The sequence below is a fragment of the Streptomyces sp. NRRL F-5727 genome (genome assembly GCF_000719555.1).
GTDB lineage: Bacteria > Actinomycetota > Actinomycetes > Streptomycetales > Streptomycetaceae > Streptomyces.
Genome location: NZ_JOGX01000012.1, coordinates 56,234 through 113,160 on the forward strand (window position 1 = coordinate 56,234; position 56,927 = coordinate 113,160).

At 74.3% G+C, this 56,927-nt stretch carries 48 protein-coding genes and 1 tRNA gene (2 of these 49 running past the window's edge); 18 read left to right on the forward strand and 31 right to left on the reverse strand.

The window, feature by feature from the left end:
• The 6 genes from IF73_RS0111865 to IF73_RS0111890 all read left to right on the forward strand — a co-directional run.
• Positions 1–683: the final stretch of a phosphatidylglycerol lysyltransferase domain-containing protein gene (locus tag IF73_RS0111865; RefSeq protein ID WP_051716688.1), read on the forward strand. 1,168 nt of this gene lie to the left of the window's left edge; only the last 683 of its 1,851 coding nucleotides appear in the window; its start codon lies beyond the left edge, outside the window; the stop codon is at positions 681–683.
• Between the two features lie 37 nt (positions 684–720).
• Entirely contained in the window at positions 721–1,584 is an 864-nt protein-coding gene (folP, locus tag IF73_RS0111870) for a dihydropteroate synthase (protein WP_031006466.1), read from the forward strand.
• Positions 1,581–2,078: a nuclear transport factor 2 family protein gene (locus IF73_RS0111875; protein WP_037878952.1), complete on the forward strand. Its 498-nt coding sequence runs from the start codon at positions 1,581–1,583 to the stop codon at positions 2,076–2,078. The genes folP and IF73_RS0111875 overlap by 4 nt, the downstream gene beginning before the upstream one ends.
• A 111-nt stretch (positions 2,079–2,189) precedes the next feature.
• The gene (gene folB / locus IF73_RS0111880; RefSeq protein WP_030495863.1) at positions 2,190–2,549 is read left to right on the forward strand and encodes a dihydroneopterin aldolase; all 360 of its coding nucleotides are present in this window, start codon (positions 2,190–2,192) and stop codon (positions 2,547–2,549) included.
• Positions 2,546–3,145: a 2-amino-4-hydroxy-6-hydroxymethyldihydropteridine diphosphokinase gene (gene folK, locus IF73_RS0111885; RefSeq protein WP_031006470.1), complete on the forward strand. Its 600-nt coding sequence runs from the start codon at positions 2,546–2,548 to the stop codon at positions 3,143–3,145. Before folB ends, folK begins: the two co-directional genes overlap by 4 nt.
• A gap of 48 nt (positions 3,146–3,193) precedes the next feature.
• On the forward strand, positions 3,194–3,673 hold the full coding sequence (locus IF73_RS0111890) for a DUF3180 domain-containing protein (RefSeq protein ID WP_031006472.1): 480 nt from the start codon (positions 3,194–3,196) through the stop codon (positions 3,671–3,673).
• Between the two features lie 18 nt (positions 3,674–3,691).
• On the opposite strand, the gene folE is transcribed toward IF73_RS0111890, so the two are convergent.
• The 6 genes from folE to dacB form a co-directional block, all read right to left on the reverse strand.
• Positions 3,692–4,297: a GTP cyclohydrolase I FolE gene (gene folE, locus IF73_RS0111895; protein WP_031006474.1), complete on the reverse strand. Its 606-nt coding sequence runs from the start codon at positions 4,295–4,297 to the stop codon at positions 3,692–3,694.
• Between the two features lie 99 nt (positions 4,298–4,396).
• Positions 4,397–6,409, reverse strand: coding sequence for an ATP-dependent zinc metalloprotease FtsH (gene ftsH / locus IF73_RS0111900; RefSeq protein WP_031006475.1), 2,013 nt, complete (start codon positions 6,407–6,409; stop codon positions 4,397–4,399).
• Between the two features lie 185 nt (positions 6,410–6,594).
• On the reverse strand, positions 6,595–7,134 hold the full coding sequence (gene hpt / locus IF73_RS0111905) for a hypoxanthine phosphoribosyltransferase (protein WP_030219931.1): 540 nt from the start codon (positions 7,132–7,134) through the stop codon (positions 6,595–6,597).
• 41 nt (positions 7,135–7,175) lie between these two features.
• Positions 7,176–8,192, reverse strand: a complete 1,017-nt coding sequence (gene tilS / locus IF73_RS0111910) for a tRNA lysidine(34) synthetase TilS (RefSeq protein WP_031006477.1) — start codon at positions 8,190–8,192, stop codon at positions 7,176–7,178.
• Between the two features lie 239 nt (positions 8,193–8,431).
• Positions 8,432–9,571 (reverse strand): zinc-dependent metalloprotease, encoded by a 1,140-nt coding sequence (locus tag IF73_RS0111915; protein WP_031006479.1) that lies wholly within the window; start codon positions 9,569–9,571, stop codon positions 8,432–8,434.
• 58 nt (positions 9,572–9,629) lie between these two features.
• Positions 9,630–11,042 carry a D-alanyl-D-alanine carboxypeptidase/D-alanyl-D-alanine-endopeptidase gene (dacB, locus tag IF73_RS0111920; protein WP_031006481.1) on the reverse strand — a complete coding sequence of 471 codons (1,413 nt, stop codon included), beginning with the start codon at positions 11,040–11,042 and terminating at the stop codon, positions 9,630–9,632.
• 103 nt (positions 11,043–11,145) lie between these two features.
• Between dacB and IF73_RS0111925 the strand changes: the two genes are divergently transcribed.
• Both IF73_RS0111925 and IF73_RS0111930 read left to right on the forward strand, forming a co-directional pair.
• Positions 11,146–11,637: an inorganic diphosphatase gene (locus tag IF73_RS0111925; RefSeq protein ID WP_030495855.1), complete on the forward strand. Its 492-nt coding sequence runs from the start codon at positions 11,146–11,148 to the stop codon at positions 11,635–11,637.
• A gap of 150 nt (positions 11,638–11,787) precedes the next feature.
• Entirely contained in the window at positions 11,788–13,443 is a 1,656-nt protein-coding gene (locus IF73_RS0111930) for a threonine/serine ThrE exporter family protein (protein ID WP_031006484.1), read from the forward strand.
• An 81-nt stretch (positions 13,444–13,524) separates the two neighbouring features.
• On the opposite strand, the gene IF73_RS0111935 is transcribed toward IF73_RS0111930, so the two are convergent.
• Entirely contained in the window at positions 13,525–14,850 is a 1,326-nt protein-coding gene (locus IF73_RS0111935; RefSeq protein WP_051716689.1) for a DedA family protein, read from the reverse strand.
• A 173-nt stretch (positions 14,851–15,023) separates the two neighbouring features.
• Between IF73_RS0111935 and IF73_RS0111940 the strand changes: the two genes are divergently transcribed.
• The 3 genes from IF73_RS0111940 (at position 15,024) to IF73_RS0111950 (ending at position 18,323) form a co-directional block, all read left to right on the forward strand.
• Positions 15,024–15,392: a YbjQ family protein gene (locus tag IF73_RS0111940; RefSeq protein ID WP_031006487.1), complete on the forward strand. Its 369-nt coding sequence runs from the start codon at positions 15,024–15,026 to the stop codon at positions 15,390–15,392.
• A 184-nt stretch (positions 15,393–15,576) separates the two neighbouring features.
• Positions 15,577–16,854, forward strand: a complete 1,278-nt coding sequence (locus tag IF73_RS0111945) for an ion channel protein (protein ID WP_031006491.1) — start codon at positions 15,577–15,579, stop codon at positions 16,852–16,854.
• Positions 16,855–16,904: 50 nt separating this feature from the next.
• On the forward strand, positions 16,905–18,323 hold the full coding sequence (locus tag IF73_RS0111950) for a glutamate decarboxylase (protein WP_031006493.1): 1,419 nt from the start codon (positions 16,905–16,907) through the stop codon (positions 18,321–18,323).
• On the opposite strand, the gene IF73_RS0111955 is transcribed toward IF73_RS0111950, so the two are convergent.
• The 4 genes from IF73_RS0111955 to IF73_RS0111970 all read right to left on the reverse strand — a co-directional run bounded on the left by IF73_RS0111955 (position 18,320) and on the right by IF73_RS0111970 (position 22,670).
• The gene (locus IF73_RS0111955) at positions 18,320–19,540 is read right to left on the reverse strand and encodes a WD40/YVTN/BNR-like repeat-containing protein (protein WP_234338212.1); all 1,221 of its coding nucleotides are present in this window, start codon (positions 19,538–19,540) and stop codon (positions 18,320–18,322) included. The two genes, IF73_RS0111950 and IF73_RS0111955, sit on opposite strands and share 4 nt — an antisense overlap.
• 97 nt (positions 19,541–19,637) lie before the next feature.
• Entirely contained in the window at positions 19,638–20,177 is a 540-nt protein-coding gene (locus IF73_RS0111960) for a DinB family protein (protein WP_031006497.1), read from the reverse strand.
• A gap of 82 nt (positions 20,178–20,259) precedes the next feature.
• Positions 20,260–21,717 (reverse strand): aldehyde dehydrogenase family protein, encoded by a 1,458-nt coding sequence (locus IF73_RS0111965; RefSeq protein WP_031006499.1) that lies wholly within the window; start codon positions 21,715–21,717, stop codon positions 20,260–20,262.
• A gap of 95 nt (positions 21,718–21,812) precedes the next feature.
• Complete coding sequence (locus IF73_RS0111970; protein WP_051716690.1) at positions 21,813–22,670, reverse strand: helix-turn-helix domain-containing protein; 858 nt, start codon at positions 22,668–22,670, stop codon at positions 21,813–21,815.
• A gap of 375 nt (positions 22,671–23,045) precedes the next feature.
• On the opposite strand from IF73_RS0111970, the gene IF73_RS0111975 reads away from it, so the two are divergent.
• Positions 23,046–23,546 carry an ATP-binding protein gene (locus IF73_RS0111975; protein WP_031006503.1) on the forward strand — a complete coding sequence of 167 codons (501 nt, stop codon included), beginning with the start codon at positions 23,046–23,048 and terminating at the stop codon, positions 23,544–23,546.
• Between the two features lie 84 nt (positions 23,547–23,630).
• Here IF73_RS0111975 and IF73_RS0111980 read toward each other — a convergent pair whose 3' ends face one another.
• From IF73_RS0111980 to IF73_RS0112005, 6 genes are all read right to left on the reverse strand, one after another.
• Positions 23,631–23,843: a DUF397 domain-containing protein gene (locus IF73_RS0111980; protein ID WP_030219358.1), complete on the reverse strand. Its 213-nt coding sequence runs from the start codon at positions 23,841–23,843 to the stop codon at positions 23,631–23,633.
• Positions 23,844–24,106: 263 nt separating this feature from the next.
• On the reverse strand, positions 24,107–24,901 hold the full coding sequence (locus IF73_RS40960) for a hypothetical protein (RefSeq protein ID WP_031006504.1): 795 nt from the start codon (positions 24,899–24,901) through the stop codon (positions 24,107–24,109).
• Positions 24,898–25,467 (reverse strand): SigE family RNA polymerase sigma factor, encoded by a 570-nt coding sequence (locus tag IF73_RS40965; protein ID WP_031006506.1) that lies wholly within the window; start codon positions 25,465–25,467, stop codon positions 24,898–24,900. Before IF73_RS40965 ends, IF73_RS40960 begins: the two co-directional genes overlap by 4 nt.
• Before the next feature lie 80 nt (positions 25,468–25,547).
• Positions 25,548–25,718 carry a hypothetical protein gene (locus IF73_RS40970; RefSeq protein WP_158821989.1) on the reverse strand — a complete coding sequence of 57 codons (171 nt, stop codon included), beginning with the start codon at positions 25,716–25,718 and terminating at the stop codon, positions 25,548–25,550.
• 497 nt (positions 25,719–26,215) lie between these two features.
• Positions 26,216–28,345: an FUSC family protein gene (locus IF73_RS0112000; protein ID WP_031006511.1), complete on the reverse strand. Its 2,130-nt coding sequence runs from the start codon at positions 28,343–28,345 to the stop codon at positions 26,216–26,218.
• A gap of 158 nt (positions 28,346–28,503) precedes the next feature.
• On the reverse strand, positions 28,504–29,652 hold the full coding sequence (locus IF73_RS0112005; RefSeq protein ID WP_031006513.1) for a DUF2786 domain-containing protein: 1,149 nt from the start codon (positions 29,650–29,652) through the stop codon (positions 28,504–28,506).
• A 202-nt stretch (positions 29,653–29,854) separates the two neighbouring features.
• Between IF73_RS0112005 and IF73_RS0112010 the strand changes: the two genes are divergently transcribed.
• The 3 genes from IF73_RS0112010 (at position 29,855) to IF73_RS0112020 (ending at position 34,853) form a co-directional block, all read left to right on the forward strand.
• Positions 29,855–30,712 (forward strand): ABC transporter ATP-binding protein, encoded by an 858-nt coding sequence (locus IF73_RS0112010; protein WP_078868028.1) that lies wholly within the window; start codon positions 29,855–29,857, stop codon positions 30,710–30,712.
• A complete protein-coding gene (locus IF73_RS0112015) occupies positions 30,706–32,871 on the forward strand; it encodes an FtsX-like permease family protein (protein ID WP_031006518.1) in 2,166 nt (721 codons plus the stop codon). Before IF73_RS0112010 ends, IF73_RS0112015 begins: the two co-directional genes overlap by 7 nt.
• Before the next feature lie 284 nt (positions 32,872–33,155).
• Positions 33,156–34,853, forward strand: a complete 1,698-nt coding sequence (locus IF73_RS0112020) for a bifunctional 3'-5' exonuclease/DNA polymerase (protein ID WP_031006520.1) — start codon at positions 33,156–33,158, stop codon at positions 34,851–34,853.
• A 78-nt stretch (positions 34,854–34,931) separates the two neighbouring features.
• On the opposite strand, the gene IF73_RS0112025 is transcribed toward IF73_RS0112020, so the two are convergent.
• Together IF73_RS0112025 and IF73_RS0112030 are read right to left on the reverse strand one after the other, a co-directional pair.
• Complete coding sequence (locus IF73_RS0112025) at positions 34,932–36,257, reverse strand: hypothetical protein (RefSeq protein ID WP_031006521.1); 1,326 nt, start codon at positions 36,255–36,257, stop codon at positions 34,932–34,934.
• 94 nt (positions 36,258–36,351) lie between these two features.
• Positions 36,352–36,861 carry a SigE family RNA polymerase sigma factor gene (locus IF73_RS0112030; RefSeq protein ID WP_031006522.1) on the reverse strand — a complete coding sequence of 170 codons (510 nt, stop codon included), beginning with the start codon at positions 36,859–36,861 and terminating at the stop codon, positions 36,352–36,354.
• A 199-nt stretch (positions 36,862–37,060) separates the two neighbouring features.
• Between IF73_RS0112030 and IF73_RS0112035 the strand changes: the two genes are divergently transcribed.
• Together IF73_RS0112035 and IF73_RS0112040 are read left to right on the forward strand one after the other, a co-directional pair.
• Positions 37,061–37,450: a DUF6479 family protein gene (locus tag IF73_RS0112035; RefSeq protein ID WP_031006523.1), complete on the forward strand. Its 390-nt coding sequence runs from the start codon at positions 37,061–37,063 to the stop codon at positions 37,448–37,450.
• Between the two features lies 1 nt (position 37,451).
• The gene (locus IF73_RS0112040) at positions 37,452–38,228 is read left to right on the forward strand and encodes a sigma factor-like helix-turn-helix DNA-binding protein (RefSeq protein ID WP_031006524.1); all 777 of its coding nucleotides are present in this window, start codon (positions 37,452–37,454) and stop codon (positions 38,226–38,228) included.
• On the opposite strand, the gene IF73_RS0112045 is transcribed toward IF73_RS0112040, so the two are convergent.
• From IF73_RS0112045 to IF73_RS0112100, 12 genes are all read right to left on the reverse strand, one after another.
• Positions 38,225–38,872, reverse strand: coding sequence for a pyridoxamine 5'-phosphate oxidase family protein (locus tag IF73_RS0112045; RefSeq protein ID WP_051716691.1), 648 nt, complete (start codon positions 38,870–38,872; stop codon positions 38,225–38,227). The two genes, IF73_RS0112040 and IF73_RS0112045, sit on opposite strands and share 4 nt — an antisense overlap.
• 122 nt (positions 38,873–38,994) lie before the next feature.
• A tRNA-Thr gene (locus IF73_RS0112050) sits at positions 38,995–39,068 on the reverse strand.
• Positions 39,069–39,164: 96 nt separating this feature from the next.
• The gene (locus tag IF73_RS0112055) at positions 39,165–40,724 is read right to left on the reverse strand and encodes an alpha/beta hydrolase (protein ID WP_031006528.1); all 1,560 of its coding nucleotides are present in this window, start codon (positions 40,722–40,724) and stop codon (positions 39,165–39,167) included.
• 58 nt (positions 40,725–40,782) lie between these two features.
• On the reverse strand, positions 40,783–41,985 hold the full coding sequence (locus tag IF73_RS0112060) for a DNA polymerase III subunit delta' (RefSeq protein WP_031006530.1): 1,203 nt from the start codon (positions 41,983–41,985) through the stop codon (positions 40,783–40,785).
• Between the two features lie 104 nt (positions 41,986–42,089).
• A complete protein-coding gene (gene tmk, locus IF73_RS0112065) occupies positions 42,090–45,407 on the reverse strand; it encodes a dTMP kinase (RefSeq protein WP_031006532.1) in 3,318 nt (1,105 codons plus the stop codon).
• A 112-nt stretch (positions 45,408–45,519) separates the two neighbouring features.
• Positions 45,520–48,339 carry a type I DNA topoisomerase gene (topA, locus tag IF73_RS0112070; protein ID WP_031006534.1) on the reverse strand — a complete coding sequence of 940 codons (2,820 nt, stop codon included), beginning with the start codon at positions 48,337–48,339 and terminating at the stop codon, positions 45,520–45,522.
• Positions 48,340–48,577: 238 nt separating this feature from the next.
• A complete protein-coding gene (locus IF73_RS0112075) occupies positions 48,578–48,775 on the reverse strand; it encodes a hypothetical protein (RefSeq protein ID WP_031006546.1) in 198 nt (65 codons plus the stop codon).
• Positions 48,776–48,994: 219 nt separating this feature from the next.
• Positions 48,995–50,548, reverse strand: a complete 1,554-nt coding sequence (locus IF73_RS0112080) for a DUF7059 domain-containing protein (protein ID WP_402316645.1) — start codon at positions 50,546–50,548, stop codon at positions 48,995–48,997.
• 250 nt (positions 50,549–50,798) lie between these two features.
• A complete protein-coding gene (locus IF73_RS0112085; RefSeq protein WP_031006551.1) occupies positions 50,799–51,452 on the reverse strand; it encodes a hypothetical protein in 654 nt (217 codons plus the stop codon).
• Positions 51,453–51,614: 162 nt separating this feature from the next.
• Positions 51,615–53,948: a sodium-translocating pyrophosphatase gene (locus IF73_RS0112090; protein ID WP_031006553.1), complete on the reverse strand. Its 2,334-nt coding sequence runs from the start codon at positions 53,946–53,948 to the stop codon at positions 51,615–51,617.
• A gap of 158 nt (positions 53,949–54,106) precedes the next feature.
• Positions 54,107–54,565: an ATP-binding protein gene (locus IF73_RS0112095; protein ID WP_031006555.1), complete on the reverse strand. Its 459-nt coding sequence runs from the start codon at positions 54,563–54,565 to the stop codon at positions 54,107–54,109.
• Positions 54,566–54,578: 13 nt separating this feature from the next.
• A complete protein-coding gene (locus tag IF73_RS0112100) occupies positions 54,579–54,932 on the reverse strand; it encodes an STAS domain-containing protein (RefSeq protein WP_030749286.1) in 354 nt (117 codons plus the stop codon).
• 107 nt (positions 54,933–55,039) lie between these two features.
• Here IF73_RS0112100 and IF73_RS0112105 point away from each other — a divergent pair, with 107 nt between their 5' ends.
• Positions 55,040–56,927, forward strand: the 5' portion of a protein-coding gene (locus IF73_RS0112105) for a DEAD/DEAH box helicase (RefSeq protein WP_051716692.1). Its footprint extends 620 nt past the window's final position; 1,888 of the gene's 2,508 nt are visible here — the first part of the coding sequence; it begins with the start codon at positions 55,040–55,042; its stop codon lies beyond the right edge, outside the window.

The following is a 56,927-nucleotide window of genomic DNA, read 5'->3' on the forward strand; positions in this document are numbered from 1 at the left end:
TCGACGCCGCCGAGCTCGCCCTCGTCCGCCGGGCCGCCGCCGACTGGCGCGGCACCGACACCGAACGCGGCTTCTCCATGGCGCTCGGCCGCATCGGCGCCCCCGGCGACGGCGACGCCGTCATAGCGACCGCCCACCTCACCGACCCGGACGGCGGCCCCGAGGGCCCCTACGGCGACCTCAAGGCCGTCATCCACTTCGTGCCCTGGGGCCCCGACGGCATGTCCCTGGAGCTCATGCGCCGCGACCGCTCCGCCGACCCCGGCATGAACGAGCTCCTCATCGTCGCCGCCCTCCAGGCCGCCCCCGCCCTCGGCATCCGGCGCGTCTCCCTCAACTTCGCCATGTTCCGCTCCGCCCTCGCCCGCGGCGAACGGATCGGCGCGGGACCCGTCCTCCGGCTCTGGCGCGGCCTGCTCCTCTTCCTCTCCCGCTGGTTCCAGATCGAGTCCCTCTACAAGTTCAACGCCAAGTTCCAGCCGCGCTGGGAACCCCGCTTCGTCGTCTACCGCGCCGGCCGGGACCTCCCCCGCATCGGCCTCGCCGCCATGCAGGCCGAAGGCTTCCTCACCCTCGCCCTGCCCCGCCCCTTCGCCCGCCGCCGCCCCGCCAGGACCCCCCGCCCCTGCGCCCACGTGGTCGCCCCGCGCGGCAGCCGCGAGCACGAGGTCAGCACGGCCTGAAACCGCCCCTCACCCCGACGGGCCCTACGCTGGTCGTATGAGTACGACGATCGACCGGGGCGCCCCCCTCGGCCTCCTCGAGTGGGACCGCTGCGCGGTCATGGGCGTGGTCAACGTGACCCCGGACTCCTTCTCCGACGGCGGCCGCTGGTTCGACACCACGGCCGCCGTCAAGCACGGCCTCGATCTCGTCGCCGAGGGCGCCGACCTCGTCGACGTCGGCGGCGAGTCCACCCGGCCCGGCGCCACCCGCGTCGACGAGGACGAGGAGCTCCGCCGGGTCGTCCCCGTCGTCCGCGGCCTCGCCGCCGAAGGCGTCACCGTCTCCGTCGACACCATGCGGGCCTCCGTCGCCGCCGCCGCCGTGGCCGCGGGCGCCACCCTCGTCAACGACGTCAGCGGCGGCCTCGCCGACCCCGGCATGGTCCCCGCCGTCGCCGCCGCCGAGGTCCCCTTCGTCGTCATGCACTGGCGCGGCTTCAGCGAGAACATGAACAGCCTCGCCGTCTACGACGACGTCGTCACCGAGGTCGTCACCGAGCTCCGCACCCGGATGGAGGCGGTCGTCGACGGCGGCATCGCCCCCGAGCGGATCGTCATCGACCCCGGCCTCGGCTTCGCCAAGCTCGCCCCGCACGACCTCGCCCTCGTCGCCCACCTCCCCGAGCTGCGCGCCCTGGGCCGCCCCCTCCTGGTCGCCGCCTCCCGCAAGCGGTTCCTCGGCCACGTCCTCACCCGCGAGCCCGGCGCCACCCCGCCGCCCGCCCGCGAGCGCGACGCCGCCACCGCCGCCGTGTCCGCCCTCGCCGCCCACGAGGGCGCCTGGGCCGTCCGCGTCCACGAGGTCCGGGCCAGCGCCGACGCCGTCCGCGTCGCCCGCGCCGTCGAAGGAGCCCGGTGACGGGCGGGCGCGAGGCCGGCCGCGCCGCCGACCGGGCCGCCGTAGAGGCCGCCAACACCGCCTTCTACGCGGCGATGGAGGAGGGCGACTTCGACCGGCTCGAAGACCTCTGGCTCGACGACGGCGCCACCGACATCTCCTGCGTCCACCCCGGCTGGCCGGTCCTCACCGGCCGCGGCGAGGTGCTCCGCTCGTACGCGCTGATCATGGCGCACACCGACTACATCCAGTTCTTCCTCACCGACGTCCGCGTCGCCCTCTCCGGCGACACCGCGCTCGTCACCTGCACCGAGAACATCCTCAGCGGCGGCCCCGCCGAGGACGGCGCCGAGCTCGGCCCCCTCGTCGGCCAGCTCGTCGTCGCCACCAACACCTTCCGCCGGACCCCCGAGGGCTGGCGGATCTGGTCGCACCACGCCTCCCCGGTCATCGCGGACCCCGACGACGACACGCCCCCGGCGGCCGGCGCCGACGACCCCGGACCCTCCGCCTGACGGCCCCGACAGCAAGCGCTGTCGGTGCCCGCAGGTAGATTCGATGGAGGACACCCGGCCGTCCGCACCCGGCTGCGTGCCTCCGCAACTACGACAGCAGGAGTGATTCGCGTGGATCGTGTCGCGCTGCGCGGCCTCAAGGCCCGAGGTCACCACGGCGTCTTCCCCAAGGAGCGCGAGGAGGGGCAGACCTTCATCGTGGACCTGGTCCTCGGCCTCGACACCCGCCCGGCGGCCGCCGACGACGACCTCACCAAGACCGTCCACTACGGCGTCGTCGCCGAGGAGGTCGTCGACGTCGTCCAGGGCGAGCCCGTCGATCTGATCGAGACCCTCGCGGAGCGCATCGCCCAGCAGTGTCTCAGCCACGCCGGCGTCCAGGAGGTCGAGGTGGTCGTCCACAAGCCGGACGCCCCCATCACCGTCCCCTTCGACGACGTCACCGTCACGATCACCCGGAGCCGACGATGAAGCCGACCCAGAGCGACCCCACCGTCCAGCCCGTGCCCGCCTCGGTCGTCGCGGCCGTCGACGCCGCCGACAGCACCCTCTCCAACCCGCGCTGGGCCGTCCTCGCCCTCGGCGCCAACCTCGGCAACCGCCTGGAGAACCTCCAGGGAGCCGTCGACGCCCTCGCCGACACCCCCGGCCTGCGCGTCAAGGCCGTCTCGCCCGTCTACGAGACCGAGCCCTGGGGCGTCGAGCCGGGCAGCCAGCCCTCGTACCTCAACGCCGTCGCCGTGGTGCGGACCACCCTGCCGCCCTCCTCGCTCCTGGAGCGCGCCCAGGCCGTCGAGGAAGCGTTCCTGCGCGTCCGGGACGAGCGCTGGGGCGCCCGCACGCTGGACGTCGACATCATCACGTACGCGGACGTGGTCTCCGACGACCCCGTCCTCACCCTCCCGCATCCCCGCGCCCACCAGCGCGCCTTCGTGCTCGCCCCCTGGCACGACGTGGACCCCGAGGCCCAGCTCCCCGGCCACGGCGCGGTGGCGGCCCTCCTGGCCGCCGTCGACCGCGCCGGCGTGACGCCCCGGACCGATCTGGAACTCCGTCTCCCCGAGTAGTCGTTACGCTACGTGGCAGACCCCCCGCGACCACGTGAAGGACACCCGGTGAAACAACTGCGGCTCAAGGTGCTCGCCGGACTCTTCGTGGTCGCCGGCATCCTCTCCTGGGGCGGCGCCCGCCTCTGGGACTCCGTCGGCACGCTCCCCAGCGTGCCGCTCGCCGCGCCCGTCGTCCTCGCCGTGATCGCGGTGGTGCTCACGGCGACCGCCCTCTCGATCCGGGCCCGCCTCAAGGCCCAGCGGGAGCGCCGCCCCGGCGCCAAGGGCGTCGAACCCCTGATGGCCGCCCGCGCGGTCGTCTTCGGCCAGGCCAGCGCCCTGGTCGCCGCCCTCGTCGCCGGCCTCTACGGCGGCGTGGGCGTCTTCCTGCTCGGCTCCCTCGACGTCCCGGCCCGCCGCGACCAGGCCCTCTACGCCGCCGCCGCGGTGGTGGCCGCCTTCGGCGTCATCGCCGCCGCCCTGTTCCTGGAGCGCGTCTGCAGGCTCCCGGAGGACGACGAAGGCCCGGGCGGAGCCCGGGCCTGAGACCTCCGCCGGAGGGCGTCAGCGCGCCATGATGAGGCTCATCGCCTCGGCGCGGGTCGCGGGGTCGCGCAGCTGGCCCCGGACCGCCGAGGTGATGGTCTTCGCGCCCGGCTTGCGGATGCCGCGCATCGACATGCACATGTGCTCGCACTCGAAGACCACGATGACGCCGCGCGGCTCCAGGATCTCCATCAGCGAGTCGGCGACCTGCGTGGTGAGTCGTTCCTGCACCTGGGGACGGCGGGCGTAGACGTCGACCAGCCGGGCCAGCTTCGACAGGCCCGTGATCTTGCCCGTGGTGGAGGGGATGTACCCCACGTGGGCCACGCCGCGGAACGGGACGAGGTGGTGCTCACAGGTCGAGTACACCTCGATGTCCTTGACCAGCACCATCTCGTCGTGGCCCAGGTCGAACGTGGTCGTCAGCACGTCCTCGGGCTGCTGCCACAGACCGGCGAATATCTCCTTGTACGCGCGCGCCACGCGCGCCGGCGTCTCCCGGAGGCCCTCGCGGTCCGGGTCCTCGCCGACCGCGATGAGGAGCTCTCGTACGGCGTTCTCGGCGCGCTTCTCGTCGAACTCGCCGATCGTGCCCTCGCCGTCCAGCGTCACCGGGTCGGTCATCTGTGCCTCGTTCCGTCTGGTCTGACATGGCGCGAAAAAAGCCGCGCCCCCACAGGCTAGAACCTGTGGGGGCGCGGCTTCCATTCCGGGGGCCGGGGCTCAGGGCTCCGGGGTGTCCTCGGGGGCGATGTCGATGCCCTTGGTGGTGTCCACCGGGGACGTGCCGTTCGCGCTGTTCGTCAGGGCCAGCTCCTTGGGGGAGAGGACCGGCGGGCGCGTGGACGGGGTGCGGCGGGCCGAGCCGGTCCAGGCCGGACGGGCCGGGCGCTTGACGATCGGGGCGAAGATCTCGGCGATCTCCTCCTTGCCCAGGGTCTCCTTCTCCAGGAGGGCCAGGACCAGGTTGTCGAGGACGTCGCGGTTCTCGACCAGGATCTCCCACGCCTCGTTGTGCGCGGTCTCGATGAGCTTCTTGACCTCTTCGTCGACCAGCGCGGCGACCTCTTCCGAGTAGTCGCGCTGGTGCGACATCTCGCGGCCCAGGAAGGGCTCGGTGTTGTCGCCGCCGAACTTGATGGCGCCGAGCCGCTCGGTCATGCCGTACTGGGTGACCATCGCGCGGGCGGTGGCCGTGGCCTTCTCGATGTCGTTCGCGGCGCCCGTGGTCGGGTCGTGGAAGACGAGCTCCTCCGCCGCGCGGCCGCCCAGCATGTACGCCAGCTGGTCGAGCATCTCGTTGCGGGTGGTGGAGTACTTGTCCTCGTCCGGGAGGACCATCGTGTAGCCCAGGGCGCGGCCGCGGGACAGGATGGTGATCTTGTGGACGGGGTCGGCGTTCGGGGAGGCCGCCGCGACCAGGGCGTGGCCGCCCTCGTGGTACGCGGTGATCTTCTTCTCCTTGTCCGACATGATCCGGGTCCGCTTCTGCGGGCCCGCGACCACGCGGTCGATCGCCTCGTCCAGCATGTGGTTGTCGATCAGCTTCTTGTCCGAGCGGGCGGTCAGCAGCGCCGCCTCGTTGAGGACGTTGGAGAGATCGGCACCGGTGAAGCCGGGGGTGCGGCGGGCGACAGCGGCGAGGTCGACGTCGGGCGCGACCGGCTTGCCCTTCTGGTGGACCTTGAGGATCTCCAGACGGCCCTGCATGTCGGGGCGGTCGACCGCGATCTGGCGGTCGAAGCGGCCCGGGCGCAGGAGGGCGGGGTCGAGGATGTCGGGGCGGTTGGTGGCGGCGATCAGGATGACGCCGCCCTTCACGTCGAAGCCGTCCATCTCGACCAGGAGCTGGTTGAGGGTCTGCTCGCGCTCGTCGTGTCCGCCGCCGAGGCCGGCGCCGCGGTGGCGGCCGACCGCGTCGATCTCGTCGACGAAGACGATGGCCGGGGCGTTCGCCTTGGCCTGCTCGAAGAGGTCGCGGACACGGCTGGCGCCGACACCGACGAACATCTCGACGAAGTCGGAGCCGGAGATCGAGTAGAAGGGGACCCCGGCCTCGCCGGCGACGGCGCGCGCGAGGAGCGTCTTGCCGGTTCCGGGCGGGCCGTAGAGCAGGACGCCCTTGGGGATCTTGGCGCCGACGGCCTGGAACTTCGCGGGCTCCTGGAGGAACTCCTTGATCTCGTGGAGCTCCTCGACGGCCTCGTCCGAGCCGGCGACGTCGGCGAAGGTGGTCTTGGGCGTGTCCTTGGTGATGAGCTTCGCCTTGGACTTGCCGAAGTTCATGACGCGGGAGCCGCCGCCCTGCATCTGGTTCATCAGGAAGAGGAAGACGACCACGATGAGGACGAAGGGGAGGAGCGAGAGCAGGATCGAGACGAAGGGCGACTGCTTCGTCGGGGAGACGGTGTAGCCCTTCTCGATCTGCCCGGCCTCGAACTTCTCCTGCAGCTTGTCGGCGATGTCGACGCCCTGGCTGCCGATGTAGCTGGCCTGGACCTTGTTGCTGCCGTCGATCTTCGTGTCGCCGGTGAGCTCGATCTTGACGATCTGCTCGTCACCGGTGGTGATCTTTGCCTGCTTGACCTGGTTCTTGTCGATCGCCTGGACGACCTTGCCGGTGTCCACCGTCTTGTAGCCCTCGGACGAGCCGACGACCTGCATCAGCACGACCACGGCGAGGACGGCCAGCACGATCCACATGACCGGCCCACGGAAGTATCGCTTCACGTCCATCCATACGGAGCGAGTTCGCTCCGTCCCTCCTGCCCGTAGGTAAATGCCTCTGTGAGAAAAGCGGTGTGAAAAGCGGTGTGAGAAAAGCTGTTCTTCGGACGGTACCTCAGCATCGTCGCCCGCGACCGCCTTCCCGTGGTTCAACGGAGGGAAGGCGGTGCGGGTTCCCCGGGGACGGGGGAGGCTCAGCCGCCGTAGACGTGCGGGGCGAGCGTGCCGACGAAGGGGAGGTTCCGGTACTTCTCGGCGTAGTCGAGGCCGTAGCCGACGACGAACTCGTTGGGGATGTCGAAGCCGATCCACTTGACGTCGATGGCGACCTTGGCGGCCTCCGGCTTACGCAGCAGGGTGCAGACCTCCAGGGAGGCCGGCTCGCGCGAGCCGAGGTTCGACAGGAGCCAGGACAGCGTCAGGCCGGAGTCGATGATGTCCTCGACGATCAGGACGTGCTTGCCCTTGATGTCGGTGTCGAGGTCCTTGAGGATGCGGACGACGCCCGAGGACTGGGTGCCGGCGCCGTAGGAGGAGACGGCCATCCAGTCCATGGTGACGGGGGTGGACAGGGCGCGTGCCAGGTCCGCCATCACCATCACGGCGCCCTTGAGGACTCCGACGATGAGCAGGTCCTTGCCCGCGTATTCCGCGTCGATCTTCGCGGCCAGCTCGGCCAGCTTGGCGTCGATCTCTTCCTTGGTGATGAGCACCGACTGGAGGTCGGTGCCCATGTCCTTCTCGTTCACCCGGGTCACTTTCGTTGCAGCGTGCGTCAGCCTTGCCGGATGACCAGTCTGCCACCCTGGCGGCGGGCTTCGACGCGGCCGGGCAGGTTGATGGCGCCCTGACCGCGCCATCCGGTGATGAGCCGGTCGAGTTCCTCGATGTGGCGGGCGAAGAGGGATCCGGCGGGGGCGCCCTCGGCGATCACGGCGCGGCGCAGGACGCGGCGGCGTACGGCGGGGGGCAGTCCGTGGAGCTTGGCGCATTCGAGGGCGCCCGCCTCGTCGCGTACGGCGGTCTCGGCGTCGGCGGCCCAGGTGTCGAGGGCGTCCGCGTCGTCGCGGGAGAGCTGGGCCGTTCGGGCGAGGGCTTCGACGACGCCCTTGCCGAGGGCCTTCTCCAGCGCCGGGAGACCTTCGTGGCGGAGGCGGGAGCGGGTGTAGGCGGGGTCGCTGTTGTGCGGGTCGTCCCAGACGGCGAGTTCCTGGGCGATGCACGCCTTCCGGACGGTCTGGCGGTCGAGCTGGAGGAAGGGGCGGCGGTAGCGGCCGCGGGCGCCGGAGACGGCGGCCATGCCGGAGAGGGAGCGGATGCCGGAGCCGCGGGCGAGGCCGAGGAGGACGGTCTCGGCCTGGTCGTCCCGGGTGTGCCCGAGGAGGATCGCGGCGGCGCCGTGGCGTTCGGCGGCGGCGTCGAGGGCGGCGTAGCGGGCGTCCCGGGCGGCGGCCTCGGGACCTCCTTCGCGGCCGACGGTCACCGAGACGGCTTCGACGGGGCCGAGGCCGAGGGCGGTCATGCGGCCGGCGACCTCGTCGGCGCGGCCGGTGGAGCCGTCCTGGAGGCCGTGGTCGACGGTGATGCCGCCGGCGCGGACGGGGAGCTTGCGCGCCTCGAAGGCGAGGGCGGAGGCGAGCGCCATGGAGTCGGCTCCGCCGGAGCAGGCGACGAGCACGAGGGGGTGCGTGTCGCGGGGGGCGGCGGGGTCGGTGGGGTGCTCGGAGAGGACGTCGTGGAGTACGCGGCGGACCGCCAGGCGTATCGCCGCGACCGCAGGATGGGGACCCATGGTTCGGTGCCCTTCGTGAATGGGGTGGGGTGCCTCGGTCGGAGTCTTAACGGTCGGAATGGGGTGTTCGGTCACTCAGAGTGCGTCGATGGTGACAGAAACGTGGCCCTTACCCGAGCATTGCACGCCTCACCCCACGCCCAGGGTCCCTCGGATGGGTGATTGGTGGGGCGCGCGCCGGTGTCGTCGTGCCGTGCGGCGCTCCCGCCCCAGGAGTCTGCCGTACGGTTCCGCCTCCCTCAGGAGTCGGCCCGGCGGTGGACCCGGGCGATCCAGTCGGCGGGGGCGGCGATCTCGCTCTTGGTGGGGAGCGTGTTGGGGGAGGTCCAGACGCGGTTGAAGCCGTCCATGCCGACCTGGTCGACGACGGCGCGGACGAAGCGTTCGCCGTCGCGGTACTGGCGGAGCTTGGCGTCCAGGCCGAGGAGCTTGCGGAGCGCGAGGTCGAGGCGGGAGGCGCCGCGGGCGCGGCGCTGCTGGAACTTCTCGCGGATCTCGGCGACGGAGGGGACGACCTGGGGGCCGACGCCGTCCATGACGTAGTCGGCGTGGCCTTCGAGGAGGGACATGACGGCGGTGAGGCGGCCGAGGATCTCGCGCTGTTCGGGGGTCTGGACGAGTTCGACGAGGGAGGGGGCGGGGTCGCCCTCCTCGGCCTCGGGGCGGCCGCCGGCGAGGGTCTGGGCGGCGTCGCGGAGGCGTTCGACGAAGGTGCCGGGGTCGACCTCGGTGGCGGCGAGGAATGACTGGATCTCGCCCTGGAGGTGGTCGCGGAGCCAGGGGACGGCGGTGAACTGGGTGCGGTGGGTCTCCTCGTGGAGGCAGACCCAGAGGCGGAAGTCGTGCGGGGAGACGCCCAGTTCGCGCTCGACGTGGACGATGTTGGGGGCGACGAGGAGGAGCCGTCCGCCGCCCTCGGGGGCGCCGGGGAGGTCGCGGGTGACCGGGGCGAAGGTCTCGTACTGGCCGAGGATGCGGGAGGCCAGGAAGGAGAGCAGCATGCCGAGCTCGACGCCGGTGACCTTGCCGCCGACGGCGCCGAGGACGGCGCTGCCGGGGGCCGTGGCGCGGCGCTCCTGCATCTTGCCGAGGAGCGGGGTGAGGAGTTCGCGGAAGCCGGCGACGTTGGCCCTGATCCAGCCGGCCCGGTCGACGACGAGGACGGGCGTGTCGTGGGCCGCGCCGGTCTCGGGGAGCATCCGGGTGTAGGCCCGGACGTGTTCCTCGGCGGCCTTGGCGTGCCGGCGGAGCTCGGCGACGACGGCGCGGGCCTCGTCGCGGCCGACCTCGGGGCCGGGCCGGACCAGCCTGGTCGCGGTCGCCACCGCGAGGTTCCAGTCGACCATTCCGGACGTGCCTGCACCACCGATGCTCGTCATGCGTCAACCGTACGGGTTCGGGGCGGGAACGGGCCCCGTCCGGCGGGTCGCGCGGGGGTCACTTCTGGCCGGTGAGGGCGGCGGAGAGGCGGTCGAGGGCGGGCTGGGCGAGGTCCGGGGAGGGGGTCCGGCCGGCGAGGAAGGCGAAGGCGAGGAGGCGTCCGTCGGCGGTGACGACGGTGCCGGCGAGGGTGTTGACGCCGGTGAGGGTGCCGGTCTTGGCGCGGACGAGTCCGGCGCCGGCGGGGGCCTGGCCGAAGCGGCCGGCGAGGGTGCCGGTGAAGCCGCCGACCGGGAGGCCGGTGAGGAGGGGGCGGAGCTCGGGGCGGTCGGGGTCGGCCGCGCGGGTGAGGAGTCCGGTGAGGAGGGCGGCGGAGACCCGGTCGCGGCGGTCGAGGCCGCTGCCGTCGGCGAAGCGGGCGCCGGCGAGCGGCAGGCCGAGCGTGCCGAGCTGGTCGCGGACGGCCTTCTCGGCGCCGCGGAAGGACGCGGGCTGCTTGCGGGCGAGCGCGGTCTGCCGGGCGAGGGCCTCGGCGAGGTCGTTGTCGCTGTGGGTGAGGGTGCGCTCGACGAGGTCGGCGAGCGGGGCGGAGTGCGTACGGGCGAGCGGGGCGGCCTTCGGGGTGCGGCCGGGCGCGGGGGCGCCGGTGACCTTCACGCCGGCGTCGGCCAGGTGGGCGGCGAAGGCGGTGGCGGTGTCCAGGGCGGGGTCGCCGGAGCGCGGGGCGGGGCCGCTGTCGCTGTCGTCGAGGCGCCCTCCGTCGGTCATCAGCGCGGTGACGGGGGCGAGGTTCTCGTTGGGCCCGATGGGGTGGAGGGCGTCGCCCCGGTAGAGGCTCGTGTCGTAGGCGAGGCGTACGGAGGTGTGGCCGGCCTTCCTGAGGGCGCGGGCGGTGTCGGCGGCGAGGGTCTTCAGCCGGGCCGGGTCGAGCGTGGGGTCGCCGCCGCCGGTGAGGGTGACCGCCTTGCCGTCGGGGGCGGCGGTGACGGTGGTGGCGATGCGGTGGTCGGTGCCGAGGGCGGAGAGGGCCGCGGCCGCGGTGGCGATCTTGACGGTGGAGGCCGGTGTCATCGGGGTGCCGGCGCCCTCCCCGTACAGCTGCTTCCCGGTGGCCGTGTCGACGACGGAGGCGGTGCGCGCGGTGCCGAGGCCGGGATCGGCCAGCAGGGGGACGAGGGTGCGGGCGAGGTCGTCCGGGCGGGCGGCGGGGACGGCCGGTCCCGACAGGGCGGCGAGGACGCCGGGGGCGCTGGGCGCGGGGGCGGGTTCGGCGGGCTTCGGGGCGGCGGCCGGGGCGGGGGGACGCCCGGGGTGACGCTCGCCACCCGCCGCGGGGGCGGCGGCCCGGGCCCGCTCGGCCGTACGCTGGCCTCCGTCCCAGGGGCCTGCCGCGGTCGCCGCCGCGGCGGCGAGAGCCAGACCGAGCACGGCGGAGCCCGCCGTGAGCTGCCACACCCTCGGCTCCGGCATTGCTGACCAGCCCCTTTCGCGATCACGTACGTGCGTGAGAGACACTTAATCACCGCGCGTCGTCGCGAGCATTCACTTGTGTTGATTCAGGAGGAGCCCCACCGTGGAGTTCGACGTTCTCATCGAGATCCCCAAGGGATCGCGGAACAAGTACGAGGTCGACCACGAGACCGGTCGCATCCGTCTGGACCGTCGCCTCTTCACGTCGACGGCCTACCCCACCGACTACGGCTACGTGGAGAACACGCTCGGCGAGGACGGCGACCCGCTGGACGCGCTGGTCATCCTCGACGAGCCCACCTTCCCGGGCTGCCTCATCAAGTGCCGCGCCATCGGCATGTTCCGCATGACGGACGAGGCCGGCGGCGACGACAAGCTGCTGTGCGTGCCGGCGACGGACCCGCGCATGGAGCACCTGCGCGACATCCACCACGTGCCGGAGTTCGACCGCCTGGAGATCCAGCACTTCTTCGAGGTCTACAAGGACCTGGAGCCGGGCAAGTCGGTCGAGGGCGCCGACTGGGTCGGCCGCGCCGAGGCCGAGGCCGAGATCGAGAAGTCGATCGCGCGCGCCAAGGAGCAGGGCGCTCACTGACGCCCCTGGTCTTCGCGGAAGGCGGTGCACCCTTCGGGGTGGACCGCCTTCCGTGCTTTCGGGCGTACCGCCTTTCGCGCATCCGCCTTTCGCACACCCGTCGGAGACTCATACTGGAATCCACGATTCCCTGGGTGTGAGGCGGAGAGAGTGGTGGCGGAGCCGGAGGGCCCCGAGGAGGCTCCGGAGGACCGGAAGCCCCTGTCGGACGAGGCGACCTCGGAGTTCGCGCTGCCGAAGGGGCTGGTGCCGGAGCCGCCTCCCGAGCCGGAGGGCTCGGCGTTCACGGTGCCGGAGGGGCTGGCGCCCGAGCCGGCGCCGGAGCCGGAGGGCTCGGCCTTCGCCGCGCCGTCGACGTACTCCGTCAAGGACTCCCCGCCGGCCTTCACCCCGGCCTACGGGGTGCCGCTGTCGCGGCTGCCGCACAACGCGCCGTGGCAGGACCGGATGCGGACCATGCTGCGGCTGCCGGTGGGCGACCGGCCGGTGGTGCCGGAGCCGGCCGACGCGAAGGGCGAGACGGGGCCGTCGGTGCCGCGCGTGCTCGACCTGAGCCTCCGCATCGGGGAGCTGCTGCTGGCGGGCGGGGAGGGCGCCGAGGACGTCGAGGCGGCGATGTTCGCGATCTGCCGCTCGTACGGTCTGGACCGCTGCGAGCCGACGGTGACGTTCACGCTGCTGTCGATCACGCACCAGCCGTCGCTGGTGGACGACCCGGTGACCGCGAACCGGACGGTACGGCGCCGGGGCACCGACTACACCCGGCTGGCGGCGGTCTACCAGCTGCTCGCGGACATCAACGCGCCGGCGCACGAGGTGTCGCCGGAGGAGGCGTACCGGCGGCTCGCGGAGATCCGGCGCAACCGGCATCCGTACCCGGGCTGGGTGCTGACGGCGGCGGCCGGCGTGCTGGCGGGCGCGGCCTCGACGCTGCTCGGCGGCGGGGCGTGGGTCTTCTTCGTGGCGGCGCTGGGCGCGGTGCTCGGCGACCGGCTGGCGTGGCTGTGCGCGGGGCGCGGGCTGCCGGAGTTCTACCAGTTCCTGGTGGCGGCGATGCCGCCGGCCGCGATGGGGGTGCTGCTCACCCTGCTCCACGCGGATCTGCGGCCCTCGGCGGTGATCACGGGTGGCCTGTTCGCGCTGATCCCGGGGCGGGCGCTGGTCGCGGCGGTGCAGGACGGCCTGACCGGCTTCTACATCACGGCCTCGGCGCGGCTCCTGGAGGTCGCCTACTTCTTCGTGGCGATCGTGGTGGGCGTGCTGTCGGTGCTGTACGTCGCGGTGCAGTTCGACGCCCAGCTCAATCCGGAGGGGACGCTGAGCCCGGTCGAGCGACCGGTGACGCAGATCCTGTCGTCGATGGTGCTGTGCGCGACCTTCGCCGTCCTGCTGCAGCAGTCGCGGGCGACGGTGCTCTTCGCGACGCTCAACGGCGGGGTGGCGTGGGTGGTGTACGCGTCGATCGCGATCACCGCGGAGGGTTCGGCGGTGATGGCGACGGCGGTGGCGTCGGGACTCGTGGGTCTCTTCGGGCAGCTGATGGCCCGCTACCACCACACGTCGTCGCTGCCGTACGTGACGGCGGCGATCGGGCCGCTGCTGCCCGGTTCCGCGACGTACTTCGGGGTGCTCGCCATCGCCCAGAACAACCTGGACCAGGGGTTCACCTCGCTGGCGAAGGCGGCGGCCCTGGCGCTGGCGATCGCGATCGGGGTGAACCTGGGAGGCGAGCTGGCCCGCCTCTTCATGCGGGCCCCGGGCGCCGGCTCGGCGCGCAGCGCGGCGAAGCGGACCCGAGGCTTCTGAGCCGCCCTCCCGGCGGGCGGGACGAAGCAGCCCCGCCCCGGGCCGGAGGGCCTGGGGCGGGGCTGCTGTCGGTTCGGTGTCCTAGCGCTGGGCGGGCCGGCCGTCGCCGCCGTGCGGCGGCGGGTTCTGGCCGCCGTAGCCGCCCTGGTCGCCGTAGCCGGGCTGCTGGCCATAGCCGGGCTGGGCGGGCTGCTGGCCGTAGCCGGGCTGGGCGGGCTGCTGTCCGTAGCCGGGCTGGGCGGGCTGCTGTCCGTAGCCGGGCTGGGCGGGCTGCTGTCCGTACGCCGGCTGGGCGGGCTGTCCGGGCTGCTCGCCGTACGCGGGCTGCCCCGGGTGACCGCCGTAGCCGGGCTGGTCGCCGTAGCCGGGCTGGGCGCCGTAACCGCCCTGATGGCCGTAGCCGCCCTGGTCGCCGTAGCCGGGCTGGTCGCCGTAGCCGTGGCCGGCCTGGTTGCCGTAGCCGCTCTGGTTGCCGTAGCCGCTCTGGTTGCCGTAGCCGCCGTAGCCCGCCTGGCCCGCGTACCCGCCCTGGCCGGCGTAGCCGTCCTGGTTGCCGTAGCCGCCCTGGTCCTGCCGACCGCCGTAGCCGCCCTGGTCGCCGTACCCGCCCTGGTCGCCGTACCCGCCCTGGTCGCCGTAGCCGCCCTGGCCGGGCTGCTCGCCGTAGGCGGCCTGGCCGTGGCCGGGCTGGGGGCCGTAGGCGCCCTGGTCGCCCTGGTCGCCGGGGGCGGCGGGGGCGGCGGGCGCCGCCGGGTCGGCGGGGGCCGTACCCTCGGCGGCGGCCTTCTTCGACTGGGAGCGGGCCCTGAGGTACTCGATCACGATCGGGACGACCGAGATGAGGACGATCGCGATGAGGATCGCCTCGATGTGCTTGTGCACGAAGTCGATCTTGCCGAGGGAGGCGCCGAGCAGGGTCACGCCGGCGCCCCAGAGGACACCGCCGATGATGTTGAAGGTGATGAACGAGCGGTAGTTCATCCGGCTGACGCCGGCGATGATCGGCGTGAAGGTGCGGATGATCGGCACGAACCGGGCCAGGATGAGGGACTTCGGGCCGTGCTTCTCGAAGAACTCGTGCGCCTTCTCGACGTTCTCCTGCTTGAACAGCTTGGAGTCGGGGCGCCGGAAGAGCGACGGACCCACCTTCCGGCCGAACAGGTAACCCACCTGGTCGCCGAGGATCGCCGCGGCGACGACCAGCGTGCAGACCAGCCACAGCGGCGTGTCCAGCTTGCCGGTGGTGACCAGGAGGCCGGTCGTGAAGAGCAGCGAGTCGCCGGGCAGGAAGAACCCGATGAGCAGGCCGGACTCGGCGAAGACGATGGTGAGGACACCGATCAGACCGAAGGTCTGGATCAGGTAGTCCGGATCCAGCCAGCTCGGTCCGAGGGCAAGCGTGTTCACGGTTCCGGGCTCCTGCGGTTCGGGGGGAGGGCATGTCGAGGGGAGGGCGGGACATGCCTGCGGCGCGCCCCAAGCTATCAACGTGGAGCGGCGGCCCCCGGTTCCGCCCGGGGCGCACGGGATGCGGACGGGCCGCCTCGCGGCGACCCTGGGTGACCAGGAGGTGAGTGCCGATGGGCATCGAGGAGTACGGAGGCGGTCAGGGACCGCACCCCGACGTGCTGGTGGTGACGACGAACGACGTCCCCGGGTTCGAGGTACGGCAGGTGATCGGCGAGGTCTTCGGGCTGACGGTCCGGTCCCGCCATCTGGGCAGCCAGATCGGCGCCGGTCTGAAGTCGATGATCGGCGGCGAGCTGAAGGGCCTGACGAAGACCCTGGTGGAGACCCGGAACCAGGCGATGGACCGCCTGGTGGAGCAGGCCAGGGCACGCGGCGCGAACGCGGTGCTGATGTTCCGCTTCGACGTGACCGAGGCGGCGGATGTCGGTACCGAGGTCTGTGCCTACGGCACAGCCGTCGTCATCGGCCCGCAGCCCTGACCCTCGGCCGGTCCGCGGGCCCGGGCGGCAGGTGGCCCGGGCCCGCGTCCGCGTCCGTGCGGCGCTGGGGGCTCCTTCTCTGTCGGTACGCCGTCGGCCCCGGTCCTGACGTGGCGTGAGGTGCGCGGCCGGAGGCGCGGCCTTTCGAGGTGTTGTGCGGCATTTGCTCACTTATGGTGGGCCGGTGGCCACCGATCACGACGCGACCGCCCCCGCCGGAACCCCGGTACGGATCCTTCTCCCGCAGGTGCTGCCCGCCCTCCTGGTGGGCGTCGGATCGGGCCTGCTGTTCCTCGGCGTCAGCGCGCTCGCCGAGGAACTCCAGTCGGTGCTGTGGGAGACCGTGCCCGACGCCCTGGACATCGGCCGGTACTCCTCGCTGTGGATGATCACCGTCCTCACCGTCACCGGAGTCGCCGTCGGCCTCGTCGTCTGGAAGGCGCCGGGGCACGCCGGACCCGACCCGGCCTCGGAGGGGCTCGGCGGGCCGCCGCTGCCGCCCCTCGTGGTGCCCGGCCTCCTCGCCGCCTCCGCCCTCGCCCTCGCCGGCGGCGTCAGCCTCGGCCCCGAGCAGCCGACCATCGCCGCCGCGATCTCGCTGGCCGCCTGGCTGGGCCTGCGGGCCGCGCCGGACGTCCCGGGGGCCTTCTGGGTCTCCCTCGCCATCGCCGGCACCTTCGGCGCCCTCTTCGGCACCCCCGTCGCCGCCGCCCTGGTCCTCTCCGAGGCGCTCACCGGGCAGCCCGGCCGGGGCTCGCTGTGGGACCGGCTCTTCGCGCCCCTCCTCGCCGCCGGCGCCGGCGCGATGACCACCCAGCTCCTCTCGGACCCCAGCTTCGCCATGGGCCTCCCGCCGCTCACCGACCCCGGCTGGGAGGACCTGCTCGCCGCCCTGGTGGTGGCCACCCTCGGCGCCCTGTTCGGCCTCCTCGGCTGCTACGCCTTCCCCCACCTCCACCGGGCCTTCGGCCGGCTGCGGCACCCCATGCTGATGCTGCCCGCCGGCGGACTGGCGCTGGGTCTGCTCGGCGCCTTCGGCGGACACCTGACCCTCTTCAAGGGGCTCCACGAGACCAAGGAGCTCGTCGGCTCCATCGGGGTGTACACCTCCGGCGAGCTGGCCCGGCTGGCCGTCGTGAAGCTCGCCGCCCTGCTGGTGGCCGCCGCCGCCGGCTTCCGCGGCGGCCGGGTCTTCCCCGCCGTCTTCCTCGGCACCGCCTTCGGGCTGGTCGCCCAGGCCCTCGTCCCGGAGATCCATCCGGCCGTCGCCGTCTCCTCGGCCGTCCTCGGCGTCCTCCTCGCGACCACCCGGCAGGGCTGGGTGAGCCTCTTCGTCGCCGCCGTCATCGCCTCCTCCCCCGCGATGCTCTCGCTGCTCTGCCTGGCCACCCTGCCGGCCTGGCTGGTCGTCACCGGCCGCCCGCAGCTCCAGCTCGACCACCGGGGCGAGTCCCTCCGCTGACCTCCCCTTCCACCGCACCGCCCCGCCCCCCGCCACAGAAGGAGCTCCCGATGGCCCTGCACAAGGGATCCGACGACACCGACTCCGCCCCCTTCCGCCGGCTCGCCCTGAACCCCTTCTACGGCGAGGCCGACCCCGTCGGCGGAATGACGGAGGCGCCGCCCCACCACCGGCTGCCGGACGGACCGCTGGCCCCCTCCAGCGCCTACCAGCTCGTCCACGACGAGCTGATGCTGGACGGGAACTCCCGGCTCAACCTCGCCACCTTCGTCACCACCTGGATGGAGCCCCAGGCCGGTGTCCTCATGGGCGAGTGCCGCGACAAGAACATGATCGACAAGGACGAGTACCCGCGCACCGCCGAACTCGAGCGCCGCTGCGTCGCCATGCTCGCCGACCTCTGGCACGCCCCCGACCCGACCGCCGCCGTCGGCTGCTCCACCACCGGCTCCAGCGAGGCGTGCATGCTCGCCGGCATGGCCCTCAAGCGCCGCTGGGCCAAGCGGAACGCCGACCGCTACCCGGCCACCGCCCGCCCCAACCTGGTGATGGGCGTCAACGTGCAGGTCTGCTGGGAGAAGTTCTGCACCTTCTGGGAGGTCGAGCCGCGGCTCGTCCCCATGGAGGGCGACCGCTACCACCTCGACGCCGCCTCCGCCGCCGCCCTGTGCGACGAGAACACCATCGGCGTCGTCGCCGTCCTCGGCTCCACCTTCGACGGCTCCTACGAGCCCGTCGCCGAGATCTGCGCCGCCCTCGACGAGCTCCAGGCCCGCACCGGCCTCGACATCCCGGTCCACGTCGACGGCGCCTCCGGCGCCATGGTCGCCCCCTTCCTCGACCAGGACCTGGAGTGGGACTTCCGCCTCCCCCGCGTCTCCTCCATCAACACCTCCGGCCACAAGTACGGGCTCGTCTACCCGGGCGTCGGCTGGGCCCTCTGGCGGAGCGCCGAGGAACTCCCCGAGGAGCTGGTCTTCCGGGTCAACTACCTCGGCGGCGACATGCCGACCTTCGCCCTCAACTTCTCCCGCCCCGGCGCCCAGGTCGTCGCCCAGTACTACACCTTCCTCCGGCTCGGCCGGGAGGGCTACCGGGCCGTCCAGCAGACCAGCCGGGACGTCGCCCGCGGCCTCGCCGAACGCATCGACGCCATGGGCGACTTCCGCCTCCTCACCCACGGCGACCAGCTGCCCGTCTTCGCCTTCACCACCGCCGAGGACGTCACCGCCTACGACGTCTTCGACGTCTCCCGCCGGCTCCGCGAACGCGGCTGGCTCGTCCCCGCCTACACCTTCCCCGCCCACCGCGAGGACCTGTCCGTCCTGCGGATCGTCTGCCGCAACGGCTTCTCCGCCGACCTCGCGAGCCTCCTCGTCGAGGACCTGCACCGGCTGCTCCCCGAACTCCGCAGCCAGCCCCACCCCCTCACCCACGACAAGGACGCCGCGACCTCCTTCCACCACTAGAGGCCGTCCTCCTCCCCGCAGGCCAGCAGGAACTCCGACCAGCGGACGCCGTCCCGCGTCACCTCGTACCGGCAGCGCGAGCCCTCCCGCAGGAGTCCGACGCCGGTACGGCGGACGTACGCGGAGCCGTCGTCCAGCTCCCGGAAGGTCCGGCCGCCGTCCAGGCTGCGGTAGCCGGACCACTGGGCGGCGAGCTCGATCCGGCCGCCCGGGCCCGGCACCGGAAGCCCCTCCAGCGAGCGCGGCTCCTTCACCGGGCCCGTCGTCCACATCCGCTGCCAGGTCCTGCCGCCGTCGAGGGAGCGGTGCAGGGCCCGCAGCGGGTTCTTCACCGGCTCGCCGCCCTCCAGCTCGCCCAGCTCCGCCGCGTACACGGCGTCCGGACCCACCACCACCGACGTGTGCCAGGCCGGGGTGCCCGCCGGAACCGGGCTCGGCAGCCGGCTCACCGACCAGCTGCGGCCCCGGTCCCGGGAGACGGCGACCGCCGACCGCTCGGTCCCCGGCACCACCCCCGACACCCACCAGGAGCCGTCCGGCTCCGCGACCGCCGCCGGCCGGGGGTGCGCGCCCAGCGGCGGCTGCGCCACCAGCTCCCGCCGCCGCCCGTCCCGGGGCGAGATCACCGTCAGCCGCTCCCGGGGACACTCCTCCACCGGGGCGGCCCGGTCCACGCACTCGGCGGTGAGCACCGCGCCCACGGGTATCTCCGGGGTCCGGCCGGCCGGGCGCGGATCGACGCGCCGCCAGCTCCGCCCGCCGTCGGCGGTGAACCAGTCCCGCAGCGGCTTCTCCCCGCCGCCGTCCTCGATCAGCGCGCGCCCCGGCCCCAGCACCCACAGCTGCGCCGACACCCCTTCCGTACCACGCAGTTCGGGCAGGGGCGAGGCGCGCTGCTCCCAGCGCTCCGCGCCCGGGTCGAGCACCGCGACCCGCTGGCGGCAGAAGCCGTTCGCCGGCCGCGCCGGGTCGCTCACGCACTCCGCGAGGAGCGTGAAGCCGCTGCCGTCGGCGGCGAAGCCGAGACCGGACGCCCAGCCGGGCAGCCCGGCGCCGTCCGCGATCCTCGGCGGCGCGCCGAACACCCCGTCGCCGGCGGGCCGTTCACTGCTCCGCCCGGGCGCCGGGCCTCCCGTGCAGGCGGCCAGCAGCCAGGCGAGCAGCAGTGCCACGAGCGCGCGGAGCGGAGCCGGCGCCCGGGAAACGGGAACGCGCATCGGACTTCCCCCTGTCCGTCGGGCGGTTCGCGGTGAACCGTCTGCTCCTGGTACACCGCTCACCGCCTCCGGGTTCCCACCCGGGGGAGGATTTCCGCTACTTCTCGCGCTCCAGGGCGATCAGCTCGAAGGAACCCTTGCCGTCGAGGGATTCGCGGATCACGTCCGCGTGCCCGGCGTGCCGCCCCATCTCCTGGACGAGGTGCAGCAGCATCCAGCGGACCGTGACCCGCCCGTCCGCCGGGAACCAGGGCGCCGGCGGCAGCGGGAAGGTGTCGTCCAGGCTGGGGACCGTACGCACGAACTCCTCGGTCTCCTTGGCCACGCCGTCCCAGAAGGCGAGGACCTCGGGGATCGTCTCGCCGTCGACGAGCCGGAACGCCTCGCCCCAGGTCTCCTGGCTGCGCTGCTTCTCGTTCTCCCTCTCCTGCGCGAGCCGCAGCCAGTTCAGCTCCACCTCGGCCACGTGCTTGACCAGGCCGGAGAGGCTGAGCTCGCTCGCGCTGGGCCGGCTCGCCGCCTGCTCCTCGGTGAGGCCGAGGAGCGCGCGGCGGAGCGCCGCGCGCTGGGCCTCCACGAAGTTGAGGAACGCGCCGCGCTCGTCGCCGGGGGCCTCCGCGGGAACAAGAGCCACCATGATGTCCGCCTTCCGTACGGGTTCCGCCCGTGTGCTTCCCGGGCAGAACCCACGTTACGAAAGAACTAGGACAGATCTGGTCCTAGAAGGGGAACCGGCTCCGCCCGTGCTGGATGGAGATCCACTTCTGGGTGGTGAACGCGTCCACCATCGCGTCGCCGTTGAGCCGACCGATGCCCGAGTGCTTCTCGCCGCCGAAGGGGACGATCGGCTCGTCGTGCACGGTGCCGTCGTTGATGTGGATCATGCCGGTGTGGATCCGCTTGGCCACCCGGACGCCCCGCTCGACGTCGGCGGTGTGGACGGCGCCGCTGAGCCCGTACGGGGTGTCGTTGGCGATCCGTACGGCCTCGTCCTCGCCGTCGAAGGGGATGATCAGGGCCACCGGGCCGAAGATCTCCTGGCCGAGGACGGGCGCGTCGGCCGGGACGCCGGTGAGCACGGACGGGGAGACGAGGTTGCCCTCGACCGTGCCGTGCAGCAGGGCGGTGGCGCCGGCCGCCACGGCCTGGTCGACGACGCCGGAGACCGACTCGGCCTGCTGGGAGTTGATGAGCGGGCCGATGTGGGTGCCGGGGTCGGCCGGGTCGCCGACCCGCAGGGTCTTCACCTTGGCCACGAACTTCTCGGTGAACTCCGCCTCCAGGCGGCGGTCGACCAGGATGCGGTTGGCGGCCATGCAGACCTGGCCCTGGTGGACGAAGCGGCTGAAGACGGCGGCGTCGACCGCGTAGTCCAGGTCGGCGTCCTCGAGGACGATCAGGGCGCTGTTGCCGCCGAGTTCGAGGACGGCGTGCTTGAAGTTCTCGGCGCAGACGGTGGCGACGTGGCGGCCGACCTTGTCGGAGCCGGTGAAGGAGATGACCTTCGGGACCGGGTGGGTCAGCAGCGCGTCGCCGATCTCGGCGATGTCGGTGACGACGACGTTGAGCAGGCCGGCGGGGAGGCCCGCGTCCTCCAGGATCTTCGCGACCAGGGTGCCGCCGCAGACCGGGGTGTTCTGGTGCGGCTTGAGGACGACCGCGTTGCCCAGGGCGAGCGCCGGGGCGACCGACTTGATCGAGAGGAGGAAGGGGAAGTTGAAGGGGGAGATGACGCCGACGACGCCGACCGGGAGGCGGTAGACGCGGTTCTCCTTGCCGTCGACCGGGGACGGCAGGATGCGGCCCTCGGGGCGCAGCGCCAGCTGGATCGCCTCGCGCAGGAACTCCTTGGCGAGGTGGAGCTCGAAGGCGGCCTTGAGGCGGGTGCCGCCGAGCTCGGCGACGATCGTCTCGGCGATCTCGTCCTCGCGGTCCTCGACGATCCGCAGGGCGCGCTCGAAGACCAGCCGCCGGGTGTAGGGGTTGGTGTCGGCCCACGCGGCCTGGGCGCGCTCGGCGGCCCGGTAGGCGCGGTCGACCTCCTCGGCGGTGGCCACCGTGATCGAGGCCAGCTTCTCCCCGGTGTACGGGTTGAAGTCGATGATGTCCCAGGAGCCGCTGCCCGGCTTCCACTCGCCGTCGATGAACTGGTGGGCCAGGTCGGTGAAGTGCGACATGGACGTGAGGACCCCTCTGCCGGCTGCCGGTCGGCCGGGAGCGCGCGGGCGCCCGGTCGCCGGGGCTACTGATGCGCCGTCATCGTACTGATGTCTCAGGAGAGTTGGAGGAGTCCACGGAGAAGATCACGGCTTTCGGCCGGATCCGGACTGTCCTTCGCGAGCTTCTCCATCACGGCGGCGTACTGGGCGACCTCCTCCCGCTTGTCGAGGTAGAGGGCGCCGGTGAGCTGCTCCAGGTAGACGACGTCGGAGAGGTCGGACTCGGGGAAGCTGAGCATGGTGAAGGAGCCGCTCTCGCCGGCGTGACCGCCGAAGCTGAACGGCATCACCTGGAGGGTCACCCCGGGGTGCTCGGAGACCTCGATGAGGTGCTTCAACTGCCCGCGCATGACGGCCCGGTCGCCGTACGGACGGCGGAGGGCGGCCTCGTCGAGGACGACGTGGAAGTGCGGGGCGCGCTCGGAGACGAGGACCTTCTGGCGCTCGACGCGGAGCGCGACGCGGCGGTCGATCTCGGCCTGGGAGGCGCCGGGCATGCCCCGGGAGACGACGGCGTGGGCGTACTCCTCCGTCTGCAACAGGCCGTGCACGAACTGGACTTCGTAGACGCGGATGAGGGAGGCGGCGGCCTCCAGGCCGATGTACGTCTGGAACCAGCCCGGCAGGACGTCGCCGAAGCTGTGCCACCAGCCGGCGAGGTTGGCCTCGCGGGCGAGGCCCAGGAGCGCACCGCGCTCGGTCTCCTCGGTGACGCCGTAGAGAGTGAGCAGATCCTCTATGTCCCGGGCCTTGAAGCTCACCCTTCCCAACTCCATGCGGCTGATCTTGGATTCGGAGGCGCGAATCGAGTAGCCGGCGGCCTCGCGGGTGATGCCCCTCGATTCGCGCAGGCGCCTCAGCTGGGAGCCCAGAAGGATGCGCCGGACGACGCTCCCGCCCGCTCCGTTCATTTCGCCTGCGGTCACGGCTCCAGCCTTCCCTTCACGGTGACGAGCCCCCGTCGAGCCCCGGATTCTGCCACCAAACGCTTCAGCGCGTACACATCTGGTTACGCAAGGGGAGGCGGAGGGGTGAGATCCGGACGGGATCCGGAGACCTCCGCGTCCCTCCGCGTCAAGAAGATTTCCACAGATTCGCCACAGGGTCGGACAGGTCCGGCATCCGGCGGCCGCGTGCACGTGCATCTGCCCTTGCATCCCGTGGGCGCATTCGGAAGCATGGACCCCGCGCAGCCGCGTACTCGTTCGCGTTGTCGTGTTGTCGCAATGTTTCGCACTGTTCGCACCGTTGTCGCACCACCACCGCGATTCCCGGGAGTGCCTCGCATGGGGACGAATGGATCGACCGTGCTCGAGCCTTTACGGCAGGGTCTCCCGCCGATCGATCCCGGCGCCGTCTCCACCTCCGCCTCCTGCGCCCTGCCCGCCCGGTACGAAGCCGTGCGCGGGGCCCGGAAGTTCACCAGCGCGACGCTCGACGAGTGGAACCTGGCCGACCGCTTCGACGACGTGGCCCTGGTGGTCTCGGAGCTGGTCACCAACGCGCTGCGGCACGCCGCGCCGGACGGCGGCGGCCCCGACGAGGCGCAGGGTCCGCCGGTGCGGCTGCACCTGATGCGCTGGGCGTCCCGGCTGGTGTGCGCGGTGCGCGACCCCAGCCAGGAGAGCCCGGAGCCGCGCGGCGGCGAGGAGGACTTCGCCGCCGAGTCGGGCCGGGGCCTGTTCCTGGTGGAGTCGTTCAGCGACAGCTGGGGCTGGCACCCGCTGGCCGGGCGGCTCCAGGGCAAGGTGGTGTGGGCGCTGTTCCGGGTCGGCCCGGAGGAGTAGCGCCCGCCCGCGCCTCCTGTACGTACGCAGAGAAGGCCCCGGCGGTCACCGCCGGGGCCTCTCGCCGTTCCTGGGCCGGGTGGGTCAGACCAGGTGGTCGAACTCCCCGTCCTTGACACCCAGCAGCAGCGCCTCGATCTCGGCCGGCGTGTAGACGAGGGCGGGCCCGTCCGGGTGGCGGGAGTTGCGCACGGCAACGTTTCCCCCCGGCAGTTTGGCGAACTCGACGCAGGAGCCCTGGGAGTTGCTGTGCCTGCTCTTCTGCCAGACGACGCCCCGCAGCTCCGTGGCCGCCATGCCGTTGTACGCGTGGTGCGCGTGGTGCACTGGTAGCTCCCCGAGTTGCTTGGTACAGGTGTCAACTTCCCCGGATCATAGCTGCGTTCATATGCGGATGCATGAGCAGATGCACGTGCACGAGGCGTGGTGTAGCCACTACGCGACTCAGCGTGTGACGTCTCCGGAGCGACGGGCGCGCGTGGACGGCCGCCCCCGCGATCTTCCCATCCGGGTGGACGGGCTCACGGGGGCGGGGGTTCCCTGCGGGGCGGGTACGCAGGTCAGACCGCGGGCAGCTCCGACAGGAGGCGGCCCGCCCGGTCGTGGAGGCGGACTCCCGCCGCGGTCTCGTCGGGGGCGACGGCGTACCAGACGCCCCAGCCGGGGCTGCCCGGCAGGGTGAGGAGGGTCGCGGGGGTGGTCCGGCCCCGGGCGTCCACGAGCTCGACCCGGCCCGCGTCGCGCGTCCCGTAGTAGAGGCCGGAGTGGAAGGTGCCCTCGCTCTGGTGGCTGACGGCGGGTCGGGTGAGGTCGATGTTGCCGTCGGTGACGCTGCGGAACTGTTCGAGGCCGTCGACCCCGCCCTTCCAGTGCTTGCCCCGGTCCGTGAGCCACACCGTCCACCCCGGCGCGGCGGCGACCCGCTCCCCCGCCGCCACGGTCCGCACGGGGCTCGGGACCTGCGCGCCGGTGGCGGAGGTCCGGGGCACGGAGGGCACGGCAGGGGCGTCGGAGGCGGGCGGGTCGGGGGCGGACGGGTCGGGGCCGTTCGTGGCGGGGGCGCTGGTGGCGGGGGCGGTGGCGGTGGCCGGGACCGGCGGGGCGGCGTAGCCGGCGGCGGGGTGCGGGTCGCGGGTCAGGGCCGTACCGGCGGCGACGGCGGCCGAGACGCCGAGGACGGCCAGGAAGGAGAGGGCGACGGTACGCCGCCGGCGGCGGGCGCGGCCCTCGCGGACGACCGCCTCGACGGGCGCGGGACCCGGGGTCACGTCGTCGGCGGCGCGGGCGAACTCGGCGCGGAGCAGGTCGTCCCACGCCTCGGCGGCGTCGGGCCCGGCGTCGGGTGCGGGGGTCATGGGCGGGCTCCGTAGGGGGTGCGGAGGGGCGGGCCCGGCAGGGGCGGAGCGGCGGAGGCGAGCCGGGGGTGGGCGCGCAGGGCGGCGAGGCCGCGCCGGGCGTGGGTCTTCACCGTGCCGAGCGAGCACTGGAGGACGTCGGCGATCTCCTGCTCGGTCAGGTCGTCCCAGTACCGCAGGACCATCACGGTGCGCTGGCGGACGCTGAGATCGGCCAACGCCTCGAAGAGCACGGTCCGTTCCTCGACGTTCGCGGCGTGACCCGCGTCCCGGTGCCGGGCGGGCTCCGGCAGCACCGGGACGAGCAGGTGGGCGACCCGGCGGCGGCGCAGGCGGCTGAGGTTGTTGTTGACGAGGGCGCGGCGCACATAGAGGTCGATCTCGGCGCGCGGGACCTTGTGCCAGCGGCCGTACACCTTGGCGAGGGTCGTCTGCACCAGGTCCTCGGCCTCGTGGAAGTCGCCGGTGAGCAGCCGGGCCGTGCGGACGAGCCGGGGCCAGGCGGCGACGGCGAAGTCGGCGAAGTCGGCGTCGGTGCCGGCCTCGGGAGCCGGTGGGTGGGTCACGGTGGCGGACCTCGCGATCGGGAGGTGGTGCGGCGGGGCCCGCCCCGTGCCGGGCCCCGCCGCGGGTGGGAGACGGCCCGTCAGGCGTAGCTGCCGGGCAGCTCGACCAGGAGCCGGCCGTCGGCGGCGTGGAAGGCGACGGAGACGTCGTGGTCGGACGGGGCGGTGTGGGCGTACCAGACGCCCCAGCCGGGCCGGCCGGGCAGCTGGAGCAGGGTGGCGCGGGTGACCCGGCCCTCGGCGTCGGTCACCTCGACCCGTCCGGGGAGTTCCGGGCCGCCGTAGACGCCCGAGTGGAAGGTGCCCTCGCCCTGGTGGCTCAGGGCGGGCCGGGTGAGGTCGAGGTTGCCGTCGACGACGCTGCGGAACTGTTCGAAGCCGTCCGGGCCGGTCCAGTGCTTGCCCTGGCGGGTGAGCCAGAGGGTGTAGCCGCCGCCGGCGTCGACGCGCTCGCCGGAGCGGACGGTGCGCCATGCGGCGGCAGGGGCGGCGGCGACGGACGCCGAGGCGGAGGTGGAGGTGGAGGTGGAGGTGGTGTCGCGGGCGGGTGCGGCGGGGGGGGGGGGGGGCGGGGGGGGGGGGGGGGGGGCCGCCCCCCCCCGCCGTCGGGGGGGCGCCCGCCGCGAGCAGGTACTTCTTCATGGGTTCGCTCCTGGTTCCGGACGGTCTTCCACCCTTCTCAACTCTCCCCGCACCGGCTCCGGATGACAGCGCGGCGGAAGATTCTCGCGTGGGGCGGGGGTGGCGGTCAGCCGGTGGCGAGGGCGGCCGAGAGCTCGTCCAGGGCGGCCAGGAGCAGCCGCGCCGCCTTCCGCAGCAGCGGGTCGCCGACCTCCGTGTCCCATCCGGCGACGGTCTCGCGGAGGTCGTCCCAGGCGGGCGCCCTGCGCTCGCGGACCGCCTTGGCGCCCCGCTCGGTCGCCTCGCGCAGCGCCTCGGCGAGGCCGGCGGCGGCGGGCACCGGCGGGGCGCCGCGGTCGGGGAGGTGGGCCTCCAGGAGCATGGCGGCCCGCCCGAACTCGGCGATCGCGTGCCCCGCGTCCTCGGCCGCCGCGTGCGACAGCCCCCGGTGCCGCACCGGTTCGTGGACGGCCCGGCCCAGCGCGTCCTGCCAGGCCACGCGGGCGGCGCGGGCGGCGAGCAGGGCCTCGCGCACATCGGGGCTGCCGGGCCCGGCGGGGGCGGCGTACCGGGCGGCGACGGCCGCCGCGTACCGCCCCGAGGCGGCCAGCCAGTCGGCGAGCCGGCCGCGCAGCCGGGGCGTCTCCCAGGCGGGGTAGAGGGCGTAGCCGAGCATCGCGAGGAGGCCGCCGAGGAGGGTGAGGGTGACCCGGTCCCGTACGGTCTGGGTCACCCCGGAACCCTCCATTCCGAGGAGGAAGACGACGTACGCGGCGACGCAGACCTGGCTGACGGCGTACCCCGTCCGCATCAGCAGGTACATGCCGAAGGCGGAGAGGACGGCGAGGCCGGCGGAGAGGTACGTCCCCGGGTGCGCCGTCCGCACGACGGCGGTGGCGAGCGCGACGCCGACGAGGGTGCCGCCGAAGCGGGCCACCGAGCGGGCGTACGTCTGCGAGAAGTCCGGGCGCATCACCATCACGGACGCCATCGGCGCCCAGTACCCGTGGCCGAGGGGCAGCACCAGGCCGAGGAGATAGCCGGCGGCGGTGACGGCCGAGACGCGGAGGGCGTGCCGCAGGATCGGCGACCCCGGCCGCACCTCGGCCCGCATGGCGGCGAGGGCGAGCGGGGCGAGCCGGAGGAGGGTGGGGCGGGTACGGGCGGGCGGGGTGCCGTTCGCCGTGGTCGCCGCCGTCGTCGTCGCGCTCGCCGTACTCGCGTCCGCGCTCGCCGTACCCGCGCCCGCGCTCGCCTTCGTGCCGGTCTCCGTCCGGGGTTCCGCCGTCTCCACGACGTCGCCGAGGAGGGCGGCCAGGCGGAGGGCGGCGCGGTGGGAGCGGTCGTCGAGGATCGTGCCGGTGTCGGGGGTGCGGAGCGCGGCGACGGCGGCCGGTGGCAGCCGCACCGGCTCGCCGTGCCGGATGGCGTGCGCGGCGGCGTCGAGGACCTCCCCGGCCGCGGCCAGCAGTTCGCGGACGCGGTCGCGCTGCGGGCCCTCGGCGGGGGCGCCGACGGCCGGGTCCGCGAGCGAGGCGAGCACCGGCCGGATCCGCTCGGCGAGCCGCCGGGGCCCGTGCAGTTCGGCGGGGCGGCGCCGGGCCTGCCGGGGGGTGACGGCGGCGGCGCTGCGGGCGGTCATCAGCGGCACCGGGTCGAAGGGGGCGACCGGGTCGTGGCGCAGCCGGCGGGCGTAGTCCGCCTCGGCGGCGAGCGCGTCGGCGAGGGCGTCGCGCTGCGCGCCCCACGGCCGGACGGGGAGCAGCACGATCAGCGCGGCCTGGACGACCCCGCCCGCGAAGATCATGACGGCGTGGCCCGCGGCGGTCGCGACGGAGGTCGGCAGGGTGACCGTGACCAGCATGATCGCCACGTTGGAGGAGGCGATGAGGCCGGCCGTGGGCCCGGCCGCCCAGGCGAGCCCGGAGAGGAAGGTCCACAGCAGCAGGAGGGCGAGGAAGAGGAGCGTGTGGGCCCCGGTCAGATAGCCCAGGAAGGTGGAGACGGCGAGGCTGCCGCCGGAGGCGAGCGCGAGGGTGGGCCGGGGCCGCCAGGACCGCTGGAAGGTGGCGATGGCGGCCTGGAAGGCGCCGAACGCGGAGGAGGCGGCGACGGCGGGCCCGAAGAGCGCCAGCGAGAAACCGATGACGAGGGCGAGCCCGAGGGCGCCGCGGGCGGCGATGGCGGGGGCGAGCCGCCGCCGCTCGACGCTGAGGCCGGAGCGGGCGGTCTCCCTCAGCGCCCGGAGCCAGCTCATGATCCGAGCGTAGCGACGATCTCCCCGTAACCCGACATTTCACCCCACGGTTCAGCCCGGGGTACGGCGCTGCCCCACGACGTGGCTACGGCGATACGGCCGGGTTCCGCCCTGGCTAGCCGCGGCGGATACGGCGATTCGCCCGGGTTCCGCCCTGGCTACCCGCGGCGGTCCAGGCGGGCACGGTCCGGGGTGAGGGCGGCGGACTCGGCGGCGGTGGCGCCGTGGTTCCAGCCGTCCTCGTCCCACATCGCGCGGACCCGGGTGGCCCGCGTCTCCGGGAAGAGCTCGTCCGTGCGGGCGGACACCGCTACCTCGCGGGAGGCGAGGACCGGCAGGAGGGTCGGCGCCTCGGCGGCGACCCGCCGGGAGGTCGCCTCCAGGCGGGCGCCCAGCCGGTTCGCGTACGCGAGCAGGAAGGACTGCCGGAAGGACTTGGTGCGCTTGCGGCCGCCCTTCCGCTGCTCCGCCTCCGCGCGGGTCATCGCCGCCGTGCCCTGCACGAGCAGCGAGGTGTACAGCAGCTCGACCGGGTCGAGGTCGGCCTCGAAGCCGACGACCGTCGAGAAGCCGTACGTCTCGTTCCACACGGCCCGGCAGTGGTTCGCGGTCGCCACGGCGTCGAGCAGGATCGCCTTCGCCTGCTCGTACGGGGGTTCCACGCCGATCCGGATCGCGCCGGGCGTCTGCGCCGACGGGGCGCCCGCCGCGAGGCCCGCCTCGTCGAGGCTGTGCCGGGCCATCAGCTCCTGCGCCTTCGCGGTCAGCGCCTCGGCCTCCTCCGGGTAGCCGGTGGCCTCCGCCTTGGCGAGCAGCGCCCGGATCCGGGTGAGCATCCGCGGCTCCCCGACGGCCGCGGGCGGCAGGGTCTCGCCCGGTACGGGCCCCACCGCGTCGAGCCGGGGCAGCCGGACCAGCAGCCGGTACAGCTCCAGGACGGCCGTCGCGTACGAGAAGCGGTCGGCGGGCCCGTCCGCGCCGGCCGCCGCGTCCAGCGCGTCGAGCTGTCCGCGCCAGCGCCGGGGCAGGGTCGCGTACCGGGCCGTCTCGGCCCGCACCAGCCCGGCGAGCAGCCGCAGATGCTCCTCCGCCAGCTCGCGGCGGACCGTCCGCGCCAGGTCGGCGGGCTGCCAGCCGCGCTCCCACAGGGTCCGTACGAACTCCTCGCCGCGCCGCGCGAGACCGGCGTCGGCGGCCGGGTCGGCGGCGAGCAGGGACGCGGCCGTGTCGAGGGAGCGGTCGTCGCGGGCGTGCAGCGACTCCCGCAGCGCCCGTTCGACGGTGGACTCCCGTGCCTCGTCCCGCATGCTTCCCGTGCCCTCTCCGTACCCCGCGCCGACTCTCCTCCTCCGATGGTCTCAGGGCGGCGGGAGACGCCCGGCGCCCGGGCGGGGTACGCCCGGCCCAGCGGGGTACGCCCTGCCCCCGGTCGGGGTATGCCTGGCCCTACCCCCGGGACGCCCGGCAGACGGCGTGACCCGGGGGGTGCCGGAACGGTTCGCTGGAGCCATGACCAGCAGCCTTCCTCCCTCCGCCCCCGCCGCCGCCGTGCGGCTCCGGGGCCTCGTCCGGCGGCACGGGGACGTACGGGCCCTCGACGGCGTCGACCTCGACGTCGCCGCCGGGACGTTCACGGCCGTCATGGGCCCCTCCGGCTCCGGCAAGTCCACCCTGCTGCGCTGCGCCGCCGGGCTCGACCGCCCGGACGCGGGCCGCGTCGAGGTCGCGGGCACGGCCCTGGAGGGGCTGAGCGAGCGGCGGCTGACGCTGCTGCGGCGGGATCGGATCGGCTTCGTCTTCCAGTCCTTCAACCTGCTGCCGACGCTGACGGCCGCGCAGAACGTGGCCCTTCCGCTCCGGCTCGCCGGCCGCCGCCCGGCGCGCGGCGAGGTCCGGGCGGCGCTCGCCCGGGTCGGGCTCGCGGGCCGCGAGCGGCACCGGCCCGCCGAGCTCTCCGGCGGCCAGTGCCAGCGGGTCGCCATCGCCCGGGCGCTGATCGCCCGGCCCGCCGTCCTCTTCGGGGACGAGCCGACCGGCGCGCTCGACTCCACGACCGGCGCGGAGGTGATGGACATGCTCCGGTCCCTGGTGGACGAGGAGGGCCGGACGCTCGTCATGGTGACCCACGACCCGCTCGCCGCGGCCCGCGCGGACCGGGTCGTCTTCCTGGTCGACGGCCGCCTCGCGGGCGAGCTCGTCGCCCCGACGGCGGACACGGTGGCCGCGACGCTGGCGGCGCTGCGGCCGGCGGGGGCGGCGGCCGTGGGGGCGGCTGCCGTGGGGGCGGCTGCCGTGGGGGCGGACGAAGGCGGCACGGGCGCGGGCGCGCGCGTGGGGGCGGCGGAGACGGCGGGGTCGGCATGCTGAGCGTCGTACGGGGCGGGCTGCGGGCCCGCTGGGCCTCCTTCCTGGGCGGGTTCCTCGCGCTGGCGCTCGGCGTCGGGCTGCTCACGGCGACCGGGCTCGGCCTCGCCGCCGCCCTGGACCCGCCGGCCCACGCCCCCGAACGGTTCGCCTCCTCCCCCGTCGTCGTCCTCGGCCAGGACCGGCTCACCGTGGAGGTGCGGCGGGGCCCCGGAACCGCCCTCGTCTCCAAGCCGCTCGACCGTCCACAGCCTGTGGACACAGACCTGCTGCGCGAACTCCGCGCCCGGTGGACCCTGACCGAGACCGAGACCGAGACCGCGACCGCGACCGAGACCGCGACCGAGACCGAGACCGAACCCGGGCACCCGGTCGGCGCCACCGCCACCGCCACCGCCCCCGACGCCGTCGGGCTCGACGCCCCCGCCGACCAGGTCCGGGCCGTCGTCGGCGACCGGGCGCAGGTGCTCACCGGCGACGACCGCCGCCGCGCCGACCCCGGTCACGAACGCGACGGGCACGAACTCACCGGCCTCAACGCCCTCCTCGGCACCGCCGGCGGCGTCGCCGCCTTCGTCTCGGTCTTCGTCGTCGCCTCCGTCTTCGCCTTCTCCGTGGCGCTGCGCCGCCGCGAGTTCGGACTGCTCCGCACCGCCGGGGCCACCCCGGGCCAGGTGCGCCGGCTGCTGCTCGCCGAGGCGGCGGTGCTGGGCGTGACCGCGTCCGCGACGGGCTGTGCGCTCGGCGCGCTCGCCGCGCCGCCGATGGCACGGGCCCTGGTGGCCCGGGGCCTGGCGCCCGACTGGTTCGCGTCCGCCGCCGCCGGGAGCGCCGGATGGCCGTACCACCTGGGCTTCTGGACGGGCCTCTGCGTCGCCCTCGCCGGCGCGGCCGCCGCCGCCCACCGCGCCGGACGGACCGGCCCGACCGACGCGCTGCGCGAGGCCGACGTCGACCGGGACGTGCTGCCGCCGGGCCGGGCGCTGCTCGGCGGCGGGCTGCTCCTGGCCGGGCTCGGGCTGCTGGTGTGGACGTACGCCACCGAGCCGGAGGCGCTGCTCAAGCGGAAGACGTACACGACCCTGCCGATGCTCCTGACGGGCGGCGCGGCGCTGCTCGCCCCGCTGCTGGTGCGGCCCGTGGCCCGGCTCCTGCCGGTCCCGCGCGGCGGGGCCGTCGGGCTCCTCGTCCGGGAGAACGGCGCGGCGGCCGTCCGCCGGACCGCCGCCGTCGCCGCGCCGGTCCTGGTGACCGTGGCGCTGGCGGGGACGCTGTTCGGGGCGTCGGAGAGCGTGACGCTGGCGAAGGAGACGGAGGCGCGGGACCGGACGGCGGCGCCGTACGTCGTCGAGGGACGGACGGTGGAACTCCCCGGGACGGTGGAGGGGGGCGCCGTCGTCGCCGCCTCCGGGCCGACCTCCCTCTTCGTACGGGACGGGGCCGAGGCGCTCGTGAAGTACCAGGCCCGCGCGGTCGCCGACCCGGCCTCCTTCGCCGCCCTCGCCCGGCTCCCCGTCGTCGCCGGCGACCTGCGGGACCTCGACGACCGGTCGATCGTCGTCAACGAGGAGTTCGAGAAGCGGAAGGTCGGCGAGCAGGTGGAGGTGTGGCGGGCCGACGGCAGCGGTCCGGTACGGCTCCGGGTGGCGGCGGTGCTGGCCCGCGGCACCGGCGACAACGGGCCGTACGTCACCCGCGCCCAGGCGCCCGGCTCCGTGCTCGACCGGCTGGAGTCGGACCGGCCCCTGCCGGCGGCCGGCACCTCCGCCGCGGCGGCGCCCGTCAACGAGGCGGCCCGGACGGGGCTCCGCCTGATCCTCGTCCTGGTCCTCCTCTACACGGTGATCGCACTGGCGAGCACCCTGCTCATGGCCACGTCGGTACGCGGCGGCGAACTGGCCTCGCTCCGGCTGGCCGGCGCCACCCGCGCGCAGGCCCTGCGGGCGGTGACGGGCGAGGCGGTCCTCGCGGTCGCCATCGGCACGGCGCTCGGGCTCGCCGTGACCGCCGCGGTCCTCGGAGCCCTCGGCGCGGGGCTCGCCGCGCTCTCCGCGCCGGTCGCGCTGGCGGTCCCCTGGGCGCAGACGGGCGCGGCGGCGGGGGTCTGCGCGGTGGTCGCCGTCGCCGCGTCGGCGGTCCCCGCGTGGCGCCTCACGCGCTGACCGTCCATCGTGGAACAGGGCGGTGGCCGGGGTCGGAGCCGGGCCACCGCCCCCCCACCCACTGGCAACCTCGGCGTCGCCTCCCGCGGCGAGGCGGCGGCCCTCTTCCACGCGGCCGCGTAGACCTCGCCGCCGCGTAGACCTCGCCGCCGCGTAGACCTCGCCGCCGCGTAGACCTCGCGGCGGCGTAGACCCCACGGCCACCTCGCCGCGGCGTAGACCGCACGGGCCGTCCGGGATGTCGCGATCCGTCGCTGTCAGTGGCGGATGCCAGACTCGCACCCATGAGCGAGAGGTGGGCGCTGGCCCCGGAGCCGGAGGGGGAGGGCGCGGTCCTCGCCCCCCTCGGGCCGGACGGCACGCCCGCCGCGGAGCCGCGCCGCGAGCCGGACCTGGCGGCCGCCGTCCGCGCCCGGCCGGAGGTGGCGCGCTGGGTGTGGCGGTCGACGGCCGAGGTGTACCCGAGGCTGCTCGCGGCCGGCGTCCGCGTCGAGCGGTGCTACGACATCGAGGACGCCGAGCAGCTGCTCCTCGGCCACGAGGGCCGGCTCGGCGAGCCCCGCTCCGCCGCCGCCGCGTGGGCCCGGCTGCATAACGCCCCGGTCCCGCCCGACCCGCCGCAGCGCACCGCCGAGCCCGGCTCCCAGGACTCCCTCTTCGAGCCGAGACCCGTCGCCTCCGTCCCCTTCGAGGGCCTCCTCGCCGTCTACGCGGAGCAGCAGCGCCGCCACGACCGGGCGGAGCACCCGGGCCGGATGCGGCTGCTCACGGCCGCCGAGTCGGCCGGGATGCTGGTGGCCGCCGAGATGCACCGGTCCGGGCTGCCCTGGCGGGCCGACGTGCACCGGGAGCTGCTGCACGAGCTGCTGGGCGAGCGGTACGCGGGCGGCGGCGAGCCGCGCCGGCTGGCCGAGCTCGCGGACGAGGTGTCGGCCGCCTTCGGCCGCCGGGTCCGGCCCGATCTCCCCGCCGACGTGGTGAAGGCGTTCGCGCAGGCCGGCATCCGGCTGCGGTCCACCCGCCGCTGGGAGCTGGCGGAGATCGACCACCCGGCGGTGGAGCCGCTGATCGCCTACAAGAAGCTGTACCGGATCTGGACCGCGCACGGCTGGTCCTGGCTGGCGGACTGGGTGCGGGACGGCCGGTTCCGGCCGGAGTACCTGCCGGGCGGCACGGTCAGCGGCCGCTGGACGACCAACGGCGGCGGGGCGCTCCAGATCCCCAAGGTGATCCGGCGGGCGGTCGTCGCCGACGAAGGCTGGCGGCTGGTGGTGGCCGACGCCGACCAGATGGAGCCGCGGGTGCTCGCCGCGATCTCCCGCGACCCGGGTCTGATGGAGGTCGCCGGGCACCCCGACGACCTCTACACCCGCCTGTCCGACCGGGCCTTCTCCGGCGACCGCGACCACGCCAAGATCGCCCTGCTGGGCGCGATCTACGGCCAGACCAGCGGCGACGGCCTGAAGAACCTGGCGGCGCTGCGCCGCCGCTTCCCCCGCGCGGTCGCCTATGTGGACGAGGCGGCGAAGGCCGGCGAGGAGGGCCGGCTCGTCCGCACCTGGCTCGGCCGGACCAGCCCGCGAGCGGTCGGCGCGGGCGACGACGGCGAGGCGGGCCTCCCCCAGGAGGGACCCGAACAGCCCGTCGCGGAGGACGGGTTCACCCCCGGCTACGCCTCCGGGAACGCCCGGGCGCGCGGCAGGTTCACCCGTAACTTCGTCGTCCAGGGCAGCGCCGCCGACTGGGCGCTGCTGATGCTGGCGGCGCTGCGCCGGAGCCTGTCGGACGCCGGGATGCGGGCCGAGCTGGTCTTCTTCCAGCACGACGAGGTGATCGTGCACTGCCCGGCGGAGGAGGCCGCGGCGGTGACGGAGGCGATCCGGGCGGCCGGCGACGAGGCGGGCCGGATCGCCTTCGGGGCGACCCCGGTCCGCTTCCCCTTCACGACGGCGACGGTGGAGCGGTACGCGGACGCCAAGTAGCGCCCGCGTACCGCCGGTCCCGCCGTTCCCCGTTCCCCCGTCGCCCCCGTTCCCCCGCCCCCCGTCACACCGTCCGGCCTACTTCGCGGGCACCTTGGCCCACTTCGGGTCGAGCGCGATCGCCTTCAGCTGCTCCATGGTGAGCGCGGGCTCGGCCCGGGTGGCCGCCTCGTGCTGGGAGCCGGTGTTGAAGGCGCCGACGACGACCCGGAAGCCGTCCTTCGTCATGGTGTCGGCGGTCCACCAGACGACCCCCGCGCCGCCCTTCTCGCCGGGCTGCCGGGTGAGCTTCACCTTGCGGCCGTCGGGCAGGGTGGTGACGTCGCCGGAGCCGAAGAGGTCCCCGGCGACGTCGCCCATCCCGTACTGGACGTTGATCTGGACGAGGCTCCTGCCCTTGCCGTCGTCGACGACCACGTAGCCGAACTCGCCCTCGCCGCCCTTGCCGACGACCGTGAGCCCCTTCGGCATCAGCGAACGCAGCGTGTTGGTCACGCCGTTGCCGACGATCTGCGGCGGCGCCTGGCGCACCTTGCCGGGCTGGGCGGGCGCGGTGGGCAGCGGCGGGATCTGCTCGAACAGCGGCCGCCACGCGTCGGCGGTGACGAGCGCCCTGAGCTGGGCGGCGGTGAAGGGCGGGTTCTCGCGGCTGATCGCGGCGCCCTTCTCGGCGGGCGCGTTGTACTCGCTCGCGTCGATCAGGAAGCCGTCCGCGGTGAGCAGCACGGCCCGCCAGTTCTTGGTCTCCTCGCGCTTGTCGGGGTACTCGTACCCCTGGAAGACCATCCACCGGGAGCCGTCGGGAAGCTTCCCGGTGTCGCAGTCGTCGTGGGGGACGTACACCTGGTCGGGGCAGGTCACCATGTCGACGCCCGCTTCCGGGGAGCGGCCGGCGCGGGAGAGGAAGACGCTGACGCCGGCCTCGCCCTTGCCGTCGTCGTACACGCCGCTGATGCCCTGGCCCTTGCCGCCGAGGTCGTTGAACCGCCATTCCCCGGCGGGGGTGTTGGCCTTGACGACGTCCGCGATCTCGGAGAGGGGGATCTCCGCCATGCCCGGCTTCAGCGAATCGGAGGCCGCTTCCCCGCTCGACTCCGGGCTCGGCGCGGCGGTCGGCGAGCCGCTGGTCTTCGGGGCCGCGGCCACGCCCGCCTTGTCGGCGGGTCCGGCGGGGGTGACGACGGAGCCGGCGTACACGCCGCCGACGCCGACGGCGGCGAGCGCGAGGGCTCCGCCGGTGACGGCGAGGCGGCGGCGGAGCAGCCTGCGGCGGCCCCGGGCGAGCCCGCCGGAGACCAGCTCGGGCCGGCCGTCGAGGGCGAAGCTCTCGCCGGTGGTGCGCAGGGCCGAGCCGAGTTCGCCGGCGAACCCGGCGTCGGGGTCGTGGTGGTCGTGCTGGGACATGACGAGATCACCGTCTCTGCTTCGGAGGTAGGTAAAGGGTCTCGGGCGTCGGTGGACGGCCCGCCCGAGAAGGTGAAGGGGGCTCGGTGGCCGGCTAGCGCGTGGCGAACTCGGCGATGCTGCCGCCGAGCCGCCGGCGCAGTTTGCCGAGCGCGCGGGTGCAGCGGGTGCGGACGGCCGCGGAGCTGGTGTGCAGGGCGTCGGCGGTCTCCTCGACGCTGCGGTCCTCCCAGTAGCGGAGCACCACGACCGCCCGGTCCTTCGGGGGCAGCGCGGCGAGCGCGTCGAGGAGGGCGATCCGCAGCAGCGGGTCGGTGCCGTCGTCCGGGGTGTGGTCGGGCAGTTCGCCCAGCGGGCGCTCGGTCGCGGAGCGGCGGCGCTGGTGGCTGAGGAACGTGCGGACGAGGACGGTCTGGGCGTACGCGGCGGGGTTGCCGATCCGGGACACCCGGCCCCAGAGCGCGTACATCTTCCCCAGCGTCTCCTGCGTGAGGTCCTCGGCGAGGTGGACGTCCCCGCTGGTCAGCAGGCAGGCCGAGCGGAACAGCTGGCCGGTGCGTGCCGAGGCGAACTCCATGAACTCGTCCGCGCGGGACCTTCTCATGCCCCTCCTCTCCCTGGCGGTCGCGAGTGGTCACGGGCGGTCGCCCTGTGCGAGCGCCCTTCTCGCTGTCGTGCCGTACACCCCATCGACGCGACGGAGCCGGGGAAATGTTTCACCGCCGCCGGGAGAATCCGACGGCGACCGGAGAATCTGACGAGGAGAGGCATCCGAAGAAGCGGAATCGGGTAATCCTTTTGGTATGAACACTCTCAGCGCAGAGATCCTGGCCGCTGGGGTTTGGCAGTCAGGTCTGGGACAAGTGCTCGGCGGCCTGATCCTCGTCGCCGTCCTGATCGCGGCCTTCTGGTTCGGCTACCGCATCCGCACGCGGGAGCCCCGTCCACCGCAGCCCGACGAACAACCACACCGCCCGGACACCGGTGCGATCCCGGGCGAGATGTCGGAGTACCGCCGTCCGGCCGAGATGCCGCACACCGACGGCGAGCACCGGCTCATGCCGTACCAGCTCAAGGACAGCGGAACCTCCGGCACGGAGACCTCGCCCGATCCCCCGAGCGAGGAGAAGCGCAAGTGGGGCGGCATCTCCAGCGGTGGCTTCGGCAGCGGAGGCACCGGACACGGCGACTGACGTGCACACCGATCCGCGCACCCGGACCCGGCTGCGGGCGATGGCCTACGGCCTGCTCGGCTCCGCCCCGGAGGCGGACCGGGCGGTCCGGGCCACCGACGGCCTCCTCGCCTCGTACGGCCCCGGCCCCCGCGCCCGCCGGGGCCCCGGGCCCGTCCCCGACCCGGGACCGCCGCCCGAGGCGGTCCTGGCCCGGGTCTGCCTGGGCCGGCTGCGGGCCCGCGAGGCCCGCCGCACCGATCCGTGGGATCCCTGGTCGGACGCGCCGGACGCGCCCGTCCTGACCCCGGCGGAGCGGCTCGTCCTCGTCCTCCACGACCTCTTCGGCGTCCCGTACGAGGATCTCGCCCTCGCCCTGGACCGCGCCCCGGCGGCGGTCCGCCAGATCGGCGCCCGCGCGAGGGCCCGGGTCCGGGGCGCCGAGGAGATGCCCGCACCCGACCCGGCCCGGCTCCGGGCGGCCGTCGACGCGGTCCTCGCAGCCGCCCGGGAGGGCGACACGGCGGCCCTCCGCGCCCTGCTCGACCCGGACGCGGTGCTGCGGGCCGACACGGGGGCCGTACGCGGCGGAGTCCGGCCCGCCCACGGCGCCCCGGCGGTCGCCCGCGTCCTCGCGGCCCGCGCGGCGGTGGCCCGCCCGGTCCTGGTGGACGGCGCCCCGGGCCTGGTCGCAGCGCCGGACGCGGTCTACCGCTTCACGGCCCCGGCCGGCCCGATCACCTCGATCGACGTCCTGGCGGACCCGCCCCACCTGTCCCGCCTGACGATCTCGTCCTAGACGCCGTCTCCGGCCCGCTCGTCCGCCCGCCGGCCGGCCCGCCCGGCGATGTGCCCGGGCACGGCGGCGGCGAGCTCCGCCGGCAGCGCGGGATCCGGCACGGGCGTGCCGAAGGTGGTCACGACCGGCAGCACCCCGGCCCACAGGCCCAGCTCCGCGTCCTCGGAGTCCCCGTCGTCCGGCGGCCCGCTCCGCGTCTTCACCGACGCCTCGGTCAGGTCGAGCGCGAGCAGCGAGGTGGCCGCCAGCTCCTTCCGGCTGGGCCGGCGCACGTACTCCCACTGCCCCGGGCTGCTCTGCTCGGTCAGCGCCCGCAGCCCCCGCAGCTTCTCCTCGGGGTCGGTCACCAGCTCGGGCACGCCGTAGACCATGGCGCACCGGTAGTTCACCCCGTGCTCGAACACGGACCGCGCGAGGACCAGCCCGTCCACGTGCGTCACCGTCACGCAGACGGTGGACCCCGGCGCCTGGACGAGACTCCGGCTGGCCACCGACCCGTGGACGTACAGCCGGTCGCCCTCGACGCCGTACGCGGTGGGCACCACCATCGGCACCCCGTCCACGGTCACCCCGAGATGGCACAGCCACCCGGCCGCCAGCACGGCGTCCAGGTCCTCCCGCCGGTGCGACCCCTTCTCCCGCATCCGCCGCAACCGCGTCCGCTCGGTCGCGCCCAGCCCACTCCCGCCCACGCCGCCCCCTGCACGTCGAGTCCTCGAACCACGAAACCCCAGGTCAGAGTAGTTCTGACCTGGGGTTCCAAGTGAGCCGCCTTCGGGATTCGAACCCGAGACCTACGCATTACGAGTGCGTTGCTCTGGCCAACTGAGCTAAGGCGGCGCGCTGCGCGTCACCATGGTCGGTGCAGCAGCGTCGCCAAGTCTACACAGTTTCCGGGAGTGCTCCGACCAGGGTCGGAGCGGGGCGGTCCGGGGGTCATGAGCAGCGCTTTCCCTCGGCGGGCGGGGTGCCCTCCAGGAGGTAGGTGTTGATCGCGGTGTCGACGCAGTCGCTGCCCCGGCCGTAGGCCGTGTGGCCGTCGCCCTCGTAGGTGAGGAGGGTGCCGGAGGAGAGCTGGTCCGCGAGGGACTCGGCCCACTTGTAGGGGGTGGCCGGGTCGCGGGTGGTGCCGACGACCAGGATCGGGGCGGCGCCCTCGGCGGTGATGCGGTGCGGGCGGCCGGTGGCCGGGGCGGGCCAGTAGGTGCAGTTCAGGGCGGCCCAGGCGAGACCCGTGCCGAAGACCGGGGACGCCTTGTCGAAGGACGGGACGGCCCGCTCGGCGGCCGCCGGGTCCTGGTAGGCGGCGGGCAGGTCGAGACAGTTCACGGCGGCGTTGGCGAACATCAGGTTCGCGTACGAGCCGTCCGGCTCCCGCTCGTAGTAGCTGTCGGCCAGCGCCAGCAGCGCCGAGCCCTCGCCGCCGATCGCCCGGGTCAGCGCCTCCCGCAGCTGCGGCCAGGCGCCCTCGTCGTACATGGCGGCGATGACGCCGGTGGTGGCCAGGGACTCGCCGAGCTCGCGGTCCTCGCCGGTGGGGACGGGCGCGGCGTCCGTGGCGCGGAAGAAGGCCCGCAGGGCCTTCCCGGCCGCCGCGACCGAGCCGGTGCCGAGGGGGCAGTCGGGCCGGGTGACGCAGTCGGCGGCGAACGCCGTGAACGCGGTCTCGAAGCCGGCCGTCTGGTCCCGGTTGAGGTCGAGCGCCGAGAGGGACGGGTCCATCGCCCCGTCGAGGACGAGCCGGCCGACCCGCCCGGGGAACAGCTCGGCGTAGGTGGCGCCGAGGAAGGTGCCGTACGAGGCGCCGACGTAGTACAGCCGCTCGTCGCCCAGCACCGCCCGCAGGACGTCCATGTCCCGGGCCGTCTCCACCGTGGAGACGTGCGGCAGGACCGCGCCGCTGCGCTTCTCGCACCCCGCCGCGAACCGCCGGAACGAGGCCGCCAGCGCGTCGACCTCCGCCGGGTCGTCCGGCGTCTGGTCGACCTGGGTGTACGTGTCCATCTCCGGGCCCGTCAGGCAGTCGACCGGCTCGCTGCGGCCGACCCCGCGCGGGTCGACGGCCACCATGTCGTAGCGGGCCCGCACCGGCTCGGGGTAGCCGATGCCCGCGTACCCCTGGAGGTAGTCGACGGCCGAGCCGCCGGGCCCGCCCGGGTTCACCAGCAGGGAGCCGATCCGCTGCCCGGGGCCGCTCGCCCGCACCCGGGAGACGGCCAGCTTGATCTCCGGTCCGTCCGGGCGGGCGTAGTCGAGCGGGGCGCGGAGCGTCGCGCACTGGAAGCCCTCGACGCCGCAGTCCCGCCAGGCGAGCCGCTGGCCGTAGTACTTCCTCAGCGCCTCGGGCGACGGCGACGGCGAGGCGGCCGGGCGCGCGGAGGCGGACCCCGGACCCGCCGGAGCGGCCGCGTCGCTCCCTCCCGTACAGCCGGAGAGGATCAGCCCGGCGGCGGCGAGCGCCGTGGCGGAGGTACGGAGGAGACGCCTGGAGTCCATTCCCGGAGCGTATCCGGACGGGTACGCACCGTGTCCAATCGCCGGTTCCCGCGAGGTCTCAGCCGCGGAGGGCCATCGTCATCGCCTCGACCGCGAGCAGCGGCGCCACGTTCCGCTCCAGGGCCTCGCGGCAGGCGAGGACGGCCTCCACGCGGCGCAGGGTCCGCTCCGCGGTGGTGTCCCGGGCGATCCGCTCCACCGCGTCCCGCACGTCCTCGTTGGCCAGCGCCGAGCCGGTGCCGAGCTGGAGCGTCAGGACGTCCCGGTAGAAGCCGGTGAGATCGGTGAGCGCGAGGTCCAGGCTGTCGAGCTGGGTCCGCCGGCCCCGCCGCTTCTGCTTCTCCTCCAGCTCCTTCATCATCCCGGCGGTGCCGCGCGGCATCCGCCCGCCCTGCGCGGCGCCGAGCGCCGCCTTCAGCTCCTCGGTCTCCTTGCCGTCGATCTCCTCCGCGACCTGCTTCGCGTCCTCCGCCGCCGCGTCCACCAGCTCCTGCGCGGCCTTGAGGCAGCCGCCGATGTCCGCCACCCGCAGCGGCAGCTTCAGGACGACGGCGCGGCGGGCGCGGGCCCGCTCGTCGGTGGCGAGCCGCCGGGCCCGGTCGACGTGCCCCTGGGTGGCCCGGGCCGCCGCGTGGGCGATCTCCGGCTCGATGCCGTCCCGCCGGATCAGCACGTCGGCGACGGCCGCGACCGGCGGGGTCCGCAGGGTCAGGTGGCGGCAGCGGGAGCGGATCGTCGGCAGCACGTCCTCGACCGAGGGGGCGCAGAGCAGCCAGACCGTGCGCGGGGCGGGCTCCTCGACGGCCTTCAGCACGGCGTTGGCCGACTTCTCGTTGAGCCGCTCGGCGTCGGTGACGAGGATGATCTGCCAGCGGCCGGTGGCCGGCGAGGTGAAGGACTTGCGGACGGTGTCCCGCATGTCCTTGACGAGGATCTCCGTGCCGACGGCGGAGACCGTCGTCACGTCGGCGTGGGTGCCGACCAGCACCGTGTGGCAGCCGGTGCAGAAGCCGCAGCCCGGCGCCCCGCCCAGCGCCCGGTCCGGGCTCACGCACTGCAGGGCCGCGGCGAAGGCGCGGGCGGCGTCGACCCGGCCCGCGCCGGGCGGGCCGGTGAACAGCCAGGCGTGCGTCATCTTCGACGCCTCGGGGCCGGGCTCGCCCGCGGCCTGGGCGGTGACCAGCGCGTCGGCGTCCCGCGCGGCGGCGGCGAGCTGCTCCTCGACCCGCTCCTGTCCGACCAGGTCGTCCCATACGGCCATGTCTGCCCCTCCTGAAGGTACGTCCTCCATTGTGGGGCAGCCCTCCGACAACGACCGCCGTCGCCCGGGGCCGGAGCGGGCCCCGCCCCCGGGTCCGGGCCCGCTCAGCGGCGGCGCCGGCGGCCGTCCTGCTCGTCGTCGTCGCCGTCGTAGCCGCCGAACAGCTCGTCCGCGAGCGTCGGCAGGTCGTCGAGCGGGGTCTCCTCGGCCCAGTCCGAGCGGCGGCGCGGCCGGCCGGTCTCGTCGAGCTGGGGCAGCTCGCGGGTGACGTCGTTCGACCCCGCCCCGCCGGCCTCCGGCTCGTCCCGGAAGAAGTCCCGCGGCACCCGGTCCGCCGGGTCGGCCCGCCGCGCGTCCCGCACGGGCGGCAGCACGGCCGTCTCGTCCGGGGCGGTGTCCCGCACGGGCGGCAGCACGGCGGTCTCGTCCGCCGCGCGGTCGCGCACCTGCGGCAGGACCGCGGTCTCGTCCTCGGGGCGGCGCGGGTCCTCGGGGCGGACGACCGGGGTCGGCACGGTGACCTCGTTCGGCGGGACCGTCGGGGCGTCGTCCGCCGCCGCCGGAGCCGTACCGGCGTCCTTGCCGAGGTTCACCACCGGCGTCTGGACGGTGATCTCGTCGGCCGACTCCGCGGCGGCCCTCCGCTCGGCGGCGGCGCGCTCGGCCGCGGCCTTCTCCCGCGCGGCCCTCTCCGCGGCGTCCCGCTCGGCGGCGGCCCTCGCCGCGGCCTCCGCGGCCGCCTTCTGCGCGGCGGCCCTCGCGGCCTGCTCGGCGGCGCGCCGCTGCGCCGCGGCGGCCTCCTCGGCGGCCTTGGCGGCGGTGGCCGCGGCGGCGAGCCGGCGGGCCTCCTCCGCGCGGAGCAGGGCCTCCTCGGCCTTGCGCTGCTTCTCCTGGCGGAGCGCCTCGGCCTCGGCGCGGAGCCGGGCCTCCTCCTCGGCCTGCTTGCGGAGTCGTTCCTCCTCCTCGCGGCGGGCCTTCTCCTCGGCCGCGCGCCGGCGGGCCTCCTCCTCGGCGGCGAGCCGGGCCTCCTCGGCCTTCCGCCGGGCCTCCTCGGCCTGCCGCTCGGCCTCCAGCCGGCGCGCCTCCTCCTCCTCGCGCCGCTTGCGCTCCTCCTCCTCGGCGCGCAGCTTGGCGAGCTGCTCCTGGCGCTCGCGCTCCAGGCGCTCCTCCTCGGCCTTGCGGGCGGCCTCCTCCTCGGCCTTGCGCCGGGCCTCCTCCTCGGCCTTCCGGCGGGCCTCCTCGGCGGCCTTCACCTCGGCCTCGGAGAGGGGCAGCATCCGGTCGAGCCGGTGGCGTACGACGGTGGTGATGGCCTCGGGCTCCTGACCGGCGTCGACCACCAGGTAGCGGGAGGGATCGGCGGCGGCGAGGGCGAGGAAACCGGCCCGCACGCGCGCGTGGAACTCGGGCGGCTCCGACTCCAGCCGGTCCGGCGCCTCGGTGAACCGCTCCCGCGCGGTCTCGGGGGAGACGTCGAGGAGGACGGTCAGGTTCGGCACCAGGCCGCCGGTGGCCCAGCGGGAGATGCGGGCGATCTCGGTCGGCGAGAGGTCGCGGCCCGCGCCCTGGTAGGCGACGGACGAGTCGATGTACCGGTCGCTGATGACGACGGCGCCCCGCTCCAGGGCGGGCCGGACCAGCGAGTCGACGTGCTCGGCGCGGTCGGCGGCGTACAGCAGCGCCTCGGCGCGGTTGGACAGGCCGGCCGACGAGACGTCGAGCAGGATCGAGCGGAGCCGCTTGCCGATGGGGGTGGCGCCGGGCTCGCGGGTGACGACGACCTCGTGGCCCTTGGCGCGGATCCAGTCGGCGAGCGCCTGGACCTGGGTGGACTTGCCGGCGCCGTCGCCGCCCTCCAGGGCGATGAAGAAGCCGGTGGCGGACGGGGCCTGCGCGGGGTCGGCGCCGCGCAGCGCGTCGCGCAGGTCGCGGCGGAGCGGCACGCCCGCGCGGTCGTCCGTCTTGGCGAGGACGAGCGCGGCGACGGGCAGCAGCAGGGCGCCGACGAGGGCGAGGGTGAAGGCGGCGCCGCCGTGGTCGAAGACGAACTTCCCGGAGTCGGAGACGAAGCGGTGCGGGCCGATCGCGGCGGCGAGCAGCGGCGCGGCGAGCGCGCCGACGGCGATGCCCACGCGCGCGGTGGCCTGGAGGTGCGCGGTGGTGCGCTCCCGGCGCGGCTCCTCGGTCTCCTGGTCGATGAGGGTGTGCCCGGTGTGGGCGGCGACGCCGGCCGCGTATCCGGCGAGGACGGCGAGGAAGAGCACGGTCGCGGTGTCGGGCACCAGGCCGACGGCGATCAGGGCGACGCCGGTGACGGTGATCGCGAGGGCGAGCAGCCGGCGCCGGGAGAGCACCGGCAGCACGGAGCGGGCGGTGCGGATGCCGACGGCGGTGGCGCCGCTGAGCGCGAGCACCAGCAGGGCGTAGGTGACGGGGCCGCCGTCGAGGTCGACGGCGTGCAGGGCGGCGAGCGAGGCGGCGGCGCCGATGGCGCCGGCGACGGTGGCGCAGGCCAGGACGAGCAGGGGTACGGCTCCGGTGCGGCCCTTCTCGGCGGCGGGGCGGCGCAGCCCCTCCAGCGGCGAGCGGGGGCGCGGCGTCTGGCCGCCGGGCAGGGTGATCGCGGCGAGGACGCTGACGGAGGCGGCGAAGAGGCCGGCGGCGACGTAGCCGCCGAGCGCGGCCTGGTGGAGCGAGAACCACTCGACGCCGGAGCCCAGCAGGTTGGAGACGAGGGTGGCGGCGAGCAGGACGGCGGCGGCGGCCGGGACGGCGAGGAAGGCGGTGCGCTGGGTGAGGGTGCGCAGGGCGCCGAGGTGGTCGGGGAGCGGCCGGACGGCGTCGCCCTCGACGGGCGCGGCGGGCAGCAGCGCGGGCGCGGCGCCGTCCCGGCAGACGGCCCAGACGCGCTCGGCGGCGCCGGTGAGGAAGACCGTGCCGAGCACGAACCACAGGGCGCTGCCGGGGGTCCAGTCGATCCACAGGGGCGCGATGACGAGGAGCGCGATCCGCAGCCCGTCGGCGCCGATCATGGTCCACCGCCGGTCGAGGGCGGCGCCGGGCGCGGTCAGCGCGGTGAGCGGGCCGAGCAGGACGGCGCCGAAGAGGACGGTGGCGAGCAGCCGGGCGCCGACGACGGCGGCGACCGTGAAGGCGGCGCCCCGGTAGCCGCCGCCGAGGGCGCCCTCGGTCAGCGCGGCCTGGAGGCCGAGGAGGACCAGGACGAGGAGGGCGAGGGCGTCGCCGACCCCGCCGACGGCCTGGGCGCTCCACAGCCTGCGCAGCGGCTGATGGCGGACGAGGGCCCGTACGGCGCGCTCCCGGGAGTCCGCGACGAGGGCCGCGTCGGAGACGGGGGCGGCGCCGGGGGCGGGTGCGGCTTCGGAGTCGCCCAGAAGCTCTGGCTGCTCTGCTCGCGTCATCCGTCCACCCTATCCGGACGGCCTTGCTCACCGGGGCCGCGGCCGAACAAACGTGGGAAGGCCGGGAGCGCGGCTCCCGGCCTTCCCACGTTCGCAGCGTCGCCGCGGCGGACTACTCCGGCTTGGCCGCCGCCGTCTTCTTGGCGGCCGCCGTCGTCTTCTTGGCCGTCGTGGTCTTCTTCGCCGCGGTCTTCTTGGCCGTGGTGGTCTTCTTCGCGGCCGTCTTCTTGGCCGCGGTCTTCTTCGCCGGGGCCTTCTTGGCGGTCTTCTTCGCCGGGGCCTTGGCCCGCTTCTCGGCGAGCAGCTCGTAGCCGCGCTCGGGCGTGATCGTCTCGACGCTGTCGCCGGTGCGCAGGGTCGCGTTGGTCTCGCCGTCGGTGACGTACGGGCCGAAGCGGCCGTCCTTGACGACCACGGGCTTCTCGCTGACCGGGTCGGTGCCGAGCTCCTTCAGCGGCGGCTTGGCGGCGGCCCGGCCCCGCTGCTTGGGCTGGGCGTAGATCGCCAGCGCCTCCTCCAGCGTGATGGTGAAGAGCTGGTCCTCGCTGGTGAGGGACCGCGAGTCGGTGCCCTTCTTCAGGTACGGGCCGTACCGGCCGTTCTGCGCGGTGATCTCGACGCCCTCGGCGTCGGCGCCGACCACCCGCGGCAGCGACATGAGCCGGAGGGCATCCTCCAGGGTGACCGTGTCCAGGGACATGGTCTTGAAGAGGGAGGCGGTGCGCGGCTTGACCGCGTTCTTGCCGGTCTTCGGGACGTCGTCGGGAAGGATCTCGGTGACGTACGGGCCGTACCGGCCGGCCTTGGCGACGATCTGGTGGCCGCTGACCGGGTCGGTGCCCAGCTCGAAGTCGCCGCTCGGCTTGGCGAGCAGCTCCTCGGCGTACTCGACGGTGAGCTCGTCGGGCGCGAGGTCGTCGGGCACGTCGGCGCGCTGGTGGCCCTCCTGGTCCTTCTCGCCGCGCTCGACGTACGGGCCGTAGCGGCCGACGCGCAGCACGATGTCGTTGCCGACGGGGAAGGAGGAGATCTCGCGGGCGTCGATGGCGCCGAGGTCGGTGACCAGCTCCTTGAGGCCGCCGAGGTGGTCGCCGTCGCCGTTGCCGGCGTCGGCGGCACCGCCGGTCGCCCCCTCGCCCTCGCCGAAGTAGAAACGCTTCAGCCACGGCACGGACTGGGCCTCGCCGCGGGCGATGCGGTCGAGGTCGTCCTCCATCCTGGCGGTGAAGTCGTAGTCGACGAGCCGGCCGAAGTGCTTCTCCAGCAGGTTGACCACGGCGAAGGAGAGGAAGGACGGCACGAGGGCCGTGCCCTTCTTGAAGACGTAGCCGCGGTCGAGGATGGTGCCGATGATCGAGGCGTACGTCGACGGGCGGCCGATCTCGCGCTCTTCCAGCTCCTTGACCAGGGTGGCCTCGGTGTAGCGGGCGGGCGGCTTGGTGGCGTGGCCGTCGGCGGTGATCTCCTCGGCGGCGAGCGCGTCGCCCTCGGCGACCTGCGGCAGGCGCCGCTCGCGGTCGTCGAGTTCCGCGTTCGGGTCGTCGGCGCCCTCGACGTACGCCTTCATGAAGCCGTGGAAGGTGATCGTCTTGCCGGAGGCCGAGAACTCGGCGTCGCGGCCGTCGGCGGAGGTGCCGCCGATCTTGACGGTGACCGAGTTGCCGGTGGCGTCCTTCATCTGGGAGGCGACGGTCCGCTTCCAGATGAGCTCGTACAGCTTGAACTGGTCGCCGGTCAGACCGGTCTCGGCCGGGGTGCGGAAACGATCACCCGAAGGCCGGATCGCCTCGTGGGCCTCCTGCGCGTTCTTGACCTTGCCGGCGTAGACGCGCGGCTTCTCCGGCAGGTAGTCGGCGCCGTACAGCTGCGTCACCTGGGCGCGGGCCGCGGCGACGGCGGTGTCGGAGAGCACGGTGGAGTCCGTACGCATGTAGGTGATGAAGCCGTTCTCGTACAGCTTCTGCGCCACCTGCATCGTCGCCTTGGCACCGAAGCCGAGCTTGCGGCTGGCCTCCTGCTGGAGGGTGGTGGTGCGGAAGGGCGCGTACGGGGAGCGGCGGTACGGCTTCGACTCGACCGAGCGGACGGTGAAGCGGGTGTCGGCGAGGGAGGCGGCGAGCGCGCGGGCCTTCTCCTCGTCGAGGTGGAGCACGGTCTCGCTCTTCAGCCGGCCGTCGGCGCCGAAGTCGCGGCCCTGCGCGACGCGCTTGCCGTCGACCGCGGCGAGCCGGGCGGTGAGGGACGAGGGGTCGGAGGGGTCGCCGGCGCGGCCGGTGGAGAAGGTGCCGGTGAGGTCCCAGTACTCGGCGGAGCGGAAGGCGATGCGCTCGCGCTCGCGCTCGACGACGAGCCGGGTGGCGACGGACTGCACGCGGCCGGCGGAGAGGCCGCGCATGACCTTCTTCCACAGCACCGGGGAGACCTCGTAGCCGTAGAGGCGGTCGAGGATGCGGCGGGTCTCCTGGGCGTCGACCATCCGCTTGTTCAGCTCGCGCGGGTTGGCGACGGCGGCCTGGATCGCGTCCTTGGTGATCTCGTGGAAGACCATCCGGTGGACCGGGACCTTGGGCTTGAGGACTTCCTGGAGGTGCCACGCGATGGCCTCGCCCTCGCGGTCCTCATCGGTGGCGAGGAAGAGTTCGTCGGACTCGGCGAGCAGGTCCTTGAGCTTCTTGACCTGCGCCTTCTTGTCCGCGTTGACGACGTAGATGGGCTGGAAGTCGTGCTCGACGTCGACGCCGAGGCGGCGCACCTCGCCGGTGTACTTCTCCGGCACCTCGGCGGCGCCGCTGGGGAGGTCACGGATGTGCCCGACGCTCGCCTCGACGACGTAGCCGGGGCCGAGGTAGCCCTTGATCGTCTTCGCCTTGGCAGGCGACTCGACGATGACGAGTCGGCGGCCGCCGTGTGCGGTCTCGCTGGTCGGGGACAACTTCGCTCTTCTCTCCGGTCGACGCGGTCTGCGCTGGCACGCACGTCAGCGACACGCATGGTGACGCTGGCGTCGCTGCGGAGTGTGACGGTACAACCCGCCCCCGTGTCAAACAGGGAAAGCCCGCAACGGCCACTCGAACGGTAACCCGACTCCTGCCCTTCCTGCCGCCCGGACTGCCGGACCGGCGGGGCGGTTCGATGTGGGGCGGGTCTCAGCGGGTGGCGCGACCGGCTGCTCAGAGGCGGCCGAAGCACCAGAGGCCGAGGCCCAGGAAGAGCGCCCCGGCGAGGCCCGCGAAGGCGGCGGCGGCGCGGGGCGCGACGCCGAGCGCGACCGGCTCGCCCTGCCGGACCCGGACGGTGGTCCACAGCAGCAGCGCGCCTCCGAACAGCGTGAACGCCGCCCCCGCGAAGATCGCCGGCCCGCTCTCCATGCCCTTACCCGCTTCCCGTCCCGGCGCCGTACCCGCGCGGTGTCCGTCTCCCTGAGGTGTCCTGGAAGGGAGGCTGACACCTCACGGCGTCAGGGACGCGAATTCCGGGTGAACGACGCGGGCCGGGCCGTACGGTTTCACGAAGATGGCCGGTAGTGCCCCACTACTCCGGCGCTGCTCCGCGGGCTGCTCCGGGGCTGCTCCGCGGCCGCTCCGGGGCTACTCCGCGGCCGGCTTCTCGTCCGGAAGCAGCGACTCCGGAGTGAGGAAGCCCTCCTCCACGAGGAGGCGGATGGACTGCGGCGTGCGGTCCCGCAGCAGCACCGGGTCCTCGCCCATGAGCTGGGCGATCGCGTCGAGGATCCGGCCGGCGCTGAGGGTGCCGTCGCAGACGCCCGCGAAACCGGCGCCCACGTGGTCGACCCGGGTGGCGCGGCGCATGCCCCGGTTCTGCCGCAGGACGACGTGCTCGGGGTCCTCGGCGCCGGGCAGCCCGACCTGCTCCTGGACCACCTCGGGGGCGAGCGTGAAGCTGTCCGCGAGCAGGGCGGCGTCGTCGTGGGTGCGGAGGTAGTCCTGGCGCTCGAAGTGGGCGCGGACGGCCGGCCCGAGCGGCTGTTCGACGGGGTGCGGCCACTCCTCGATGACGATCGACGGCTCGGCTTTCCCGGCGGCCACCGCCGGGTCGCGCCGCAGGGTGATCCAGCCGAAGCCGATCGACCGGGTGCCGCTCGCCTCGAAGGCGTCCAGCCAGCGGTCGTACGCCGCCCGGTACGCCTCCGGGTCGCCGCGGTGGTCGCCGCTGTCGCGCAGCCAGAGCTCGGTGTACTGGGTGACGTCCTGCACCTCGCGCTGGACGATCCAGGCGTCGCAGCCACGCGGCACCCAGGACCGGAGCCGGTCCTGCCAGTCCTCGCCGTCGACGTGCTGCCAGTTGGCGAGGAACTGGGCGTACCCGCCGTCGTTCAGCCGCTCGCCGGCCTGCTGGACGAGGGTGCGGCACAGGTCGTCGCCGCTCATCCCGCCGTCCCGGTAGGTGAGGCCGGAGCCGGGGGAGATCACGAACGGCGGGTTGGAGACGATCAGGTCGTACGTGTCGCCGTCGACCGGCTCGTACAGCGAGCCCTCCAGGAGTTCGGCCTCACGGGCCCCGGAGAGGGCGAGGGTCAGCCTCGTGAACTCCAGCGCCCGCGGGTTGAGGTCGGTGGCGGTGACCAGGGTGCTGTGCTGGGCGGCGTGCAGGGCCTGGATGCCGGAGCCGGTGCCGAGGTCGAGCGCGGCGGCGACCGGGGTGCGGACGGTGATGCCGGCGAGCGTGGTGGAGGCGCCGCCGACGCCGAGGACGACGCCCTCCTCCTTCGAGCCGATGCCGCCGGCGCCGCCGACGGCACAGCCCAGGTCGGAGACGATGAACCAGTCCTCGCCGTCCGGGCCGCCGTACGGCCGCACGTCGACGGTGGCGCGCACGGCGCCGTCCTCCTCGACCACCCAGCCGTCGGCCAGGGCCTCCTCCAGCGGGAGGGCGGCGGCGGCCCGGGCGGGCTCGACGGCCCGCTGGAGCAGGAAGAGCCGGACGAGGGTCTCCAGCGGGGAGTCGCCGCGGGTGGCGCGCAGGGCGGGCACGGTCTCGCTGCGGGCGAGCGCCGCGTAGGCGGCGGCGCCGAGCCGGTCGAGCAGACCGTCGGCGGTGAAGTCCGCGGCGAGCAGGGCCTCGCGCAGACGGTCGGCGTGCGCGGGCACCGGAAGGCTGGTGGTCAGGCTAGTCGTACTCACGGTCTCCATTGTGACGGCCGCCACCGACAACCCGGACACCGACAGCCCGGCAACCGGGGCCCGCCGCCCGAACGACGACTCTGACGACCCCGACGGTCCGGACGGCGCTGATGGCCCTGACGACCCCGACGGTCCGGACGGCCCTGACGACCCCGGCGGTCCGGACGGCGCTGACGACCCGGCGGTCCGGACAGCGTGTCGGCCGGCCCCGGGTGCCCGGGGCCGGCCGGCGCGAACGCCTCTGCGGGGGTTACGACTCCGAGGACGCGGACGCCTTCGCCTTCGGCGAGGCCGAGGTGGTGGGCGTGGCCGTGCCGCCCGCCTTCGGGGAGGCGGAGCCGGACGGCGTCTTCGGCACCGACGGGGTCGGCTTCTGGCAGCCCGGCTGCTTGGCCATGGCCTGGCCCAGCTCGCCGTTCTCCAGGTTGGCCAGCGCGTTCTGGTCCATCTTCTCGATCTTGGTGAGGCCGTCGGCGACGTCCTTCAGCCCCTCGGCGAACTTCTGCTGGTTCGTCGGGTCGAGCGCGTCGACCTGCTTCTTCAGCCCGTCGTAGGCGAGCGCGGTCGCGTTGAGCTCCGCGATGACGTCCTTCTGGACCTTCTCGCCGTTCTCGATCGGCGGGACGCCGGCCGTCTCCACGGCCTTGGCGAGCGCCCGGTCGGCGTCCGCGATGTCCTTGAACGCCTTGGAGTCGGCGGCCTGGATCTCCGCCGGACGACTGTCGGCCGCGGTCGAGATGATGATCTGGTGGGCGTCGGCCCGCTTCTGGATCTGCGGCTTCGCCTGGTCGCAGAACGACTTGGCCCAGTCGTTGACCTTGTCGCCCTCGTCGTCGCTGCAGCCGGACAGCACGAGCACCAGTACCGCACCGCCGGACAGCGCTGCCGCAAGCTTCTTGTTCACCGGATCGGTCCCTTCCAAGACTCTCGGCCCCGGAACATACACGCCGCGCGGACGACTTCCACCTTTCGTGCGAGGGATTCCTCCCGTGTTGAATCCGTTTGAACCAAGCGGCGCCGGGCCTCCGGGGGACCCGCGCGACCCGGAAATGAGACGGACGCCACGTCAGGCGACGGCCACCGGACGCCGCTTGGAGGCGCGGACGGCGACCGTCACCACGAGCAGCGCCAGGACCGCGATCCCGGCCCGCGCCCAGGCGTTCGCGTCCTCGCCGTAGCAGAACCGCACCACCGCCGGGGCGATCAGCAGCGCCACCAGGTTCATCACCTTCAGGAGCGGGTTGATCGCCGGCCCCGCGGTGTCCTTGAACGGGTCGCCCACCGTGTCGCCGATCACCGTCGCCTCGTGCGCCGGACTGCCCTTGCCGCCGTGGTTGCCGTCCTCGACCAGCTTCTTCGCGTTGTCCCAGGCGCCACCGGAGTTGGCGAGGAAGACCGCCATCAGGGCGCCGGTGCCGATCGCCCCGGCGAGATAGGCGCCGAGCGGGCCGACGCCGAGCGCGAAGCCGACGGCGACCGGGGCGGTGACGGCGAGCAGCCCGGGCGTGGCGAGTTCGCGCAGCGCGTCCCGGGTGCAGATGTCGACGACCCGCCCGTACTCGGGGAGTTCGCTGCCGTCCATGATCCCGGGGTGCTCGCGGAACTGCCGCCGCACCTCGTACACCACCGAACCGGCCGACCGGGAGACGGCGTTGACGGCCAGTCCGGAGAAGAGGAAGACGACGGAGGCGCCGACGATCAGCCCGACGAGGTTGTTGGGCTGGGAGATGTCCATGGAGAGGCTCAGCTCGCCGGCCTTCGCGCCGACCTCGGCGACCGAGGTGGCGATGGCCTCCCGGTACGAGCCGAAGAGCGCGGCGGCGGCCAGGACGGCGGTCGCGATCGCGATGCCCTTGGTGATCGCCTTGGTGGTGTTGCCGACCGCGTCCAGCTCGGTGAGGACCTGCGCGCCGGCGCCCCTGACCTCCCCGGACATCTCCGCGATGCCCTGCGCGTTGTCGGCGACCGGGCCGAAGGTGTCCATGGCGACGATCACGCCGACCGTGGTGAGCAGCCCCGTCCCGGCGAGCGCGACCGCGAAGAGCGCCAGCATCACGGAGGCGCCGCCGAGCAGGAAGGCCCCGTAGACGGAGAGGGCGATGAGCAGCGCCGCGTACACGGCTGACTCCAGGCCGATGGCGACGCCGGCGAGGACGACGGTGGCGGGGCCGGTGAGCGCGGACCTGCCGATGTCCTGGACGGGCCGGCGGCCGGTCTCGGTGAAGTAGCCGGTGAGCCGCTGGATGAGCGCGGCGAGCAGGATCCCGATGGCGACGGCGACGAGGGCGAGGACCCGGGGGTCGCCGTCGTGCCCGGTCAGTCCCGGTTCGGTGACGCCGGCCAGTCCGGCGTAGGACGACGGCAGGTAGACGAAGGCGGCGACCGCGACGAGCACCAGGGAGACGACGGCGGAGACGAAGAAGCCGCGGTCGACGGCGCGCATCCCGCCGTGGTCGGAGCGCCGGGGGGCGACGGAGAGGATGCCGATGACGGCGGTGAGGACCCCGATCGCGGGCACGATCAGCGGGAAGACCAGACCGTGGTCGCCGAAGGCGGCCTTGCCGAGGATGAGCGCGGCGACGAGGGTGACGGCGTACGACTCGAAGAGGTCCGCGGCCATGCCCGCGCAGTCCCCGACGTTGTCGCCCACGTTGTCGGCGATGGTGGCGGCGTTGCGCGGGTCGTCCTCGGGGATGCCCTTCTCGACCTTGCCGACCAGGTCGGCGCCGACGTCGGCGGCCTTGGTGAAGATGCCGCCGCCGACCCGCATGAACATGGCGATGAGGGCGGCGCCGAGGCCGAAGCCCTCCAGGACCTTGGGCGCGTCGGCGGCGTAGACGAGGACGACGCAGGCCGCGCCGAGCAGGCCGAGACCGACCGTGCACATGCCGACGACGCCGCCGGTACGGAAGGCGATCCGCATGGCCCGGCGGGCGGCCTCCGCGGGGTCCTGTCCGGGTTCGCCGGGGGCCGGGGCGGCCTCCCGGGCGGCCGCCGCGACCCGGACGTTGGCCCGTACGGCCAGCCGCATCCCGACGTATCCGGTGACCGCCGAGAACAACGCCCCGACCAGGAAGAACAGCGAACGGCCGGCCCGCTGCGACCAGGAGTCGGCGGGCAGCGCCATCAGGAGGAGGAAGACGACGACGGCGAAGAGGCCGATGGTGCGCAGCTGGCGGGCGAGGTAGGCGTTGGCGCCCTCCTGCACGGCGGCGGCGATCCGCCGCATCACCGGGGTGCCCTCGTCGGCCTTGAGCACCTGGCGGCCGAAGAGCCGGGCGGTGACCAGTGCGGCGAGGGCGACACCGGCGACGACGGCGACGATCGTCCGGTTCCCGCTGGTGAGCACCGCCGCGGCAAGGGCGGCGGGTGCCTGGGCCAATTCCGGTTCCGGGTCCATGAGCACGGATCATAGGCACCCGAAGCAGGACAAACCTGCTCCCCGGGGCGGCACCCCGCCGGAATCCATCGATTGCCCCGGGGCACGGCCCCCGACGCGCGAAGAGGCCCTGCCGTGTGCGGCAGGGCCTCTTCGTGTACGTCTCTGGGGGCGCGGCGTCAGGACAGGACGTCGACGTCCGCCTCCGCCGGGGTGGTGGGCCAGCTCATCCGGATGGTGCCGCCGTCCTCGCCGGCGGTCACCTCGACGTCGTCGACGAGCCCGCGGATCACCGCGAGACCCATCTCGTCCTCGGCACCGGTGTCGTCGAGCTCCTCGGGCGGCGCCTCGGCGCGCGCGCCGGGAACACCGCCCGCCGCGCCCGCACCGGGCACCTCGTCGCCGACCTCGATGGAGAACGTCTTCTCCTCCTCGGTCAGCACGACCCGGATGGGCGTGGTGAGGCCGTTGCTGCGGTGCAGCCCGACCGCACGGGAACACGCCTCGCCGACGGCGAGCCGCACCTCGTCGAGAACCGCCTCGTCCACCCCGGCCCGGCGGGCGACCGCGGCCGCCACCAGGCGGGCCGTGCGGACGTGCTCGGGCTGGGCACTGAAGCGGAGTTCAACGGTGGCCATGGGATCCCCCCGGTCAGTCGACCGCGTTGACGGCCTCGTCGACCGAGGTGTGGATCGGGAAGACCTTGGTGAGGCCCGTGATCCGGAAGATCTTGAGAATGCGCTCCTGGTTGCAGACCAGGCGCAGCGAGCCCTCGTGCGCCCGCACGCGCTTCAGACCACCCACGAGCACGCCGAGGCCGGTGGAGTCGAGGAAGTCCACCCCCTCCATGTCGACGACCAGGTGGTAACTGCCGTCGTTCACCAACTCGACCAACTGCTCGCGCAGCTTGGGCGCGGTATAAACATCAATCTCGCCACCGACCTCGACGACCGTACGGTCGCCGCCAGCTCCGGGCACAGTGCGAGTCGACAGGGACAGGTCCACGGATCCTCCAGCACCTTGCTATCGGGCGTTCGCCCCCTCGGATCTCCCGGGCGGAGTCGGAGAACGAATCGCCAGCCGCGATGGCATTCAATCACTTACCAGCAGCCATGCACGACGCCTTGGAAGCATTGTCCGTCACGCCGGTGACACACTCGGTGCCGATGGCCAAGAATCAGCGCACCGCTCGACCCGCCGGGGACACGGGCAGCCGCCCTTCCCCGCACCGGGTCCTGGAACGGCTCACCTCCGGCGAGAGCCGGGCCGCGCGCATCACTCATATGGAGCACATGCCCGCCCGGGCGGGCCGTCATGCCGTCTGGCCGGACCGCATCCGCTCCGAGGTGATCGCCGCCGTCCAGGCCGCCGGGATCGAGCACCCCTGGGCCCACCAGGCCGAGGCCGCCGAGCACGCCCTCGACGGCGAGTCCGTGGTGATCGCCACCGGCACCGCCTCGGGCAAGTCGCTCGCCTACCTCACCCCCGTCCTCTCCACCCTCCTCGACGGCGCGGAGGCCGCGAACGGACGCGGGGCGACCGCCCTCTACCTCTCCCCCACCAAGGCCCTCGCCGCCGACCAGCGCCGGGCCGTCCGCGAGCTCGCCGCCCCGCTCGGCAACCGGATCCGGCCCGCCGTCTACGACGGCGACACCCCGGTCGAGGAACGCGAATGGGTCCGCCAGTACGCGAACTACGTCCTCACCAACCCCGACATGCTGCACCGGGGCATCCTCCCGTCCCACCCCAGGTGGTCCTCCTTCCTGCGCTCGCTGCGCTATGTCGTCATCGACGAGTGCCACACCTACCGGGGCGTCTTCGGCTCCCACGTCGCCCAGGTCCTGCGCCGGCTGCGCCGGATCTGCGCCCGGTACGGCTCCGAGCCGGTCTTCCTGCTCGCCTCCGCCACCTCCGCCGACCCGGCCCGCGCCGCCGGCAGGCTCACCGGCCTCCCCGTCACCGAGGTCTCCGACGACGCCTCCCCGCGCGGCGAACTGCTCTTCGCCCTGTGGGAGCCGCCCCTCACCGAGCTGCACGGCGAGCGCGGGGCGCCGGTCCGCCGCAGCGCCACCGCCGAGACCGCCGACCTGCTCACCGACCTCACCCGGCAGGGCGTCCGCTCGGTCGCCTTCGTCCGCTCCCGGCGCGGCGCCGAGCTGATCTCGGTGATCGCCCAGGAACGGCTCGCCGAGACCGACCGGGCCCTCGCCCGGCGGGTCGCCGCCTACCGCGGCGGCTACCTCCCCGAGGAGCGGCGTGCCCTGGAGCGGGCCCTGCACTCCGGGGAGCTCCTCGGCCTCGCCGCCACCACCGCCCTGGAACTGGGCGTGGACGTCTCCGGCCTCGACGCCGTCCTCATCGCCGGCTATCCCGGCACCCGGGCCTCGCTGTGGCAGCAGGCGGGCCGGGCGGGCCGCTCCGGCGAGGGCGCCCTCGCCGTGATGATCGCCCGTGACGACCCGCTGGACACCTTCCTCGTCCACCACCCCGAGGCGATCTTCGACCAGCCGGTCGAGTCGACCGTCCTGGACCCCGACAACCCCTACGTCCTCGCCCCCCATCTCTGCGCCGCCGCCTCCGAACTCCCCCTCACCGAGGCCGATCTCGCCCTCTTCGGCCCCGCCGCCCCCGGCCTGATGCCCCAGCTGGAGGCGGCCGGGCTGCTGCGCCGCCGCGCCGGCGGCTGGTACTGGACCCGCCGCGAGCGGGCCGCCGACCTCGCCGACATCCGGGGCGGGGGCGGCAGCCCGGTCCGGATCGTCGAGGAGGGCACCGGCCGGCTCCTCGGCACGGTCGACGAGGCCGCCTCCCACACCGCCGTCCACGAAGGCGCCGTCCACCTCCACCAGGGCCGCACCTACCTGGTCAGGAAGCTGGACCTGGAGGACTCCGTCGCCCTCGTCGAGGAGGCCGTCCCGCCGTACTCGACCACCGCCCGCGACACCACCTCCATCCGCGTCCTGGAGACCGACACCGAGGTCCCCTGGGGCTCGGGGCGTC

Excerpts from the sequence above, each read along its gene's own strand:
- IF73_RS0111970 (WP_051716690.1), bottom strand. The coding sequence starts at position 22,670 with ATGAACGGAGCGGGCGGGAGCGTCGTCCGGCGCATCCTTCTGGGCTCC.
- IF73_RS0112005 (WP_031006513.1), bottom strand. The coding sequence starts at position 29,652 with ATGCGGGACGAGGCACGGGAGTCCACCGTCGAACGGGCGCTGCGGGAG.
- IF73_RS0112020 (WP_031006520.1), top strand. The coding sequence starts at position 33,156 with ATGAGCGAGAGGTGGGCGCTGGCCCCGGAGCCGGAGGGGGAGGGCGCG.
- tmk (WP_031006532.1), bottom strand. The coding sequence starts at position 45,407 with ATGACGCGAGCAGAGCAGCCAGAGCTTCTGGGCGACTCCGAAGCCGCA.
- IF73_RS0112025 (WP_031006521.1), bottom strand. The coding sequence starts at position 36,257 with ATGTCCCAGCACGACCACCACGACCCCGACGCCGGGTTCGCCGGCGAA.
- IF73_RS0112090 (WP_031006553.1), bottom strand. The coding sequence starts at position 53,948 with ATGGACCCGGAACCGGAATTGGCCCAGGCACCCGCCGCCCTTGCCGCG.
- folE (WP_031006474.1), bottom strand. The coding sequence starts at position 4,297 with ATGACCGACCCGGTGACGCTGGACGGCGAGGGCACGATCGGCGAGTTC.
- IF73_RS0111950 (WP_031006493.1), top strand. The coding sequence starts at position 16,905 with ATGGCCCTGCACAAGGGATCCGACGACACCGACTCCGCCCCCTTCCGC.
- IF73_RS0112055 (WP_031006528.1), bottom strand. The coding sequence starts at position 40,724 with ATGGACTCCAGGCGTCTCCTCCGTACCTCCGCCACGGCGCTCGCCGCC.
- IF73_RS0111975 (WP_031006503.1), top strand. The coding sequence starts at position 23,046 with ATGGGGACGAATGGATCGACCGTGCTCGAGCCTTTACGGCAGGGTCTC.
- IF73_RS0112015 (WP_031006518.1), top strand. The coding sequence starts at position 30,706 with ATGCTGAGCGTCGTACGGGGCGGGCTGCGGGCCCGCTGGGCCTCCTTC.
- dacB (WP_031006481.1), bottom strand. The coding sequence starts at position 11,042 with ATGCCGGAGCCGAGGGTGTGGCAGCTCACGGCGGGCTCCGCCGTGCTC.
- folK (WP_031006470.1), top strand. The coding sequence starts at position 2,546 with ATGAAGCCGACCCAGAGCGACCCCACCGTCCAGCCCGTGCCCGCCTCG.
- IF73_RS0112010 (WP_078868028.1), top strand. The coding sequence starts at position 29,855 with ATGACCAGCAGCCTTCCTCCCTCCGCCCCCGCCGCCGCCGTGCGGCTC.
- IF73_RS0112075 (WP_031006546.1), bottom strand. The coding sequence starts at position 48,775 with ATGGAGAGCGGGCCGGCGATCTTCGCGGGGGCGGCGTTCACGCTGTTC.
- IF73_RS0111965 (WP_031006499.1), bottom strand. The coding sequence starts at position 21,717 with ATGTCGCACTTCACCGACCTGGCCCACCAGTTCATCGACGGCGAGTGG.
- ftsH (WP_031006475.1), bottom strand. The coding sequence starts at position 6,409 with ATGGACGTGAAGCGATACTTCCGTGGGCCGGTCATGTGGATCGTGCTG.
- IF73_RS0112045 (WP_051716691.1), bottom strand. The coding sequence starts at position 38,872 with ATGCGGGAGAAGGGGTCGCACCGGCGGGAGGACCTGGACGCCGTGCTG.
- IF73_RS0112000 (WP_031006511.1), bottom strand. The coding sequence starts at position 28,345 with ATGAGCTGGCTCCGGGCGCTGAGGGAGACCGCCCGCTCCGGCCTCAGC.
- IF73_RS0111955 (WP_234338212.1), bottom strand. The coding sequence starts at position 19,540 with ATGCGCGTTCCCGTTTCCCGGGCGCCGGCTCCGCTCCGCGCGCTCGTG.
- folP (WP_031006466.1), top strand. The coding sequence starts at position 721 with ATGAGTACGACGATCGACCGGGGCGCCCCCCTCGGCCTCCTCGAGTGG.
- tilS (WP_031006477.1), bottom strand. The coding sequence starts at position 8,192 with ATGGGTCCCCATCCTGCGGTCGCGGCGATACGCCTGGCGGTCCGCCGC.
- hpt (WP_030219931.1), bottom strand. The coding sequence starts at position 7,134 with ATGGGCACCGACCTCCAGTCGGTGCTCATCACCAAGGAAGAGATCGAC.
- IF73_RS0111915 (WP_031006479.1), bottom strand. The coding sequence starts at position 9,571 with ATGACGAGCATCGGTGGTGCAGGCACGTCCGGAATGGTCGACTGGAAC.
- IF73_RS0112095 (WP_031006555.1), bottom strand. The coding sequence starts at position 54,565 with ATGGCCACCGTTGAACTCCGCTTCAGTGCCCAGCCCGAGCACGTCCGC.
- IF73_RS0111980 (WP_030219358.1), bottom strand. The coding sequence starts at position 23,843 with ATGGCGGCCACGGAGCTGCGGGGCGTCGTCTGGCAGAAGAGCAGGCAC.
- IF73_RS40960 (WP_031006504.1), bottom strand. The coding sequence starts at position 24,901 with ATGACCCCCGCACCCGACGCCGGGCCCGACGCCGCCGAGGCGTGGGAC.
- IF73_RS0111960 (WP_031006497.1), bottom strand. The coding sequence starts at position 20,177 with ATGGTGGCTCTTGTTCCCGCGGAGGCCCCCGGCGACGAGCGCGGCGCG.
- IF73_RS0111940 (WP_031006487.1), top strand. The coding sequence starts at position 15,024 with ATGGGCATCGAGGAGTACGGAGGCGGTCAGGGACCGCACCCCGACGTG.
- IF73_RS0112030 (WP_031006522.1), bottom strand. The coding sequence starts at position 36,861 with ATGAGAAGGTCCCGCGCGGACGAGTTCATGGAGTTCGCCTCGGCACGC.
- IF73_RS0112035 (WP_031006523.1), top strand. The coding sequence starts at position 37,061 with ATGAACACTCTCAGCGCAGAGATCCTGGCCGCTGGGGTTTGGCAGTCA.
- IF73_RS0112060 (WP_031006530.1), bottom strand. The coding sequence starts at position 41,985 with ATGGCCGTATGGGACGACCTGGTCGGACAGGAGCGGGTCGAGGAGCAG.